At 65.6% G+C, this 57,163-nt stretch carries 50 protein-coding genes, 1 tRNA gene, 1 other RNA gene and 2 pseudogenes (1 of these 54 cut by a window edge); 14 read left to right on the top strand and 40 right to left on the bottom strand.

The features are described 5' to 3' along the window. The 3 genes from AC3WMR_RS28785 to AC3WMR_RS28775 all read left to right on the top strand — a co-directional run. On the top strand, positions 1–13 hold the end of the coding sequence (locus tag AC3WMR_RS28785) for a LysR family transcriptional regulator (protein WP_492266531.1). The gene continues 899 nt to the left of window position 1, outside the view; 13 of the gene's 912 nt are visible here — the last part of the coding sequence; its start codon lies beyond the left edge, outside the window; the stop codon is at positions 11–13. 151 nt (positions 14–164) lie between these two features. Beyond that, on the top strand, positions 165–1,781 hold the full coding sequence (locus AC3WMR_RS28780) for a methyl-accepting chemotaxis protein (protein WP_492266532.1): 1,617 nt from the start codon (positions 165–167) through the stop codon (positions 1,779–1,781). 171 nt (positions 1,782–1,952) lie between these two features. Then, positions 1,953–2,240 (top strand): MSHA biogenesis protein MshH, encoded by a 288-nt coding sequence (locus AC3WMR_RS28775; RefSeq protein ID WP_492266533.1) that lies wholly within the window; start codon positions 1,953–1,955, stop codon positions 2,238–2,240. A 64-nt stretch (positions 2,241–2,304) separates the two neighbouring features. On the opposite strand, the gene AC3WMR_RS28770 is transcribed toward AC3WMR_RS28775, so the two are convergent. The 9 genes and pseudogenes from AC3WMR_RS28770 to mnmC all read right to left on the bottom strand — a co-directional run bounded on the left by AC3WMR_RS28770 (position 2,305) and on the right by mnmC (position 11,011). Then, entirely contained in the window at positions 2,305–3,153 is an 849-nt protein-coding gene (locus tag AC3WMR_RS28770; RefSeq protein ID WP_492266534.1) for a pirin family protein, read from the bottom strand. A gap of 71 nt (positions 3,154–3,224) precedes the next feature. Continuing rightward, positions 3,225–3,347: pseudogene (locus tag AC3WMR_RS28765) on the bottom strand (hypothetical protein); the annotation flags it as partial. A 3-nt stretch (positions 3,348–3,350) separates the two neighbouring features. Further along, a pseudogene (locus tag AC3WMR_RS28760) lies at positions 3,351–3,482 on the bottom strand (transposase); the annotation flags it as partial. Positions 3,483–3,631: 149 nt separating this feature from the next. Then, positions 3,632–3,707: transfer RNA gene (locus tag AC3WMR_RS28755), tRNA-Lys, on the bottom strand. A gap of 214 nt (positions 3,708–3,921) precedes the next feature. Continuing rightward, positions 3,922–4,719 carry a MetQ/NlpA family ABC transporter substrate-binding protein gene (locus tag AC3WMR_RS28750; RefSeq protein WP_199164342.1) on the bottom strand — a complete coding sequence of 266 codons (798 nt, stop codon included), beginning with the start codon at positions 4,717–4,719 and terminating at the stop codon, positions 3,922–3,924. A gap of 50 nt (positions 4,720–4,769) precedes the next feature. Further along, positions 4,770–5,423 (bottom strand): methionine ABC transporter permease, encoded by a 654-nt coding sequence (locus AC3WMR_RS28745; protein WP_006392981.1) that lies wholly within the window; start codon positions 5,421–5,423, stop codon positions 4,770–4,772. Then, positions 5,380–6,468, bottom strand: a complete 1,089-nt coding sequence (locus AC3WMR_RS28740; protein WP_025136655.1) for a methionine ABC transporter ATP-binding protein — start codon at positions 6,466–6,468, stop codon at positions 5,380–5,382. The genes AC3WMR_RS28745 and AC3WMR_RS28740 overlap by 44 nt, the downstream gene beginning before the upstream one ends. Before the next feature lie 173 nt (positions 6,469–6,641). Then, entirely contained in the window at positions 6,642–8,867 is a 2,226-nt protein-coding gene (locus tag AC3WMR_RS28735; RefSeq protein WP_492266535.1) for a glycoside hydrolase family 31 protein, read from the bottom strand. Between the two features lie 269 nt (positions 8,868–9,136). Beyond that, positions 9,137–11,011, bottom strand: coding sequence for a bifunctional tRNA (5-methylaminomethyl-2-thiouridine)(34)-methyltransferase MnmC2/FAD-dependent 5-carboxymethylaminomethyl-2-thiouridine(34) oxidoreductase MnmC1 (gene mnmC / locus AC3WMR_RS28730; RefSeq protein WP_492266536.1), 1,875 nt, complete (start codon positions 11,009–11,011; stop codon positions 9,137–9,139). Between the two features lie 143 nt (positions 11,012–11,154). Here mnmC and AC3WMR_RS28725 point away from each other — a divergent pair, with 143 nt between their 5' ends. After that, positions 11,155–12,030, top strand: coding sequence for an inositol monophosphatase family protein (locus AC3WMR_RS28725; protein WP_492266537.1), 876 nt, complete (start codon positions 11,155–11,157; stop codon positions 12,028–12,030). Positions 12,031–12,057: 27 nt separating this feature from the next. On the opposite strand, the gene AC3WMR_RS28720 is transcribed toward AC3WMR_RS28725, so the two are convergent. Continuing rightward, positions 12,058–13,764, bottom strand: a complete 1,707-nt coding sequence (locus tag AC3WMR_RS28720) for an AMP-binding protein (protein WP_492266538.1) — start codon at positions 13,762–13,764, stop codon at positions 12,058–12,060. A 76-nt stretch (positions 13,765–13,840) separates the two neighbouring features. On the opposite strand from AC3WMR_RS28720, the gene AC3WMR_RS28715 reads away from it, so the two are divergent. Beyond that, positions 13,841–15,037 carry a M20 aminoacylase family protein gene (locus AC3WMR_RS28715; RefSeq protein ID WP_492266539.1) on the top strand — a complete coding sequence of 399 codons (1,197 nt, stop codon included), beginning with the start codon at positions 13,841–13,843 and terminating at the stop codon, positions 15,035–15,037. On the opposite strand, the gene AC3WMR_RS28710 is transcribed toward AC3WMR_RS28715, so the two are convergent. After that, positions 15,015–15,944: a LysR family transcriptional regulator gene (locus tag AC3WMR_RS28710; RefSeq protein ID WP_492266540.1), complete on the bottom strand. Its 930-nt coding sequence runs from the start codon at positions 15,942–15,944 to the stop codon at positions 15,015–15,017. The two genes, AC3WMR_RS28715 and AC3WMR_RS28710, sit on opposite strands and share 23 nt — an antisense overlap. A 148-nt stretch (positions 15,945–16,092) precedes the next feature. On the opposite strand from AC3WMR_RS28710, the gene AC3WMR_RS28705 reads away from it, so the two are divergent. The 4 genes from AC3WMR_RS28705 (at position 16,093) to pagP (ending at position 19,851) form a co-directional block, all read left to right on the top strand. Then, complete coding sequence (locus AC3WMR_RS28705) at positions 16,093–17,172, top strand: YeiH family protein (RefSeq protein WP_492266541.1); 1,080 nt, start codon at positions 16,093–16,095, stop codon at positions 17,170–17,172. A gap of 97 nt (positions 17,173–17,269) precedes the next feature. Beyond that, positions 17,270–17,680, top strand: a complete 411-nt coding sequence (locus tag AC3WMR_RS28700; protein ID WP_025136647.1) for an acyl-CoA thioesterase — start codon at positions 17,270–17,272, stop codon at positions 17,678–17,680. Between the two features lie 10 nt (positions 17,681–17,690). Next, the gene (gene mgtE, locus AC3WMR_RS28695) at positions 17,691–19,163 is read left to right on the top strand and encodes a magnesium transporter (RefSeq protein ID WP_025136646.1); all 1,473 of its coding nucleotides are present in this window, start codon (positions 17,691–17,693) and stop codon (positions 19,161–19,163) included. A gap of 133 nt (positions 19,164–19,296) precedes the next feature. Beyond that, entirely contained in the window at positions 19,297–19,851 is a 555-nt protein-coding gene (pagP, locus tag AC3WMR_RS28690; RefSeq protein WP_492266542.1) for a lipid IV(A) palmitoyltransferase PagP, read from the top strand. Between the two features lie 85 nt (positions 19,852–19,936). Here pagP and AC3WMR_RS28685 read toward each other — a convergent pair whose 3' ends face one another. The 3 genes from AC3WMR_RS28685 to AC3WMR_RS28675 all read right to left on the bottom strand — a co-directional run bounded on the left by AC3WMR_RS28685 (position 19,937) and on the right by AC3WMR_RS28675 (position 22,070). Next, a complete protein-coding gene (locus AC3WMR_RS28685; RefSeq protein WP_492266543.1) occupies positions 19,937–20,548 on the bottom strand; it encodes a gamma-glutamylcyclotransferase in 612 nt (203 codons plus the stop codon). A 197-nt stretch (positions 20,549–20,745) separates the two neighbouring features. Further along, positions 20,746–21,204, bottom strand: a complete 459-nt coding sequence (locus AC3WMR_RS28680) for an Lrp/AsnC family transcriptional regulator (RefSeq protein WP_025136643.1) — start codon at positions 21,202–21,204, stop codon at positions 20,746–20,748. A gap of 86 nt (positions 21,205–21,290) precedes the next feature. Then, a complete protein-coding gene (locus AC3WMR_RS28675) occupies positions 21,291–22,070 on the bottom strand; it encodes an SDR family oxidoreductase (RefSeq protein ID WP_025136642.1) in 780 nt (259 codons plus the stop codon). Positions 22,071–22,234: 164 nt separating this feature from the next. Between AC3WMR_RS28675 and AC3WMR_RS28670 the strand changes: the two genes are divergently transcribed. Beyond that, positions 22,235–22,771, top strand: a complete 537-nt coding sequence (locus AC3WMR_RS28670) for a cysteine dioxygenase family protein (protein ID WP_492266544.1) — start codon at positions 22,235–22,237, stop codon at positions 22,769–22,771. A 45-nt stretch (positions 22,772–22,816) separates the two neighbouring features. Here the strand turns inward: AC3WMR_RS28670 and AC3WMR_RS28665 are convergent, their stop codons facing one another. The 6 genes from AC3WMR_RS28665 to AC3WMR_RS28640 all read right to left on the bottom strand — a co-directional run bounded on the left by AC3WMR_RS28665 (position 22,817) and on the right by AC3WMR_RS28640 (position 31,110). After that, on the bottom strand, positions 22,817–24,511 hold the full coding sequence (locus tag AC3WMR_RS28665; protein ID WP_492266545.1) for a thiamine pyrophosphate-binding protein: 1,695 nt from the start codon (positions 24,509–24,511) through the stop codon (positions 22,817–22,819). A gap of 58 nt (positions 24,512–24,569) precedes the next feature. Continuing rightward, entirely contained in the window at positions 24,570–25,562 is a 993-nt protein-coding gene (locus tag AC3WMR_RS28660) for a tripartite tricarboxylate transporter substrate binding protein (protein ID WP_492266546.1), read from the bottom strand. Beyond that, positions 25,559–26,302 carry a GntR family transcriptional regulator gene (locus AC3WMR_RS28655; RefSeq protein WP_492266547.1) on the bottom strand — a complete coding sequence of 248 codons (744 nt, stop codon included), beginning with the start codon at positions 26,300–26,302 and terminating at the stop codon, positions 25,559–25,561. The genes AC3WMR_RS28660 and AC3WMR_RS28655 overlap by 4 nt, the downstream gene beginning before the upstream one ends. A 178-nt stretch (positions 26,303–26,480) precedes the next feature. Then, entirely contained in the window at positions 26,481–27,200 is a 720-nt protein-coding gene (locus tag AC3WMR_RS28650; RefSeq protein ID WP_492266548.1) for a VOC family protein, read from the bottom strand. Positions 27,201–27,213: 13 nt separating this feature from the next. Further along, entirely contained in the window at positions 27,214–29,949 is a 2,736-nt protein-coding gene (gene secA / locus AC3WMR_RS28645; RefSeq protein WP_492266549.1) for a preprotein translocase subunit SecA, read from the bottom strand. Positions 29,950–30,126: 177 nt separating this feature from the next. Further along, positions 30,127–31,110 (bottom strand): M23 family metallopeptidase, encoded by a 984-nt coding sequence (locus AC3WMR_RS28640; RefSeq protein ID WP_492266565.1) that lies wholly within the window; start codon positions 31,108–31,110, stop codon positions 30,127–30,129. Positions 31,111–31,237: 127 nt separating this feature from the next. Here AC3WMR_RS28640 and AC3WMR_RS28635 point away from each other — a divergent pair, with 127 nt between their 5' ends. Then, complete coding sequence (locus AC3WMR_RS28635; protein ID WP_175190689.1) at positions 31,238–31,645, top strand: flagellar hook-length control protein FliK; 408 nt, start codon at positions 31,238–31,240, stop codon at positions 31,643–31,645. Between the two features lie 195 nt (positions 31,646–31,840). Here the strand turns inward: AC3WMR_RS28635 and lpxC are convergent, their stop codons facing one another. The 16 genes from lpxC to rnpB all read right to left on the bottom strand — a co-directional run bounded on the left by lpxC (position 31,841) and on the right by rnpB (position 50,879). Further along, complete coding sequence (gene lpxC, locus AC3WMR_RS28630; protein ID WP_025136633.1) at positions 31,841–32,764, bottom strand: UDP-3-O-acyl-N-acetylglucosamine deacetylase; 924 nt, start codon at positions 32,762–32,764, stop codon at positions 31,841–31,843. Positions 32,765–33,005: 241 nt separating this feature from the next. Next, entirely contained in the window at positions 33,006–34,190 is a 1,185-nt protein-coding gene (gene ftsZ / locus AC3WMR_RS28625; protein ID WP_025136632.1) for a cell division protein FtsZ, read from the bottom strand. 186 nt (positions 34,191–34,376) lie between these two features. Further along, a complete protein-coding gene (gene ftsA, locus AC3WMR_RS28620; protein WP_006217473.1) occupies positions 34,377–35,603 on the bottom strand; it encodes a cell division protein FtsA in 1,227 nt (408 codons plus the stop codon). Positions 35,604–35,607: 4 nt separating this feature from the next. Further along, positions 35,608–36,432 carry a cell division protein FtsQ/DivIB gene (locus AC3WMR_RS28615; protein WP_492266550.1) on the bottom strand — a complete coding sequence of 275 codons (825 nt, stop codon included), beginning with the start codon at positions 36,430–36,432 and terminating at the stop codon, positions 35,608–35,610. Positions 36,433–36,444: 12 nt separating this feature from the next. Next, positions 36,445–37,395 (bottom strand): D-alanine--D-alanine ligase, encoded by a 951-nt coding sequence (locus AC3WMR_RS28610; protein WP_175190687.1) that lies wholly within the window; start codon positions 37,393–37,395, stop codon positions 36,445–36,447. Next, entirely contained in the window at positions 37,392–38,798 is a 1,407-nt protein-coding gene (gene murC, locus AC3WMR_RS28605) for a UDP-N-acetylmuramate--L-alanine ligase (RefSeq protein WP_492266551.1), read from the bottom strand. The genes AC3WMR_RS28610 and murC overlap by 4 nt, the downstream gene beginning before the upstream one ends. Then, complete coding sequence (murG, locus tag AC3WMR_RS28600; RefSeq protein WP_492266552.1) at positions 38,795–39,874, bottom strand: undecaprenyldiphospho-muramoylpentapeptide beta-N-acetylglucosaminyltransferase; 1,080 nt, start codon at positions 39,872–39,874, stop codon at positions 38,795–38,797. The genes murC and murG overlap by 4 nt, the downstream gene beginning before the upstream one ends. Beyond that, on the bottom strand, positions 39,871–41,064 hold the full coding sequence (gene ftsW, locus AC3WMR_RS28595; RefSeq protein WP_183003265.1) for a putative lipid II flippase FtsW: 1,194 nt from the start codon (positions 41,062–41,064) through the stop codon (positions 39,871–39,873). The genes murG and ftsW overlap by 4 nt, the downstream gene beginning before the upstream one ends. Beyond that, entirely contained in the window at positions 41,061–42,593 is a 1,533-nt protein-coding gene (gene murD / locus AC3WMR_RS28590; RefSeq protein WP_492266553.1) for a UDP-N-acetylmuramoyl-L-alanine--D-glutamate ligase, read from the bottom strand. The genes ftsW and murD overlap by 4 nt, the downstream gene beginning before the upstream one ends. Beyond that, a complete protein-coding gene (mraY, locus tag AC3WMR_RS28585) occupies positions 42,590–43,759 on the bottom strand; it encodes a phospho-N-acetylmuramoyl-pentapeptide-transferase (protein WP_025136625.1) in 1,170 nt (389 codons plus the stop codon). The genes murD and mraY overlap by 4 nt, the downstream gene beginning before the upstream one ends. Next, positions 43,749–46,607 carry a bifunctional UDP-N-acetylmuramoyl-L-alanyl-D-glutamate--2,6-diaminopimelate ligase MurE/UDP-N-acetylmuramoyl-tripeptide--D-alanyl-D-alanine ligase MurF gene (murF, locus tag AC3WMR_RS28580; protein ID WP_492266554.1) on the bottom strand — a complete coding sequence of 953 codons (2,859 nt, stop codon included), beginning with the start codon at positions 46,605–46,607 and terminating at the stop codon, positions 43,749–43,751. The genes mraY and murF overlap by 11 nt, the downstream gene beginning before the upstream one ends. Then, a complete protein-coding gene (locus AC3WMR_RS28575) occupies positions 46,604–48,331 on the bottom strand; it encodes a peptidoglycan D,D-transpeptidase FtsI family protein (RefSeq protein ID WP_492266555.1) in 1,728 nt (575 codons plus the stop codon). The genes murF and AC3WMR_RS28575 overlap by 4 nt, the downstream gene beginning before the upstream one ends. Next, the gene (ftsL, locus tag AC3WMR_RS28570; protein WP_492266556.1) at positions 48,328–48,618 is read right to left on the bottom strand and encodes a cell division protein FtsL; all 291 of its coding nucleotides are present in this window, start codon (positions 48,616–48,618) and stop codon (positions 48,328–48,330) included. The genes AC3WMR_RS28575 and ftsL overlap by 4 nt, the downstream gene beginning before the upstream one ends. Continuing rightward, on the bottom strand, positions 48,618–49,715 hold the full coding sequence (rsmH, locus tag AC3WMR_RS28565) for a 16S rRNA (cytosine(1402)-N(4))-methyltransferase RsmH (protein ID WP_492266557.1): 1,098 nt from the start codon (positions 49,713–49,715) through the stop codon (positions 48,618–48,620). The genes ftsL and rsmH overlap by 1 nt, the downstream gene beginning before the upstream one ends. Before the next feature lie 7 nt (positions 49,716–49,722). Next, positions 49,723–50,151 (bottom strand): division/cell wall cluster transcriptional repressor MraZ, encoded by a 429-nt coding sequence (gene mraZ / locus AC3WMR_RS28560; RefSeq protein WP_025136620.1) that lies wholly within the window; start codon positions 50,149–50,151, stop codon positions 49,723–49,725. Positions 50,152–50,473: 322 nt separating this feature from the next. After that, positions 50,474–50,879: RNase P RNA component class A (gene rnpB, locus AC3WMR_RS28555), an RNA gene on the bottom strand. Positions 50,880–50,996: 117 nt separating this feature from the next. Between rnpB and AC3WMR_RS28550 the strand changes: the two genes are divergently transcribed. After that, positions 50,997–52,820 carry an ATP-binding cassette domain-containing protein gene (locus AC3WMR_RS28550; protein WP_492266558.1) on the top strand — a complete coding sequence of 608 codons (1,824 nt, stop codon included), beginning with the start codon at positions 50,997–50,999 and terminating at the stop codon, positions 52,818–52,820. A gap of 67 nt (positions 52,821–52,887) precedes the next feature. Here AC3WMR_RS28550 and pyrC read toward each other — a convergent pair whose 3' ends face one another. Continuing rightward, a complete protein-coding gene (gene pyrC, locus AC3WMR_RS28545; RefSeq protein ID WP_492266559.1) occupies positions 52,888–53,952 on the bottom strand; it encodes a dihydroorotase in 1,065 nt (354 codons plus the stop codon). 10 nt (positions 53,953–53,962) lie between these two features. Next, a complete protein-coding gene (locus AC3WMR_RS28540; RefSeq protein ID WP_025136617.1) occupies positions 53,963–55,156 on the bottom strand; it encodes a M20 aminoacylase family protein in 1,194 nt (397 codons plus the stop codon). Between the two features lie 147 nt (positions 55,157–55,303). Here AC3WMR_RS28540 and AC3WMR_RS28535 point away from each other — a divergent pair, with 147 nt between their 5' ends. Then, entirely contained in the window at positions 55,304–55,582 is a 279-nt protein-coding gene (locus AC3WMR_RS28535; protein WP_006217453.1) for an SWIB/MDM2 domain-containing protein, read from the top strand. A 427-nt stretch (positions 55,583–56,009) separates the two neighbouring features. Here AC3WMR_RS28535 and AC3WMR_RS28530 read toward each other — a convergent pair whose 3' ends face one another. Beyond that, entirely contained in the window at positions 56,010–56,132 is a 123-nt protein-coding gene (locus AC3WMR_RS28530) for a hypothetical protein (RefSeq protein ID WP_492266560.1), read from the bottom strand. Between the two features lie 127 nt (positions 56,133–56,259). On the opposite strand from AC3WMR_RS28530, the gene AC3WMR_RS28525 reads away from it, so the two are divergent. After that, complete coding sequence (locus AC3WMR_RS28525) at positions 56,260–56,538, top strand: hypothetical protein (protein WP_492266561.1); 279 nt, start codon at positions 56,260–56,262, stop codon at positions 56,536–56,538. Here the strand turns inward: AC3WMR_RS28525 and AC3WMR_RS28520 are convergent. Then, complete coding sequence (locus AC3WMR_RS28520; protein WP_492266562.1) at positions 56,529–56,894, bottom strand: DUF4870 family protein; 366 nt, start codon at positions 56,892–56,894, stop codon at positions 56,529–56,531. The genes AC3WMR_RS28525 and AC3WMR_RS28520 overlap by 10 nt on opposite strands. Positions 56,895–57,163 lie beyond the last annotated feature (269 nt).

Below are 57,163 nucleotides of genomic sequence, written 5' to 3'. Positions count from 1 at the left end.
CCAGCTGTTCTAGCCTGGCCCGGGACGGGCATTGCCAAAACCAGAATGCCCCCCTGAAAAATGATCAATTGTTAGTTATGTAATTTAAATTTACAGTCAGCCCGGATTTTCCGAGACCGCGCTTTGACGGGTCAGCCCCAAGACACACACAGGAGCCCCCCACCATGCTCAAGAACCTGAAGATACGCACCGGCCTCGCGGCCGTCCTGGCCCTCTTCGTATTGGCGCTGGCGGTCGCCACAGGCATGGGCTGGCTCTACGCCAAGGCTGCCGACCTGGCGGTGGACGACCTGAGCTCGGTGTCTGCAGAACAAACCCGCCCCCTGTACGAAACCCAGACGCTGCTGCTGCGCAGCCGCCTGACGCTGGTGGCCGCCTACCTGGACATCACCAGCGGCAAGGGCGCGCAGGCCCAGGCCAGCGTCGACCAGGCCACCCAATACCTGCAAGACGCCCGCAAACGCTTCGCCGTCTACCAACGCGTGCCCAAGAACACCGAGGCCGGCAAGAAACTGGCCAGCGACCTGGACGGCGTGTTCACCGCCTATGTGCGCAGCATCGAAGCGCTGGAACAGGCCTTGCAGAAGCAATCCGCCGAGGGCTATGCGGCCGCCGTGGTCGACACGCGTACCGCCGACGCCCGCTTCGTCGAACGGGTCAACAGCTTCCTGGAACACACCGAACGGCGAACCGATGAGATCAATGTCGCGTCCGACCAGCGCTACGATCGCGCCGAATTGTCGACCATCATCATGCTGGCGCTGGCCGCCGCATTGGCGGTGGGTTGCTGGCGCTTCATCAGCCGCCAGGTGCTGCAACCGCTGAAGGACGCCGCCCTGCACTTTGACCGCATCGCCTCGGGCGACCTGACCCAGCGCGTCGCGGTGAACTCCCACAACGAGATCGGCGTGCTGTTCACGGCGCTCAAGCGCATGCAGGAAAGCCTGACCCGCACCGTCAGCGAAGTGCGCCGCAGCGTCAACGAAATCAATACCGGCGCGGCCGAGATCTCGTCGGGCAACACCAACCTGTCGTCGCGCACCGAAGAGCAGGCGGCCTCGCTGGAAGAAACCGCCGCGTCCATGGAAGAGCTGGCCACCGCGGTCAAGCAGAACACCGAACATGCCCACCAGGCCAACGGCCTGGCGGCTGAAAGCCGTGGCGTCGCCCTGCGCGGCGGCGAGGCCGTCAGCCAGGTAGTGCAGACCATGACCCGCATCTCGGACAGCTCCAAGCGCATCGCCGAGATCGTCTCGGTGATCGACGGCATCGCCTTCCAGACCAACATCCTGGCCTTGAACGCGGCGGTCGAAGCCGCCCGGGCCGGCGAGCAGGGCAAGGGATTCGCAGTGGTGGCCGGCGAAGTGCGCAGCCTGGCGCAGCGCAGCGCCCAGGCGGCCCGCGAAGTGAAAGACCTGATCGAGCAGTCGTCCAGCAACGTGGACAGCGGCGCCGAGCAGGTCCGCGCGGCCGGCGACACCATGCAGGAGATCGTGGCATCGGTGCAGCGGGTCACCCAGATCATGGCGGAAATCACCGAAGCCTCGACCGAACAGTCCATCGGCATCGACCAGATCAACCGCGCGGTGACCCAGATGGACGACGTTACCCAGCAGAACGCGGCGCTGGTCGAAGAGGCTGCCGCCGCGGCCTCGTCGCTGGAAGAACAGGCCAAGCGCCTGGCGGCCACCGCCGCCTTCTTCAAGCTGCCCGCCGAGACCGTCATCGACGTCACGCCCCAGGCCATCGCGGCCCCGCTGCGCCCGGCCTACGCGGGCTGAGGCCCCGGACGATCCCTGGCAGCAGGGGCCGACACGGCCCGCCTGGCGTCGCCTCGCCGGGCAATGCACCGTGGCCATTTAAGAGTCCGGCCGCCGGGCCGTTGTCCCTAAAGTAAGGCCCTGCAAGCGCGCTTGCACCGGGCCTCCCTTTGACCACGAGCCCCACGACGCATGAGCCGCGCCCTTGCCTGCCATTTTTGCCTCTCAACGCTGGCGCAAGGCGCGCCCCTGCTGGAAAGCAACGGCTCGGCCATTTGCAAGCCCTGCGTCGATGCCTTCTCGGCCGAATTCGCCGAGCGGGCCTGGACCATGGCGTCGTCGCTGGACGAACAGCTGGACGTGCTGCTGGCCGAAAGCAAGCGCGCGCTGGAGCAAAGCGCAACCCTGGCCGAACGCGCCCGCAGCTGCGGCCTGAGCCTGACCGAACTGTCGGCCATGCCGCCGCGCACGCTGTCCTGATCCGGGGAAAGTGCGCGCCGGCAGGGCAGGCCGGTGCGCGGCAGGCCTGTGCCCGCCACCGCGTTCAGGCGCCAAACGCCCCGCTGCGGAAATCCTGATAGGCCTGCGCGATCTGTTCGGCCGTGTTCATCACGAAAGGACCGCGAGCCACGACCGGCTCGCGCAGCGGCAATCCGCCGGCCAGGAACACGCGCATGCCAGCGCTGCCGCTGGACATCAAAATGCCGGAGGGATCGCCGCTTTCCGGCCGGGCCATCCAGACCACCTGCCCCGCCTGCACGGGCCGCTTGTCCGGCCCGACCGTGCCTTCGCCCTCGAGGATATGAAGAAAGACGTTGTAGTCGCCGGGGATCTGCTCTTCGTAGTCTCGACCGGGCTGCATGCGGATGTCCAGCACCGTCACCTTGGCATAGTTGAGCGTGGGCGCCGCGACACCGCCCGATACGCCAGAGAAAATCCGGATATCCACGCCGTCGAGCTGACGTTGCGGCATTTCGCTGCCGATCAGGTCCTGGTAGCGAGGTTCGACCATCTTGTCTGCCGCAGGCAGATTCACCCACAGCTGCAACAGGTGCACGGTCTCTTTCGCGACGGGCACTTCATTATGAAGAATGCCTCTGCCGGCGGTCATCCATTGCGCATCGCCTGGCTGGATCACCCCGCCATTGCCGTGATTATCCACATGCTCAAGATGGCCTTCGAGTACGAAGGTCACGGTTTCCATGCCGCGGTGCGGGTGCGTATCGAAGACGCCCTTCGGAAACCAGTCTTCGGCCATCAGCAGAAACGGATCGTTGAACGCCCAATCCCCGGGGGCGATGAGCTGACGCGCGCAATGCAACGCGTTGATGCCCTGATGGATCGACGGATTGTCGATGCGATGAACTGCGCGTTGATTGATGTCGGTCTGCATGAAGAGCTCCATTGGTGAAGGAAGATCCGGCGGCCAGGACCTGCCGGCTGACTCCCACCGTAGCCCGGCACTCAGCGTCCCAGAATTAGATCTTTCCAAAAATACGTGGAACACACCGTTTCACCCCAGTGATACTGAGATAACCACTCGTCGCGCACGGTCCTTTTGAATCGCTCGACATAGGCATTCTGCTGCGGCTTGGCCCGCCACTTGTAGAACGCTGCCGAACTGATGCCCAGCTCGCGGCATAGCTCGGGCGCTGCCAAGCCTGCCTCGGCCCGCTTGATCGCTTCGATGATCTGGCCGTCTGTGAATCTCGACTTCTTCACGCTGTAGAACTCTTCAACGAGAAAATTCTACTTCTGGATGCGACGCCTCTATGGGGGGATTTCCGTGGCGGGGCCACCCATAGGCCGCGAGCGCGCGCCCAAGAAAAAAGCGCCGCTAAAATCTAGCGGCGCTTTCTGCAAAATTAGGGTGGTGGGCTGAGCGAGACTCGAACTCGCGACCAACGGATTAAAAGTCCGCTGCTCTACCGACTGAGCTATCAGCCCGACCGAAGCCAGAAATTATGGCTTATTTCCAGAATCTTGTCAAAAAATAGAGTCACAGACGAGTCTGCGCCGCAACAACGACAGGGCTACCGCCCCGGGCCGGTGCTCGCTGGCCGCCGCAGGCCACGACCACCGGTACAGCGCGGCATTTCCTGCGCGCAATGAAAAACGGCCGCTTGCGCGGCCGTCTGGCATGGTGGGGACTGCCGCTGGCTTACCAGGCAGCAACCACGGCGCCCTTGAACTTGGTCTCGATGAATTGCTTCACGGCCGGGCTGTGGTAGATGCTGACCAGCTTGGCGAACTCGGGACGGTCCTTGTCCTTTTCACGCACGACCAGCACGTTGGCGTACGGCGAATTGGGCGATTCCTGGGCGATGGCGTCCTTGGCCGGATTCAGGCCGGCTTCCAGCGCAAAGTTCGTGTTCACGGCCGACGCATCGGTGTCGTCCAGCGAACGCGGCAGCTGGGCGGCGTCCAGTTCGATGAAGCGCAGCTTCTTGGGGTTCTCGATCACGTCGATCGGGGTCGCCTTCAGGCCCGCTTCCGGACGCAGCTTGATCAGGCCGTTGGCCTGCAGCAGCAGCAAGGCGCGGCCGCCGTTGGTCGGATCGTTCGGCAGCGCGATGCGGGCGCCGTCCTTCAGCTCGGCCAGCGACTTGATCTTCTTGCTGTAGATGCCGATGGGGAAGATCACGGTCTTGGCGATGCTGACCAGCTTGTAGCCGCGGTCGGCGTTGGCGTTGTCCAGGTAGGGCTGGTGCTGGTAGCTGTTGACGTCCAGGTCGCCCGAGGCGAGCGCGACGTTGGGCTGCACGTAGTCGGTGAACTCGATCACCTGGATGTTCAGGCCCTGCTTGGCGGCTTCCTGCTTGACCACGTCGAAGATCTGGGCGTGCGGGCCGGCGGTGACACCCACCTTCAGCGGCTTGTCCTGGGCCAGCGCGGGCTGGGCGAATACGGCGGCGCCGAGGGCGAACGCGGCCAGCGACTTCAAAACCTTGATGCTCATGTTGCGAATATCCCGAATGTCGGAAGTAGAGGAAGAATGGCCCTGGATGTTCAGCGGTGCGAAATTCGGCGCACGTAGCGGTCGCCCAGGCTTTGGATCAACTGCACCAGCACGATCAGCACGATGACCACGGCGGCCATCACGTCGGACTGGAAGCGCTGGTAGCCGTAGCGGATCGCCAGGTCGCCCAGGCCGCCGCCGCCGATGGCGCCGGCCATGGCCGAATAACCGATCAGGCTGACCACGGTGACGATGGTGGCGGCGATCAGGCCGGGCAGCGCCTCGGGCAAGAGCACCTTCATGATGATCTGCATGGGCGATGCGCCCATGGCGCGCGCGGCGGTGATCAGGCCCGGATCGACTTCGCGCATCGCGTTCTCGGCAATGCGCGCCATGAACGGAATCGCAGCCACCGACAAGGGCACAATGGCCGCGGTGGTGCCGATGGACGTCTGGGCCACCAGGCGCGTGAACGGAATGATCGCGACCATCAGGATCACGAACGGCACCGAACGCGTGGCGTTGATGACCGCGCCCAGGGCGTGGTTCACCGGCTGGTTCTCCAGCATGTTGCCGCGCGCGGTGACAGTCAGGATCACGCCCAGCGGAATGCCGACCAGCACCGCAATGGCGCTAGCCACACCCACCATCAGCAGGGTGTCAAGCAGCGACGTAATAAGCAGGTCGATCAGTTGCGGGCTCATGAGCAATTTCTTCAACGGTAATGTCACGGGCGGTCAACGCGGCAATCGCGTCCTTGACCGCGGCGGGGGTGCCTTGCGCCAGCACGAACATCGTGCCTACGGCCACGCCCTGGATGTCTTCGACGCGGGCCTGTACCAGGCCGACGTCCAGCGAATACTGCGTGGACAGGTCGGACAGGAACGAGCCCGACGCGTCGGTGCCGGTCAGAGACAGGCGCAACAGGCGCACGGCCTGGCCAGGCTTGGCCGCGGCCAGCGTCTCGATACGCTGCTTCACGGCGGCCAGCGTGGCGTCGGTCAGGTCCGACGCGGTAGCCGCCGACACCATGGCGCGGGTCACTTCGTGGCGCGGCTGCGCGAACACTTCGCGCGTGCTGCCCATTTCAACCACTTCACCTTGCGACAGCACGGCCACGCGGTCGCAGACCTCGCGCACCACTTCCATCTGGTGCGTGATCATCACGACGGTCACGCCGGTCTTGCGGTTGATGTCGCGCAGCAATGCCAGGATGTTGTGGGTGGTTTCAGGGTCCAGCGCGGACGTGGCCTCGTCGCTCAGCAGCACATCCGGGTTGTTGGCCAAGGCGCGTGCGATACCCACGCGCTGCTTCTGCCCGCCGCTGATCTGGCTGGGATAGCGATCGCGCAGATGCTCCAGGCCCACCAGGGCCAGCAGGCGCTCGACGCGGGCGGGAATTTCATTCCTGGCCACGCCAGCGATTTCCAGCGGCAGCGCCACGTTGCCGTACACGGTGCGGCGCGACAGCAGGTTGAAGCCCTGGAACACCATGCCGATGCGGCGGCGCTGGGCGCGCAACTGCGCTTCGTTCAGGCCGGTCAGCTGCTGGCCGCCGATGGCAATGGTGCCTTCGTTGGGGCGCTCAAGCAGGTTGATGCACTGGACCAGCGTGCTTTTACCGGCCCCGCTGGGGCCGATGATGCCGAAGACCTCGCCCTGCTGGATGTGCAGGTTGATGCCGCGCAGCGCCTGGAACTGGCCATGCGGCGTGGCGTAGGTCTTGGATAGGTTCTCGATCTGGATCATGGCAAGCGATTTTGTATCTTTTCTCTTCTAAAGAGAACGACCGTTTTTTCCATTTTTTATAACTAACAGTAATATAAAATACGTCCGCACAAAGACGTAAAGGGCAGTCGGGAAGGAAAGCCTTCCTGACTGCCCTTTTGTTCGGGGGTGGCCGGTAGCCGGCCACTCCGGGATCAGCGAGCGCGCGAGATGCGCACTTCAGCGCCGCGGCGCTTGACCTCGAGCCCCTCGGACGGCGAGATGCGCAAGCCTTCCAGGCCCTTGATGTAGCTGGAGCCCTGCATCTGCATGACGCGGATCTTGTTGCGCATGACCACCGGGTTGTGCACCGGCATGCCGAACATCCACACTTCGTCCAGGATGCGCGCCGAATTGAACTCGCCCGTGTGCTGCGCGGCAGGTCCCAGACAGAGCATGTGCCCTTCCCGGCCGAACACCGGGAACTGGCCCAGGTCGCAATCGATGGTCCAGGTGGTGCCGCCTTCGTAGCGGTGGCCGGTGTTCAGGTCCCACCAGGCGTCGCCCTTGGGCAGGTACACCCGCACCTGCTTGCCCGGCTCGGTGATCGGCGCCACCAGCAGGGCCGGGCCCAGCAGGTATTGCAGATCCCATTCGTGGGCATGCGGGTCGTTCGGGAACGACAGCGCCATGGACCGCTGCACCGGCAAGCCGGTGCGCGCGGCGTCTTCGATGGCGCCCAGCACATAAGGCACCAGGCGATAGCGCCATTGCATCCAGGTCTTGACCTGGGCCAGGGTCTCGTCGCCGAAGTCCCAAGGCATCAGGCCGGCCACGCCCTGGAAGGAGAAGTTCGCCGAGAACACGCCGGCGGTCAGCCAACGCAGGTAGAGCTCGGGCGTCATGCCGGCCGCGCTGCGCGAGGCCGTGCCGATGCCGTGCACCTGCACGGGCAGGCCCGAGGCGCCGATGGACAGGGCCGTACGCAAGGTATGGCGCAGGCCGTCCCAGGAATTGTCGACCTGCGGCCCCACCTGCCACGGCAGGCGCTGCGCCGCCGGGAACAGGTCGGTGCTGGGCACCACCCCTTCGGGCGGTACCTTCAGGCCGGCAACCGCGTCGAACAGTGCGCGGCGCACCAGCAGCGGATACATGCTGCGCAGCGCCGCGCCGGTTTCGCCGTTGCGGGCGTTGACGCCGTCGGGGATGGCGATCTGGGCATCGCACGCGGGCGCGTCCAGGCCGTCTTCGATCAGTTGGCGATGGCGCTCGACCCACAGGTTGTAGATGTCGCGGTAGGTCAGGTCCAGCAGGCCATAAGGCTGACCCGAGGTGGCGGCGTTGCCGTCGAACACCTGTGCCGAGCCGTCGTCCTTGGCCAGCAGCCAGCCGCGGTCTTCGAGTTCCTCGAACAGCGGGCTGGTCTTGATCACGCCCGGGAAGCCCGAGGCGGCCACGTGCACGTTGTGCTTGTGGAACAGCGCCAGCATCTGCTTGGCGTCCGGGAAGCGCTGGGCATCCCATTCGAACACGGCCTTGTCGGACTGGAAGCCCCAGGCCGCCGGCTGCGTTAGCGTGACGGCGTCGACCGGGATCTGGTTTTCGCGCATGCGGGCCACCAGCGCCACGGTCTGCGTCGGCATTTCGCCGCTGGCCTGCTGCAGCCACGCGCCCATTGCCCACAGCACCGGCTGGCCGGCGCGGCCGGTCAGGGCGGTGTACTGATTCAGGATTTCGGCGGGCTCGCCGGCAAACAGGAAGACGTCGAGCACGGCATCGTCGACACTGACGATGTAGGCCGAATCGGCCGGCGCGGCGCCCACCGAGTGCTGCACCCGGCGCATCGCGTTGACGTACACGCCCCAGCCTCGCGGGCTCCATGCCAGCGGCAAGGCGCGATGCTCGGGGTCGTCGGAAACGACGGATTCGTCGCGACGGTTCAGGTCGCCCGGGGTTTCGCCCAGGCCGTAGACGCGCTCGTCCGGCAGCAGGGTGAACCCCGCCGTCCAGGAAGCATCGTCGGCCTGGTCCAGCGCGTTGTACCCAAATGCGGGCGTATGCGCGGAAACCTCGGACTCGAACACCCGCGCGTCATTGCGATACAACGCAATTCGCACGGGGTTGGATTGGATCTCCAGGGCAACGTCGCCCTGGGTGATGCGCCAACCGTCCCCGCCTTCGCGTGGCGCGATGGCGGCCTCGCCCACGGCCTCTTGGCGCGCGAGCAGCATTTCAGCCACGGCGCGCGCACGCGCGCCGGGCTTGTCATCGGTAAGGTGGTTCGCCTCGCCGCAGCGCAGGCGAAAAACACCAGGCGCATGCGCCTCGACTACCAGGTGCAACCCATCGCCCGCGTCGAAATCGATGCGACTGGGGCGGGACGTCAGCAGCTCGATGTTGTCGAGCTGGGTAGTATGGGCAAAGTCGAACTTGGGCGGCACAGAGCATCCCCCGGCTTAAGCCAAAAACCATCAAAAGACGCTATTTTGACGGATTTGAGCTTTGAAATAAACTCGGTCCCTCTTCTGGACAGCGATATCATCCAAAAAAGGGGGCACAAAGCCCCCGCCAACGCTTGCCCGGCCAACCGCCGGGGCGCCGCCGGAACGCCAATTTTGAGCCCAAAGCGGGCTATTTGGCGCCAAATCCTGGCATTTCCCGCAATTCTACGCCACCTGGCCCGACTCCCCCCGGGGCCCTGAAGTTTTTTTCAGCGCGGCAAAATAAGTTGGGTCAGATCGGTTTCAAGCGGTGACGGTTCGCCGCAAAGGCGCGCGGCGATCAGGTCCCCCATCAATGCCGACCACGACAGCCCGCGTGACGCGTAACCGGCGGCCAGCCACAGGCCCGGCGCATGTGCCAACGCCCCTACGGCGGGCAGCCGCCCCGGCAGCACCGCGCGCCATCCCGCCCAGCCCGGCAGGCTGCCCGGCACCAGGGCGTCGAACTCCGGAAATGCGCCGCCCAGCAAGCCCGCCGCCTTGTCCAGCGTGACCCGCTGCCCCTCGGCCCCGATGCTCGCCTGGGTCGCGCCATGCACATAGGTGCTGCCCACCACGCAACCGGCCCCGGTGTCGGGCAGCAGATAGCCTTCGCCCCCCACCACGCAGCGGGGGCCGCCCGCCAAGGCTGCTGCCGGCACCAGGGTCACTTCGCCGGCCAGCGCATGCATCTGCGCCACCCGTGGCAGGGGCGCCAGCAAGCCGCTGGCCTCCAATACCGCCTGCGCCCCGAAGGCATTGGCCAGGATGACGGTGCCGGCTCGCGCCAATTCGTGGCCCGCCGCGTCCAGGACACGCCAGCCGGCCCCCTCGGCCACCACCCGCCCCACCGCGCGTGGCACGACCTGCACCCCGGGCGTGGTCAGCAACGCGGGGATCAATTTGTCGGGCTGCACCAGCATGCCCTGGCCAAAAAACACGCCGCCGCGCGCCAGCGGCAGACCTGCCAACGCGCTGGCTTCGTCGCGGCTGACTTCACGGACCCACTCCTTGGGAAGGGCCAGGGTTGCCAGCGTGCCAGCCAGCGCGGCCGCCCGCCCCTCGTCGCGTTCCAGCTGCACGGTGCCGCAAACGGTCGGCGCCGCGCCGACAGGCAAGCCTGCCCACCGCGCCAAGGCCCGGGCGCTGCCCGCGCGCGACAAGCGCGCCCGCGCGTTGTCGTCCCGCGCCAGCACAGGCGTCAAGGCCGCCGCGGCATGGCCTGCATGGGCAGCCATACCGTGCGCCAACGCCGCATCCAGCACCGTCACGCGCCACCCGCGCAGCGCCAGCGACTGCGCCATTCCCGACCCGGCCAGCCCCGCGCCGACCACCACGGCATGGCGGTCGGCATCGGCCACGGCTGGCGCACCCGCCGCGGCGCCCGACGCAGCCACCGCTCCCACGGTCATGTGCCATTTGCCGCCATAACCCGGCGCCCTGCGTGCCTCGAATCCCGCATCCTGCAAGGCCTGCCGCAATTCGCCGGTGCACGCCCAGGTCGCCACGGTGGCGTCGGCCGCGGCCAGCCGCGCCAGCGCCTTGAGCAGTGGCGTCTGCCACATGTGGGGATTGCGTTCGGGCGCAAAGCCGTCCAGGAAGTAAGCGTCCACCCTGGCCGACAAGCGTGGCGCCAGCGTCTGCGCATCGCCAAAACCCAAGGTCAGCGTCACCGCGCCGCCTTCGAACTCCAGTCGATGCAAGCCCGGCAGCAGGGGCGGCCATTGCGCGGCCAATTGCCCGCCCAGCGACGCCAGCGAATCGGGCGCGTGCCGCGCCAGCAACGCCTCGAGGTCTGCGCGCCCAAACGGATGCGCTTCCAGCGACACCACATGCAGGGCGCGCGAACGCTGCGGATCGTCACGCCACGCGCGCCACAGCGCCAGGAAATTCAGTCCCAGGCCAAAACCAGTCTCGCAGACCGTGAAGGCGTCGCGCCCACGCCAGCGCTCAGGCAGGCCATTGCCGCGAAGAAACACGTGTTCGGCCTGCCCCAGCGCGCCCGACGGCGAGTGGTACACGTCGCCATAGACAGGGCTGTAAAGGCGGCCCTGCGCGTCGAATGCAGCGACGGCGGGGAGTAGCGGCACATAGGAAGAAGACATGAAAACCAGCGAATTTGACGAATGCCTGACGGAGAAGATTATCGGACGGCGCGACCGGCTTGCGTTGGATCGACGCCACGCACCACACCGCTTTTGCGGCCGCGGCCACGAATTTGACGCATACCTGGGCTTACACTCGATTCATGGAAACCTATGATCAGCCCCGCTCGCTGGCTTCGTCCATTGACCTGTGCGCCGCGATCGACGCCGCGGTCACAGCGGCGCATGCCGGTGCCGCCATCCTGCAATCCTACGCGCATCACCGCGCCGATCTCGTGATCGACCGCAAAGCGCGCAACGATCTCGTGTCGCAGGCTGACCGCGAAGCCGAGGCCGTCATTATCCAGGAGCTGCAGGCCCGCACGCCCAAGTTCGGCATCGTCGCCGAGGAAACTGGCGGCCAGGCCCAGGGCATCGCCACCTGGTACATCGATCCGCTGGACGGCACCACCAATTTCCTGCACGACATCCCCCACTATGCGGTCTCCATCGCCCTGATCGCGCATGCCGGCACGGCCGTCTCGGCCAACGAACGCCTGGCCGTCGACACGCCCGTCGTCGGCGTGGTCTACGACCCCTGCCGCGAAGAACTCTTCACCGCCGTGTACGGCCTGGGCGCGTGGCTCAATGGCCGCCGCATCTCGTGTTCACGCACCCGCACGCTCGAAGACTCGGTACTGGCCACGGGCTTTCCGTTCCGTGACTTCTCTTTCGCCAGCCAATACATGCCGATGCTGCATGACGCCATCAACCGTGCGCGTGGCGTACGGCGCATGGGCGCAGCCGCGCTGGACCTGGCCTGGACGGCCTGCGGCCGCTATGACGGCTATTGGGAAATGGGGCTCGCCCCCTGGGATGTGGCCGCGGGAACGCTGATCGTGCGCGAAGCGGGCGGCGCCTGCAGCGACATGCATCGCACCGATTCCTGGCCCATCGGCGGACGCGTGGTGGCGGGCAACCGCGACATCGAACGCGCCCTGCACGACATGATCGCCCCGCACCTGGACCAGCCGGGCTGACGCCCGGCCGTCCGGCGGCACATCAGGTCAAGCCGCTTGACCCTGCGGCGCAGCCGCCTTGACTTCGGCATCGGGGCGCAATTCACGCCGCAGGATCTTGCCGACGTTGCTCTTGGGCAGTTCATCACGGAACTCGACGAAGCGCGGCCGCTTGTAGCCAGTCAGCTTGTCCTTGCACCACGCCTGCACCTGCGCTTCGGTCAGCGCCGGGTCTTTCTTCACCACGAACACCTTCACGGCCTCGCCCGAATGCTCGTCCGGCACGCCGATGGCGGCGCATTCCAGCACGCCGGGCATTTGCGCCACTGCCGCTTCGACCTCGTTCGGATAGACCTTGAAGCCGGACACCGTGATCATGTCCTTCTTGCGGTCGACGATACGCGTGTAGCCCTTGTCGTCCATGATGCCGATATCGCCGGTTCGGAAGAATCCGTCGGCCGTCATGGCGTGGCGAGTTTCGTCCGGCTTTTGCCAGTAACCCAGCATGACCTGCGGCCCGCGGATGGCCACCTCGCCCCGCTCGCCCAGCGGCACCTCGTGGCCGGCATCATCAAGAATCGCCACCTCGGTGGACGGCAACGGCAGGCCGATGGACCCCGAATACGCGGTGGCGTTGGTCGGGTTGACCGTGGCCACCGGCGATGTCTCGGACAACCCATAGCCCTCTACCAGCGGCCGCCCGGTGATCTTGAGCCAGCGCTCGGCCACCGCCTGCTGCACGGCCATGCCGCCGCCCAGGGTCAGCCGCAAGCCGGAAAAATCCAGCTTGGCGAAGTCGTCATTGTGGGCCAGCGCGTTGAACAGTGTATTGACGCCCGGGAACACGTTGATGGGCGTCTTGCGCCACGCCCCGATCAGCGAAGGCTGATCGCGCGGGTTGATGACAAGCACGTTGCGCATGCCCGCATGCAGGCCATACAGGCCGCAGACCGTCATGGCGAACACGTGGTACAGCGGCAAGGCGCTGAGAATGGTGATCTGCTGGCCTGCCATGTCGTGCAGCGCGGGGCTGGCCACGGCTTCCATCTGCATCACGTTGGCGGTCAGGTTGCGGTGCGACAGCATCGCGCCCTTGGGCACGCCGGTGGTGCCGCCGGTGTATTGCAACACCGCCAGGTCATCCATCGAAATGGCCGGCGCGGCGAACGGCAGCCGCGCGCCCTGGGCCAGCACCTGCGGCAGCATCAGCGCGCCGTCGATGCGCCAGGCGGGCACCAGCTTCTTGATATAGCGGGCCGCCAGGTTGACCAGCGGCGCCTTCAGGCCGCCGAGCAGGTCGCCCGGGCCCGTCACCACAATATGCTTGAGCGCACCGCGGTCGGACACGCTTTGCAGCGTGTGCGCGAAATTCTCGAGAATGACGATGACGGACGCGCCGCTGTCCTGCAACTGGCGCTGCAGTTCGTCGGCGGTGTAGAGCGGGTTGACGTTGACCACGGCGTGGCCGGCCCGCAGCGTGCCCAGCATGGCGACCAGGTAGGCCGGCACATTGGGCATCATCAGCGCGACCCGTGAGCCCTTGGGCAGCCCCAGGCTTTGCAGCCAGCCGGCGAACGCCCGGGCATGCGCATCCAGCTGCGCATAGGTGATGTCGCTGCCCATGGCGGTCAGGGCGGTGCGGGACGCATACTGCTTGCAGGCGCGGTCCAGCAGGTCGGTCAGCGAGGTGTAGCCGTCAGTGGAAATATCGGCGGGAACCCCTTGCGGGTAATGGGCAAGCCACGGGCGGGTCATGGTGTTTGTCTCCATTAAATTGGCTTTTGATTGATGATAACCTTGTTGCGTTCCCAAATTCCGCTTGATCCCTCCCATGAAACTGCTCGAACCCATCGTCGCCTGGCACCACGACATCTCCCAGATCCGACGCGACATCCACGCGCACCCTGAACTGGCCTTCGAGGAATTCCGCACGGCGGACGTGGTGGCGGCCAAGCTTGAAGAATGGGGCATCGAGATCCACCGCGGCCTGGGCGGCACGGGCGTGGTCGGCATCATCCGCGGCGACCAGCCGGGCGAACGCGCCGTCGGCCTGCGCGCCGACATGGACGCCCTGCCCATGCAGGAAGCCAACACCTTCGACCACGCCAGCAAGCACGAAGGCAAGATGCACGCTTGCGGCCACGACGGCCACACGGCCATGCTGCTGGCCGCCGCGCGCTACCTGTCGCAGCACCGCGACTTCGCCGGCACCGTCTACGTCATCTTCCAGCCCGCCGAAGAAGGCGGTGGCGGCGCCAAGCGCATGATCGACGACGGCCTGTTCACCCGTTTCCCCATGGAAGCCGTGTTCGGCATGCACAACTGGCCCGGCATGAAGCCCGGCCAGTTCGGCGTCACCGCCGGCCCCATCATGGCCTCCAGCAACGAATTCTCGATCGTGGTCAAGGGCAAGGGCACGCACGCCGGCATGCCCAACCTGGGCATCGATCCCGTCATGGCAGCCGTGCAACTGGCGCAGTCGCTGCAGACCATCATCACGCGCAACCGCAATCCGCTGGATGCCGCCGTGCTGAGCATCACGCAGATCCACGCGGGCAGCGCCGACAACGTCGTGCCCAACCACGCCGAACTGCGCGGCACCGTGCGTACCTTCACGCTGGACGTGCTGGACCTGATCGAACGCCGTATGGAAGAAATCGCGCGCCACACCTGCGCGGCCATGGATTGCGAAGTGCAGTTCACCTTCCAGCGCAACTACCCGCCCACCATCAACCACCCCGACGAAGCCGCCTTCTGTGCTGACGTCATGCGCGACATCGTCGGCGACGACATGGTCAACGACCACGTCCAGCCCACCATGGGCGCCGAAGACTTCGCCTTCATGCTGCAGGAACTGCCAGGCGCCTATGTCTGGATCGGCAACGGCACGGGCGACCACCGCGCCGCCGGCCACGGCCTGGGCCCCTGCATGCTGCACAACGGCAGCTACGACTTCAACGACGACCTGCTGCCGCTGGGCGGCACCTACTGGGTGCAACTGGCGCTCAAGCGCCTGGCCAAGGCCTGATCATCCAGGCCTGGCTCACGGCCTGCCCCGCCCCCACCGCCAGGCACATCGCCAGGAAGCGCCGGGCGGCGCGGGCCGCCGCATCGGCATGCGGCACCAGGATGCTCAAGGTGCGCGTCAGCGGCCGGGGCAGCAGCCGCAAGGCCGCCAGCGCGCCGTCTTCATGCCGCATCGACATCGCCGACACAAAGCCCACGCCCAAGCCGGCGCGCACCGCCTGCTTCACGCCTTCCACTCCCGCCAATTCCAGCCCGATCGACGGCGCCAGCCCGGCATCGGCAAACGCGCGTTCGACCAGCCGCCGTACCCCTGAACCCGGTTCGCGCATCACCAGCGCCGACGCGGCCAGATCCCGCAACGTGACCGCCCCCTTGCCCGCCAGGGCATGGTCGGCCCGCACGATCGCCACCACCTCGTCCTGCCGCCAGGCGTGCACGGCCGTGTCGGCGGGCAGGCCGGCCGGGACATCGCCTTCGATGAAGGCCAGGTCCAACGCTGGCAGGCGCTCGACGATTTCGCGGGTATTGCCATCGGACAGATGCAGGCTGACCGCCGGAAAGGCATGGCGGAAGTCAGCCACCAATGCCGGCAGCAGATAGCTGGCCGGCGTGGTGCTGGCCCCCAGGCGCAACGCGCCCGTTTCCAGCCCGCGCCAGGATTCGCGCACGGCCTGCGCCTGCCGGTATACCTGGCGCAACTGCCGCGCCTGCTCGGCCAGGCGCTCACCCGCTTCGGTCAGCACAATACCGTGGCCGCTGCGGCGGTACAGCGGCTCGCCGAACCATTCCTGCAAGGCCCGCAGCTGGCCGGACACCGCCGGCTGCGACAGATGCAGCGCCAGCGCGGCGCGACTGATGTTGCCCGCATCGGCAACCGCGGCAAAGGTAAGCAGTTGGTCTGGGGTCATGAAGGGGTCCGATCAAGGGGGCAAAGGGCGGTTGCTCCGATTAAATATCAGAATTCTTGATATTACATATTCAAAATAAAGATTTTTCAAATAACAGGTCGGAAATTAATATTTCGTCTAGTTATTTAGATATGCCCAAAGGCCCGCCATGAGCTCCGCCACCAGCGCCACCGCCCTCTCTTCCTCTTCGACCGCCGCCCCCGCGGCCACCGCCACTCCCTGGCGCGACAAACTCAACGGCGTGCTGTTCGTCGGCCTCATGGCCGCTGCCGTCATGCAGCTGGCCGACCTGCCCGCCATCCGCCAGCTGGGTTTCTCGCCGCTGGTCGTCGGCATCGTCTGCGGCATGCTGTACGGCAACTTCCTGCGCGGCACCATGCCGGTCGACTGGGGCGTGGGCGTCAACTTCACCGCACGCCGCCTGCTGCGCATCGCCGTGGCCTTCTATGGCCTGAACATCAGCATCCAGCAGATCGCCGCCGTGGGCCTGCCCGGGCTGGCCGTGTCGGTGGCGGTGGTGGTGGGCACGCTGTTGATCGGCACCCTGGTGGGCCAGCGCCTGTTGGGCCTGGACCGCGACACCGCCATGCTGACCGCCGCCGGCAGCGCCATCTGCGGCGCGGCCGCCGTGCTGGCCTTCGAGCCGACCTTGCGTGCCGCCCCGCACAAAAGCGCCGTGGCCGTGGCCACCGTGGTGCTGTTCGGCACCCTGTCCATGTTCCTGTATCCGGTGCTGTACCACGCGGGCTGGCTTCAATTCGACACCCAGGCCCTGGGCATCTATATCGGCGGCACCATCCACGAAGTGGCCCAGGTCGTCGGCGCCGCCAGCAACATCGACCCGGCCACCACCGAAGTCGCCACCATCGTCAAGATGACCCGCGTTGCCCTGCTCGTGCCGGTGCTGCTGGTGCTGGGCCTGTACCTGCGCAGCGCCGCCAGCCACGCCGGCGGCCAGGCCAAGGGCGCCAAGCTGCCTATTCCCTGGTTCGCGGTCGGTTTTCTGGTCCTGGCCATCATCAACTCGCTCAACATCATCCCGGCCGACCTCGTAGCCGCCATCCGCCGCCTGGACGTCTTCGCACTGACCATGGCCATGACCGCGCTGGGCATCGAAACCCGCTTCGCCCAGATCCGCAAGGCCGGCCCCCGCGTGATGGCGCTGGGCCTGATCCTCTACGCCTGGCTGCTGGTGGGCGGCTACGGCATCGTCAAGCTGGCTTCGTGATCCAGCGATAAACCGCTGCGACAGCCCCCCGGCGCGCGCCCGGGGGTCATGTTTTTCCTGCATAATCGGCTGGTTGCCTTGCATTGGAGCCGGCCGCATGACCTCCAGCACCAAAACCCCCTTCACGACTTTGCCCGCCGATCGCGACGCGGTGTTGCGCGTCATGCCGATGCCGGCGGACGCCAATATCCACGGGGACGTTTTCGGCGGCTGGATCATGTCCCAGGTCGACATCGCCGGGTCCATCCCCGCAGCCCGCCGCGCAGCGGGGCGCGTGGCCACCGTCGCCGTCAACGCCTTCCAGTTCAAGCAGCCTGTCTTCGTGGGCGACCTGCTCAGCTTCTACGCCGCGGTCGTCAAGACCGGCAAGACCTCCGTTACCGTGTCCGTCGAGGTCTACGCCGAACGCCAGCGGCTGGACGCCGAAGTCGTCAAGGTCACCGAAGCCACGCTGACCTACGTGGCCACCGACGAAGCGCGGCGCAGCCGCCCCCTCCCTATTCTTTGAGCCGTAACGCATGACGCAGTCCGCCGCCGCGCAGAAACCGCCTGCGACGCCCCGTCGCCTCGACCCGGAAGACGCGCAACACGCCCTGGCGGAAGTCCAGGAACGCCTGCGCCGCCAGCAGCTGGTCGCCGATCTGGTCCATCGCCAGGAAGAAGGCGATGCCAAGGCCACCCTGGTCGAAGACCTGGTGCATCGCCAGCACGAGGCTGAACTCAAGACCCTGCTCGACGGCCTGCACCCGGCGGACATCGCCTTCATCCTGGAATCGCTGCCCAAGGACGAACGCCAAGCCATCTGGAAGCTGGTCAGCCCCGAGCACGACGCCGACGTGCTGCTCGAAGTCGAAGACTGGGTGCGCGAATCGCTGATCGAAGCGATGGACCGCCAGGACCTGGTGGCCGCCACCGGCAACATGGATGCCGACGAGCTGGCCGACCTGGCGCCCGACCTGCCGCCGGACGTCGTCGCCGAAGTCCAGAAGGGCCTGACCGAAGAAGAGCGTGCGCAACTGCTGGAAGCCATGGGCTATCCGGAAGACAGCGTCGGCGCCATCATGGACTTCGAAATGGTCCGCGTGCGCGAAGACGTCACGCTGGAAGTCGTGCTGCGCTACCTGCGCCGCCTGCACGAACTGCCCGACCACACCGACCAGATCTTCGTGGTCGACCGGCAAGACAAACTGCAAGGCATCCTGCCACTGTCGCGCCTTCTGGTCAGCGAACCTGAAACCGAAGTGCGCGCGGTCATGAATTCGGACTTCCTGGCGCTCAACCCGCTCGACTCCGACGCCGACGCCGCTGGCGCCTTCGAACGCTACGATCTGGTGTCCGCCCCCGTGATGGACGACCAGGGCCGCCTCATCGGCCGCGTCACCATTGCCGACGTCGTCGACGTGATGCGCGAAGACTCCCAGGAACAGGCCCTGTCGCGCGCCGGTCTGCAAGAAGAAGACATCTTCGCCCCCGTCAGCACCGCGCTGCGCAACCGTGCGCCCTGGCTGCTGTTCAACCTCTGTACCGCGGCCACGGCGTCGTTCGTGGCGTCGCAATTCGAAGGCACGGTCAGTCAGATCGTCATCCTGGCATTCCTGATGTCCATCGTCGCCGGCATCGGCGGCAACTCGGGCAACCAGACCATGACGCTGATCATCCGCGCCCTGGCCATGGGCCGCATCACCGGACGCAACCTGTGGCAACTCGTCAAGCGCGAACTCTTCGTCACCCTGATGGTGGGCTTGTGCGGCAGCGTGGTCGCCGCCCTGTTCGCCTGGGCCATTTCGCATTCGCTGTCGATTGCCCTGGTCATGATGGCCGCCATGATCTGCAACATGCTGGTCGGAGCGTCGGTCGGCGTGCTGGTGCCCATGCTGCGGGCCCGCTTCGGCAAGGATCCGGCAATGGGCTCGTCGGTGCTGCTCACCTTCGCCACCGACTCGCTGGGCTTTTTCATCTTCCTGGGGCTGGCGACCATTTTCCTGCTGTAGCGCGTCCGCAACGGGCGTGCGCATCATTGTTTCATCGGGTGTCATCCGCTGCCATTTGACAGCTATGTGACAGTAAATATGAAAGGCGCTCCGTTACAGTAACGGAATCGTCATCCTATTTTTCGTTCCACCCATGACCGCCAGACTCCGGGCAGCCTTTTTTTGCCTGCTGCTCTCGACCTTCAGCGCCGCCGCGCACGCCTGTGACAACTTGCCTTCCTGGGCGCAGTCCGCCTGTAACCGGATCGACCAGATCTGGACCGAAGGCGGCAATGACCTCTACTTCAGCGGCTATGCGTGGCACAACCGCGCCATGTACAGCCGCGAGAAGATCAACAGCTTCAATGAATTGGCTTGGGGCGGCGGCTACGGCCGCAGCATCTATGACGAAGACGGCGACTGGCAGGGCCTGTACGCCATGGCGTTTCTCGACTCGCACAGCAAGGTCGAACCCATCGCCGGATATGGCTTCCTGAAAATCGGCCGCGTGAGCGAAAACGTCCGCCTGGGCGCCGGCTACACGGTATTCCTGACGGCGCGCCACGACATCATGAGCTACGTGCCGTTCCCCGGCGTACTGCCGCTGGTCTCGGCCGGCTACAAGGACACCATGCTGTACGCCACGTACATCCCGGGTTCGCGAGGTGCGGGCAACGTGCTGTTCATGTTTGGCCGCTGGTCGTTCTGACGCGGCCACGCCACAGGATTTCGTCTGATATTACGGGGCCGACAGGCCCCGTTTTTTGTGTCGACAGCGGCCTGCCGGCCACGCATCAGCAGGGCTGCAAGCCCAGCCTGCGCACCAGCTCGCCCAGGCGCCAGTCGTCAATGCCGTGGGCTCGCAAGGCCCTTTCGGTTTCCACCACGTAGTCCAGGCAAGGCCCGGAATGCCCGACCGCGTTGCGCACCGAGGTCAGCAGACGGTCATCGGACAGGTCGGCAGCGTACTCCTGGCAAGCACGGTTCAAGAGGAACACCAGGCCGCGCACGGGCGCCTGCTCGGTATGGCAGGCCAGCCAGCGGGGGGTATAGGCGCCGGTGACCATCTCGCGGCGCCACAACGCCTGGAAAACGGCCGGCACGTCGCTCGCGGCGATGAGGAAGGCCACGCCGCGGCAACAGCCGCCACGGTCCAGGCCGAACACCAATCCGGGATTGTCGGGAGAACCGCGATGGTCGTGCGACCACAGGCACAACGACCGGTGATAACCCCGCACCGTCGCCAGGCGACGCTCGCGCCAGGCAAAACCGGGATGCCATATCAGGGAACCGTAGGCGAACACCCACAGGTCGTCGGTGCCGTTCCATCCAGCCAAAAGCTCGTCTACCGACGCAGGTTGCGTCTTCGCCAATCCGGCGCAGCCGGCGGGTACTGCCAACGACATAGGGTCCTCTGATATCCCGGTTCATTCCATAGGAGGAATGACGGATATGCTACGCCGCCTGCCGCGCAAAAGAATTGCGAGATTGCCGTCTCGCAACACCCCGAAAGAAATTTGTATTCCCGGGAAGGGGCCGCAGGGGAAAAAAATTGCGCGGCCCGCACCCGGGCTGATTGCCGAGGTGCCGCCCCGCCCCAGCGCTAGACGGCGTCCAGCGGCAGTTCGGTGGTGCTCTTGATGACTTCCATCGAGAAGCTGGCGCTGACGTCCAGAAGGTCCACCGCCGCGATCAGGCGGCGATAGAAGCGGTCGTAGGCCGCCATGTCTTCGACCACCACCTTAAGCAGGTAGTCAATATCGCCCGCCATGCGGTGAAATTCCACCACATTGGGCAGCGCCATGACCGCGTTGATCAGGCTCTGCGTCCATTTTTCATTGTGCTGGCTGGTCTTGATGGACACGAACACGGTCAGGTTCAAGCCCAGCGCGCGCGGGTCCAGCAGGATGGCGTTGCGCGCGATGACGCCGTCGTCCTTGAGCTTCTGGATGCGGCGCCAGCAGGGCGTGACGGACAGATTGACCTGCTCGGCGATTTCGGCAACCGAGCAGGTGGCGTCCTTCTGCAGCAACGCCAAGATCTTGATGTCCGTCTGGTCCATGGGGTTTCCTCAAGCGATATCGGCCCAATCTTGCCCTGTCGACCTGCGCCCGTCCAGCCGTGGAACACCCTTGCCAGGCCATCGGCTCAATAGGTGCCCGGGTAGCCGCCGCCATCGAGCAGGATGTTCTGCGCGGTCATGTAGCTGGCCTGCGCCGAGCACACATAGGCGCACAGTGCCCCCAGCTCTTCCGGCTGGCCGTAGCGGCCAGCGGGGCTGGCGCGGCCGCGCTCGTCCCACAGCTGCTCGAAGGTCTTGCCGGTCTGTTCCAGCATGCCGCGGATGTGGCGGGCCTGCGCATCGGTGGCGAACGCGCCGGGCAACAGGTTGTTGATGGTCACGTTGTGGCGCACGGTCTGGCGCGCCAGACCGCCGACAAAGCCGATCAGGCCCGCGCGCGCGCCGTTGGACAGCCCCAGCTCGGCGTGCGGCGCCTTGACGCTGCGCGACACGATGTTGACGATGCGCCCGAAGCGCCGCTCGATCATGCCGTCCACCACGCGGCGGATCATGTCGATGGGACCCAACATCATCGAATCCAGCGCGGCGATCCAGTCCTCGTGGCTCCAGTCGCGGAAATCGCCCGGCATCGGGCCATCGGCGTTATTGATGAGAATGTCCGGATGCGGACACGCGGCCAGCGCGGCCTCGCGCCCCGAGTCCAGCGTCAGGTCGGCCGACACCCAGCCCACCCCGTTGCCCGTTTCGCGGGAAATCTCGGCCGCGGCCTGTTCCAGCGTCTGCGGATTGCGGGCGGCGATGGTCACCGCCACGCCCTCGCGCGCCAATTGCAGGGCGCACGCGCGGCCCATGCCGCGGCTACCGCCGAACACCAATGCGGTCTTGCCGCTGATACCCAGATCCATGCCAGACTCCCCAGAGTTGTGCCAAGAAGCGGATCAGTATAGGAGCGCCGGGGGACCTGCGGGATGGAATTTTTTTCCAATCTTCCCCGCCAAACGGGCGAATTTGGCAAAGGCATTCCACGGCAAATCCCTAAGATGAAGGCTTGTCATTCAGGGGGATACGCATGCCTTCTGTCCAACTTGCCGCCTCCGATCTGCGCTCGCTCTGCGAGTCGGTGCAGGCTGCCCAGCTGAATGCGGCACGCGCCCTGCTGCGCGACCTGGCCGCCAGCGTCGCCAATGCCGGCGACATGCTGCAAAGCCTGCCCGAAGACCTGCGCGCCGGTCGCGCCGACACCTACACCCGCCACATTGCCTATGCCGATCCGCATGGCGCCTTCACGGTGGCCTACCTGATCTGGCGTCCGGGGCAATTCAGCCCGGTACATGGCCACAAGACCTGGTGCACCTACCAGGTCCTGCAGGGCGAGCTGGCCGAAACCCACTACCGCTGGGATCCCGATGCGGCCGCCGCCATCGCCTGCGGCGAGGCCCGTCGCCGTCCTGGCGACATCGTCACCGCCACGCAAGGTTTGCGCCAGATCCACCGCCTGGGCAACGCCGGCCCCGGCATCGCCGTGTCGCTGCACATCTACGGCGTCGACCAGGCCGACCTGTGCACCGGCGTCAATCACCTGGTGCCCACGCCCGCGGCGCACTGAACGCGAAAAAAAACAGGGCCCGCAGGCCCCGTTGTCGTTAGCGCATCAGCCCATCCACTGACTCACCGGCGCCGCCGTGTCCTGCAACGGCTGCGCCACCACGTCGATCAGCGTCGGGCCGTCATGCTCCATCGCCGCCTTGATCGCCGCGTCCAGCTTGGCCGGGTCTTCCACCCGCCAGGCCTTCACCCCATAGGCGTCGGCGATACGGGCGTGGTCGGTGCGGTCGAAGTCCACGCTGTAGTAGCGCTTGTCGTAGCCGGCCTTCTGGCTGGCCTTGATCCAGCCGTAGACCGAGTTCGAAAACACGATCATCAGCAGCGGCGCCTTGTGGCGCACGATGGTTTCCAGCTCGCCCACCGTGAAGCCAAAGCTGCCATCGCCCATCACGGACACGCACTTGGCCTGCGGCCGGCCCACCCAGGCGCCCAGCGCCGCCGACATCGAGAATCCCAAGGCGCCATGTGCACGATTGGTGATGAAGTGACGGCCGGGGCGCGAGACATCGTAATAGGCCGAAAAGTACGGGCAAGGCGTGCCCGGGTCCGCGCACACCACCGCGTCATCGGGCAACAGGCGATTCAACGACTGCACCACGCGCTCGGGGCGGATCGGCGCATCCAGGCTGGCGGCCAGGGGTTCGAGCTGCGCCCGGCGCGCGGCCTTGGCACGGCCTGCCAGTACGGCACCATCCGCCGCATCGGACGGCCGGTGCGCCAGGCGCGCCTGCACTTCGGCGCCCAAGGCTTCCAGTGCCAGCTTGGCATCGCCCACCAGGCCGACCTCGGTCAGGTAGTTGGCGCCGATCACCATCGGATCGATGTCGATGTGCAGGATCGGCACATCGCGATTCGGAAAGCGCCAGTGTTCGGTCGACGTGGACCCTGCACGGCACCCCACGAACAGCACCACGTCGGCCGCAGCCACCACGTCGCGCGTCGCCATCACTCCCCCGTTGGAACCCACCACGCCCGCATTCAACGGATGCGTGTCGGCCAGGCTGCCCTGCCCGCTCACGGTCACGCAGACCGCGGCTTTCAAGCTTTCGGCCAATGCCTGCAAGGCGCCGCTGGCACCGGCGATCACCACACCGCCACCGCAGATGATGACGGGCGAACGCGCGCCCACCAGCCGCTGCGCGGCACGCGCCACGTCGGCCGGGTCCGGCGCGAAGCGCAGCGACGGAAACCGCGCGTGTTCGGGCTGCGCCCACACGTCGGCCGCGTCCACCTGCTGCTTCATCACGTCATACGGAAAGCACAGGTGCGCCGACCCGGGCTTGCCGGTCGTCATCGCACGGAATGCGGCGCGCACCATGCCGGGAATCTGGTCCGCGCGATCGATCGTGCGGTTCCATTTCGTCAGCGGCCGGTACAGGGCTTCCTGGTCCAATTCAGTCAACGGGTACTTGCCGCGCGAGCCCACCGCCACATCGGACGTAATGCCCAGCACGGGAATCGACGACTCGTTGGCCTCGACCAACCCGGGCAACAAGTAGGTCGCGCCACCGCCGCTCGGGCCTTCGCAGACGCCGACCTTGCCGGTCACGCGGGCATAGGCGTCGGCCATGTAGCCGGCGCTGCGCTCGTCGCGAGTCAGCACGTGCTGCATGCCGTGGTCCAGGCGATAAAGCGCGTCGTAGAACGGCAGGCTGGTGTCGCCGCACAGGCCAAAAATGTGTTTGACGCCGTTGTGTTGCAGCATCCGCACCATTGCTTCGGCGCCGGTCAAGTTATCCATGTCTTCTCCACGCGATGCGCGGGCCGGGCGGAACGCTGGGCGTCCCGCCACGGTCCGCTCAGTTATCCAGATTGATGTTGCTGCTCTTGATGAACTTGCTCCAGCGGTCGTACTCCGCCTTCACATAGGCATCCAGGGCCGGGCCGTTGGACGCCACGATCTCGAAGCCCGCTTCCTGCAGCTTCTTCTTCACGTCGGGGTCGGCCAGCACCGTGTTGAATGCCTGGGTCAGCTTCTTGATCGTGGCGTCGGGCGTGCCCTTGGGCGCGAACATGCCGCTCCAGGAATACGCCACGAATCCGGGGAAACCGGACTCGGCCACCGTCGGCACGTTGGGCAGGTCGGGCAGGCGCTTCTCGCCGGCCACGGCCAGGGGCTTGATCTTGCCGGCCTGGATCTGGCCGCGCAGCGCGGCAAAACTCAGCCAGGTCATGTTGGCCTGGCCGCCCACCACGGCCTGGATGGCCGGCCCCCCGCCCCCATAGGGCACGTGCAGCAGGTCCACCTTGGACAAGCGCTTGAGTTCCTCGGGCGCCAGGTGGTTCAACGAGCCAACGCCGGTCGACGCATAGTTGAACTTGTTGGGCGGTTGCTTGGCGGCCGCCGCCAGGAATTCCTTCAGGTTGTCGCCCGGCACCCCCGGGTTGGCGCCCAGCACCAACGGAAAGCGCACGGTCTGGGTGATGGCAACGAAGTCCTTGAAGGTGTCATACGGCAGCTTGGGCTTCACGGCGGGATTGATGCCGTGGTTGTCGAAACTGACCAGCAACGTGCTGCCGTCCGGCTCGGCACGTGCCACGAACGCAGTGGCGATCTGGCTGGCGGCCCCGGGGCGGTTTTCCACCACCACCGCGCGGCCACCCAGTTCCTGCGACAGGCGCGGCTGCATGATGCGGGCCAGGATGTCGGTGCTGCCGCCAGGCGGGTACGGCACCACCAGGATCAGCGGCTTTTCGTCCGCTGCCCGCGCGGGCGCGGCCACCAGGCCGCTTCCCAGCGCGGCCAGCGCGCAGACGGCGGCCAAGGCGCGCCGGATCGATGTGTAGGTCATGTTCTTTCCCCTGCTGTTGTGGTGTTGGCCGGCGCTGCCGTGGCGGGTTCGGCCTGGTCCCGCATGTAAATCGTGGAAAAACCGGTGCGAATGACGTCCGTGATCTGGTCCAGGCGGCGCCCGATGTGGCCGCGCATCATGTCCGGCAAGGCATCCACGTCGCGCCGCTCCAGCGCCTGGACAATGCGCATGTGCTCGCCCTGGGTATGGCTACGCCGCCCCTGCTGCATGTCGATCCAGCGCACGAAGTGGATGCGCGCATTGACGCTTTCCAGCGCCCGCACGAATTCCTCGTTGCGCGACAGGCGTGCCAGGGTCAGGTGAAAGGCTTCGTCCAGCGCCAGCAGCCGGGTGGCCTCGCTGTCGTCCGGCTCGTCGCGCGACCGTTCCACGAACGCCCGCAGCTCGGCCAGTTCTGCGTCGGTCGCCCGCTCGCAGGCCGCGCGCACGATGCCCGCTTCCAGCACCGCGCGATATTCATAAAGGCTGTGGATCTGCTTGGCGTCCAGCAAGCGGGCAATGAAGCCGCGGTTCACCGACCGAGTGAGGAATCCCTCGACCATCAGCTGGTTCAGCACTTCGCGCAGTGGCGTACGGCTCACGTTCAGGCGCCGGGCCAGGTCCACTTCGTTGATGCGCTCGCCCGGCTTGAACTCGAAGCGCACCGCCATCGCCTTGACGGCGTTGTACAGCTCGGCCTGTCCGGCCGAGGTGCGGGCAGCGGGTCGGGATTGCGTCATCGGAAGGGTCAGCCGCCAGGGCGCTCCAAGCAGGGATGAAGTGCATACTAAAGTGCATACACTTTGCCTCGCAACTCGGGTTTGCCCGGAACGCAGGCACGACCTATCCGCCCCTTTTATAGGGCAATGCGTGGAATTGGGGAAAACAGACGCGCGGCCGGGTGGCCCCGCCTGGGGCTCAAAGGCCGGTATCGAGCGTGTAGTGCGCGCCGTCGCGGTTTTCCAGCGTCAGCGTGGACAAGCTCGGCATGGTCGCCGACGGGTCTTCCTGCACGTGGATACGCAGGTTGGCCAGCGGCACTTCCCAGCCCCCTGGGGCGGCTTCGGCCTTCACGCCGGCCACCAGGGCCAGGCGCTCAGCCACCTGGCGCGCCTGGGCGGCGCGCGCGTCGATGCGTGTCAGGCTGCGGGCGCCATTGGGGTGCGCCATGAGTTCGGGCGACCAGACGCACTCGGGTGTCAGGTGGCGGCAGAAATACATGCGGATGCCGGGCAACGGCTGCTCGGCAAAACGCACGGTATGGAAACGGGCCTGCACTTCCTGGCCATCCAGCATGGCCGGCCGGCTCAATTCCTGCATGGGATTGACCGCGAAGCCGGCGGCAAGCAGGCGTTCGCGCGTGGCTTCGGCGTCATACGTGCGAAACACCAGCGCTTCCAGCCCGAACGGAGAATCGGCGATCTCCTTGCGGGCTGGCGGCGCGCCGGGCGGCCAGCCCAGCAATTCGACATAGGTGCCTTCCAGCACGATCAGGCGATTGCACGACCCCAGGTTGTGCACCGCCTTATCGCTCAGGTGAAACCCCTGGCGCTCGAAATGCGGCGCCAGCGCATCCAGCCGGTCGCGCACCATGACCACGGCATGGTCGAATTCGGTGTGGCCAACGGAATGCAGCATGGCGTCTATCCGGTCAGACCAGCTTGCCGTGGCACTGCTTGAACTTCTTGCCGCTACCGCACGGGCACGGATCGTTGCGGCCCACCTTGGGCAACACGTTGCGTTGCGGCTGCGCGCCCTCTTCCGTGGCCGATTGGGCCAGGGCCTCGTCGTAGTCGGAGTGGTGGTACTGCACGTTCTGCACATGCGACTGGGCGGCTTCGGCTTCGGCCTGCTCGACCTGTTCGGACGACTGCACTCGCACCGTCATCAGCACGCGCACCACGTCGTCGCGAATGCGGTCCAGCATGCCCGAGAACAGTTCGAAGGCTTCGCGCTTGTATTCCTGCTTGGGGTTCTTCTGGGCGTAGCCGCGCAGGTGGATACCCTGGCGCAAGTAGTCCAGCGCCGACAGGTGCTCGCGCCAGTGCGTGTCGATGGCTTGCAGCATGATCGAACGCTCGAACTGCGACCACGATTCCGCGCCCACCTGCTCGACCTTGGCCTGGTAGATCTCGCGGGCCGCCGCGACCACGCGCTCGCGCAGGTCTTCGTCGGTCAGTGTGGCTTCTTTTTCGAGCATCTCGACCAGCGGCAGACGGATCTGCCAGTCGGCTTCCAGCGCCTTTTGCAGGGCCGGAATGTCCCACTGCTCTTCCACCGATTCCGGCGGCACGTAGGTGTTGAACAGCTCGGTCACCGCGGCATCGCGCAGGTTTTCGACGGTGGCGCCCACACTGGCGGCTTCCAGCACGTCGTTGCGCTGCGAATACAGCACCTTGCGCTGGTCGTTGGCGACGTCGTCGTATTCCAGCAATTGCTTGCGGATGTCGAAGTTGCGGCCTTCCACCTTGCGCTGCGCGGTTTCGATCGAGCGGGTCACCATACCCGCCTCGATGGGCTCGCCCTCGGGCAGCTTCAGGCGTTCCATGATGGCGCGCACGCGGTCGCCCGCGAAAATGCGCATCAGCGAATCTTCCAGCGACAGATAGAAGCGCGACGAACCCGGGTCGCCCTGGCGGCCGGCACGGCCACGCAGCTGGTTGTCGATACGGCGCGATTCGTGGCGCTCGGTGCCGATGATGCGCAGGCCGCCAGCGGCCTTCACTTGCTCGTTCAGCGGTTTCCAGTCGGCGCGGATCTTTTCGATGCGTGCGTTCTTTTCGGCTTCGGACAGCGATTCGTCAGCGCGGATCAGGTCGACCTGCTTATCGACGCTGCCGCCCAGCACGATGTCGGTACCACGGCCCGCCATGTTGGTGGCGATGGTGATGTGGCCCGGCTTGCCGGCTTCGGCAACGATCTCGGCTTCACGGGCGTGCTGCTTGGCGTTCAGCACTTCGTGCGGCAGCTTGGCCTTTTTCAGCAGGCCCGACAGCAGCTCGGAGTTTTCGATGCTGGTGGTGCCCACCAGCACCGGCTGGCCGCGCTCGTGGCAGTCGCGAATGTCTTCGAGAATGGCGTTGTACTTTTCCGCGTCCGTCTTGAAGACCTGGTCGTTCTGGTCCTTGCGGATCATGGGCTTGTTGGTCGGGATGATGACCGTTTCGAGCCCGTAGATTTCCTGGAATTCGTACGCTTCCGTATCGGCCGTACCGGTCATGCCGGACAGCTTTTCGTACATGCGGAAGTAGTTCTGGAACGTGATGGACGCCAGCGTCTGGTTCTCGTGCTGGATCTTCACGCCCTCCTTGGCCTCGACCGCCTGGTGCAGGCCATCGGACCAGCGGCGGCCCACCATCAGGCGGCCCGTGAATTCGTCGACGATGATGACTTCGCCGTCCTGCACCACGTACTGCTGGTCGCGGAAGAACAGCGAATTGGCGCGCAGCGCCACCATCAGGTGGTGCATCAGCGCGATATGGCGCGGGTCGTACAGCGACTCGCCCTCGGGCAGAATGCCCAGGCGCGCCAGAATGCCCTCGGCGTTGACGTGACCGGCTTCCGACAGATAGACCTGCTGGCTCTTTTCGTCGACCCAGTAGTCGCCTTCGGGTTCCGGCTCCTGCGGCTTGGGCTCGCTGGCCATGCGCGTCAAGAGCGGCGGCACCGCGTTCATGCGGATGTACAGCTCGGTGTGGTCTTCGGCCTGGCCCGAGATGATCAAGGGCGTGCGCGCCTCGTCGATCAGGATCGAGTCCACTTCGTCGACGATGGCGTAGAACAGCGCGCGCTGGCGCCGGTCTTCAACACGGTATTCCATGTTGTCGCGCAGGTAGTCGAAACCGAATTCGTTGTTGGTGCCGTAGGTGATGTCGGCGGCGTAAGCGGCCTTCTTTTCCTCGTTCGGCTGCTGCGGCACCACCACGCCCGTGGACAGGCCCAGGAAGTGATACAGGCGCCCCATCCATTCCGCGTCACGGCGGGCCAGGTAGTCGTTCACCGTGACCACGTGCACGCCCTTGCGGGCGATCGCGTTCAGGTAGACCGGCAACGTGGCCATCAGTGTCTTGCCTTCACCCGTGCGCATTTCGGCGATCTTGCCGCTGTGCAGCGCGATGCCGCCCAGCAGCTGCGCATCGAAGTGGCGCATGCCGAAGACCCGCTTGCCGGCTTCGCGCACGACGGCGAAGGCTTCCGGCAGCAAGTCGTCCAGGGAAGTGCCCTGGGCGTGGCGGGAGCTGAACTCCTCGGTCTTGGCCGCCAGCTCCGCATCGGAGAGCGCGGAGATCTTGGGCTCAAGCCTGTTGATCTGGGTTACCAGCTTGCGATACTGCTTAAGCAGCCGGTCGTTGCGGCTACCTATGAGTTTTTTGAGCAGAGAAACCATGCGTATGTCGGCCGCACGAACTACGCCGCGCCCGCAAACAGGCTGAGGGCAGCGTCGCCCGTGACTTGATGTTATTTGGTTGAGCGGGGGTCCGCTGGGAAACGAACCAGTTTAACGCACCTGGAGCGCAATAGCCTGATCCTATGGCCAGGCTGGCACTGTAGCCCGGATCGGACCTCAGCGCGCGGCGCCGTTGGCGCCAACCTGCGCCACCGCGGGCGGCGCGTGTTGCTGCGGCCCGAGGAACAGGCGCGGATCCAGCGGTTGTCCAGCCAGCCGGACCTCGAAGTGCAGGTGCGGACCGGTGGATTGGCCCGACGATCCCACCCGGGCGACCTGCTGGCCCCGTTCGACCAGTTGACCTTGCTTGACCAGCAGTGACGAGGCGTGGGCGTAGCGGGTGATCAGGCCGTCGCCATGGTCGATTTCAACCATGTTGCCGTAGCCCGGCTGGAACTTGGCTTCCAGCACCACCCCGCCCGAAGCGGCCAGGATGGGCGTGCCCGGCGGTGCGGCAAAGTCCAGGCCTTCGTGCATGGCCTGGCGCCCGGTCACGGGATTGCGGCGCCAGCCGTAGGACGAGCTGAGGTACGGATAATCGGTAATGGGCATGGCCGTGGGCATGCGGGCCTGATCGGCCGAACGCCGGGTCAGCGCCGCGTCCAGCAGCTTGAGATTGTCGGTTTGCAGCGCCAGCCGTTCCTGGATTTCGTCCAGCTGGCGGCCCAGCGCTTCGGCCGAGGCCGCGGTGGGCGGCGTGCGATCGGTGAACAGGTCGTCCATGACCTGGGTCGCCTCGGGCGCGTGGTTCGCGTCGGCGGGCGCCGCGGCCAGTTGCTTGGCCACTTCCGGATCGGTATAGGCCACCCCGGCCACCTGAGCCACCCGCTGGCCCAACCCGTCGATGCTGACCAGCTTGGCCTGCAGCGCGCCCACCTTGGCAGCCAGCAGATTCATGTTGCCGCGCAGGAAATCGGCGTCGCGTCCCGGCTGTCCGGACAGCGGCCACCCTACCGTGTGTACCGCCGGCAGGATGGGAGTAAGGTAACGCTGAAGCGCGGCGCCAAAGATGGCGGCGGTCATCAGGGCGCCCCCCAGAAACAACGCCAATCGTGCGCCTCCCAGGGTGAAATGCCCGTCCTGCCCTTCGCGGGCGTGCATAATCACGATTTTCAAGGTTTGCTTCCTAATTCTTAGAGCCGGGATGAATAGACCCACTTCATACCGTCAACGTTCCAGTTCCAGCCGGCGGAAAGAAAATACCGCCCTGGGATGGCTGGGTCATGACATGCGGGGCGCCGGCGTACTGGCAACCGCCCGCAAGCACTTGCAAATCCAATATGCGGTGGCGGCAATTCTGCCCGCCCCGTTGGGCGCCGTGTGCCAGGTAGGCAAGCTGGAAAACCAGCGCCTTCAACTGGTGGTGCCCAGTGCCGCACACGCGGCGAAGATGCGTCAACTGGCCCCGCGCATCGCGCAGGCCTTGTCGGACCAAGGCTGGAACCTTAACGAAATTGCCGTCAAGGTACAAGCCGGCCTGCCTAAGCCCGGTGCCCGCCAGCCGCTCCCCCCGAAAGAGGCGCAGCCCCTGGGCGACACCGCCCTGGGCGCATTCGAAGCGCTGCACGACACCCTGCGCCCCGGCCCCTTGGCCGACGCCGTCGCCAAGCTTTTGAAGCACCACAAGAGTAGCTGAGATAGCCAGGCTTGTCCGGCACGCAGCTCGCCCGGAAACCAAGCGAAACCAAGTTGTCGGACCGGATGATGCCTCGGGAAATACCTGGATGGCACCCGAAGGCGGAGGGACGGCGACAGGTGCCATCCCGGGGACAGGACGGGACACCAGCCGGGGACGGTCCCCGGCGATACCGCCCTTAGCGGCGAACCGGCATCAAGCCAGTTGCCATTCGTGCCGGAACGCCTGCGGCGCCGCGGCTTGCGATTCGTAGGTGACCAATTCCCAGGCATCGCGCTGCGCCAGCAGTGCGCGCGCCAGCTGGTTGTTCAGCCCGTGGCCCGACTTGCACGCCACATAGCGCGCCACCAGGGGCTTGCCCAACAGATACAGGTCGCCAATGGCGTCCAGGATCTTGTGCTTCACGAATTCGTCGTCGTAGCGCAGGCCATCGCTGTTCAACACCCGGTATTCGTCCATGACGATGGCGTTGTCCAGGCTGCCGCCGCGGGCCAGGCCCATCGAGCGCAGGGCTTCGACTTCGTTGACGAAGCCGAAGGTGCGCGCGCGCGCGATTTCGCGCACGTACGAATGGGTGGCGAAATCGATCTCGGCGAAATTGGCGGTCGAGTCGATGGCAGGGTGGCGGAAGTCGATCGAGAAGGCCAGCGCGTACCCTTCATGGGGTTCCAGCCGGGCCCACTTCTCGGTGCGGCCTTCGCCCTCGCGCACTTCCACCGTCTTCAACACGCGAATGAACTGCTTCGGGGCGTTCTGCTCGACGATGCCCGCCGAGCGCAACAGGTAAACAAAGGTGGCCGCACTGCCGTCCATGATGGGGACTTCTTCGGCAGTGAGGTCGATATGCAGGTTGTCTATGCCCAGGCCGGCCAATGCCGACATGAGATGTTCCACCGTGGACACGCGGACATTGCCCTGCTGCAGCACGGATGCCATGCGGGTGTCGCCCACGCCCGTCGCCTGCGCGGGCAAGTCAACGACTTCGGGCAGATCGACGCGATGGAACACGATGCCCGTATTGGGCGCCGCCGGACGCAGGGTGAGCTCGACCCGCCGTCCGGAGTGGACGCCGACACCAGTCGTGCGGACGAGATTCTGAATGCTGCGCTGTCGGAACATGAGACTAAGGTATTTTGAGCCAGGAAGCCGACAAGTTAAGAAGAGATTGCCGGCGTAACTGACGTATTGTAACTCTGTCCGGTTCCCAACGCCATCAAGGGCGTGTGGACCGACCGATAAAACCGTCCCCTATTCACACCGTGCAAGGGAAACACGGGCCGCTCCGCCTCCGGCTTGCCTGCGGGGACAGGCAAGCCGGAGATGAGGGAGTGCATATAGAGCCTGAATCAGGCCCCAAGGTTCAATCCGCCTGCTTGCGCAGGAATGCCGGGATGTCGAAATGATCCATACCCGAGCTTTCCAGTGCACGCACCTGGGCCGACGCCTGGCTGCGCGGGTTGCGCATGACAGACGGCATGTCCAGATTGCGGTAATCACCCTGACCGGCGGCCGGCATCGTGCCCATGGGCATGTTGTCGGTACCGGTACGCAGCACTTCAGCGGTGCTCTGCACCAGTTGCGGACGCGCCTGCGCACGGCCCAGGCCGGTCGCAACCACGGTCACGCGCAGGTTTTCACCCATCGACTCGTCGTAGGCGGTGCCGAAGATCACGGTCGCGTCGTCCGAAGCGTAGCTGCGGATCGTTTCCATGATTTCGCGCGTTTCGCGCATCTTCAGCGAGCGGCTGGCAGTGATGTTGACCAGCACGCCGCGAGCGCCGTTCAGGTCCACGCCTTCCAGCAGCGGGCAGGCAATGGCGTGCTCGGCGGCGACACGGGCGCGGTCAGCGCCCGAAGCCGATGCCGTGCCCATCATGGCCTGGCCTTGCTCGCCCATGATCGTCTTGACGTCTTCGAAGTCGACGTTGACGTTACCTTCGACGTTGATGATTTCGGCGATGCCCGCGCACGCGTTGTGCAGGATATCGTCGGCCGAACGGAAGCAGTCTTCCTGCGTCGCGTCCTCGTCCATCAGTTCATAGAGGTTCTCGTTGAGCACCACGATGAGCGAATGCACGTGCTTGGCGAGTTCGGCAATGCCGTCCTCGGCCATCTTCAGGCGCTTGTTGCCTTCGAACGTGAAGGGCTTGGTGACCACGCCCACCGTCAGAATGCCCAGTTCCTTGGCCACTTCGGCCACGACCGGACCTGCGCCCGTGCCGGTGCCGCCGCCCATGCCGGCGGTGATGAAGACCATGTGCGCGCCGTTCAGGGCGGCACGGATCTCCTCGCGTGCGGTTTCAGCCGACGCGCGGCCTTGCTCGGGCTTGGCGCCCGCGCCCAGGCCCGTGCGGCCCAGACGGATCTGCACCGGGGCGTTGGTCGCCGCCAGTGCCTGCGCATCGGTGTTGGCGCAGATGAAATCCACGCCGTGCACGCCGCTGCGAATCATGTGCGCGACGGCATTGCCGCCTGCACCACCCACACCAACGACCTTGATTACGGTCCCTTTGGTGTTGTTCTCAAGCATCTCAAAGTTCATCATGATGACTCCCTCACAAGTCCGATTTTGCAAATCACAAAAATTCCCCAACAACCTATATTTTGTGAATCGCCTCAAAGCCGAAGCCGACCGGTTTGATCCGCAACGGGTTTGAGACGCCTCCCCTTCTGGCCCGACCCGCGATGCCGCTGCGGATCACGCCAAGGAGCAGGCCCCAACCTGCCCCCCTCAATTCATAAACCATTCCTTCATGCGCGCCAGCAGGCTCTTGAAATTGCCCGTCTGCGCGGCGACCTTGCGGCCACGCACACGCTGCATGCGCGCTTCCTGCAGCAAGCCCATCACGGTCGAGAAGCGCGGATTGCGCATCACGTCGGCCAGGCTGCCTTCGTATTCGGGTACGGCCACGCGCACCGGCTTGAGGAACACGTCCTCGGCCAGTTCGATCATGCCGGGCAACTGCGCAGAGCCGCCGGTCAGCACCACGCCGGACGCCAGCAGGTCTTCGTAGCCGGAATCGCGCACCACCTGCTGCACCAGCGTGAACAGTTCTTCCACGCGCGGCTCGATGACGGCGCCCAGCGCCTGGCGCTTGACCTGGCGCGGACCGCGGTCGCCCAGCCCCGGCACTTCCACGGACTCGTCCGGGCTGGCCAGCACTTGCTTGGCCACGCCATAGCGCAGCTTGATTTCCTCGGCATCGGGCGTCGGCGTGCGCAGCATGGCCGCGATGTCGTTGGTGATCTGGTCACCGGCGATCGGCAGTACGGCGGTATGCCGAATGGCGCCGCCGGTGAAGATGGCGACGTCGGTGGTGCCGCCGCCGATGTCCACCAGCACGACGCCCAGTTCTTTCTCGTCTGCGGTCAGCACGGCCAGGCTGGAGGCCAGCGGCTGCAGGATCAGGTCCTGCACTTCCAGGCCGCAGCGGCGAACGCACTTGACGATGTTCTGCGCAGCGCTGACCGCGCCGGTCACGATGTGCACGCGCACTTCCAGGCGCAGGCCGCTCATGCCGATGGGCTCGCGGATGTCTTCCTGGCCGTCGACGATGAATTCCTGCGTCAGCACGTGCAGCACTTGCTGATCGGTGGGGATGTTCACGGCCTTGGCGGTTTCGATGACGCGAGCGACATCGGTGGCGGTGACTTCCTTGTCCTTGACGGCGACCATGCCGCTGGAATTGAAGCTGCGGATATGGCTGCCGGCGATGCCGGTGTAGACGTCGCGGATCTTGCAATCTGCCATCAGCTCGGCTTCTTCAAGCGCGCGCTGAATGGAGTTAACGGTGGTCTCGATATTGACGACCACGCCCTTGCGCATGCCGCGCGATTCGTGCTGGCCCAGGCCAAGCACTTCGAATCGGCCTTCAGGCAAGATTTCAGCCACCACAGCCACCACCTTGCTGGTGCCGATATCGAGGGCGACGATAAGGTCCTTGATGTCACGGGTCATGGCGTTAGCGTTTCTTGGGAGGTTTCGGTGTGGATTTGGATTTGGCTTCCGACGCGGGCAACGGGGCCAGCGCCAGGGCGAAACCATTGGGATAGCGCAGGTCGGCCTGCGTGATGGTGCGCCCTTCCAGGCGCCCCGCCACGGCCGGCCAGGCCTGCACAAAGCGTTGAATGCGAGCCGCGAACGGCAGCGCGCCGGGCAGGCCATGCGGGTCCGGCGCATCGGCGCCCGGATCGCGGCCCAGGTCCAGCAACATGCCGTTGGACAGCACCACGCGCCAGGCATAGCGCGGGCTCAGCTCCAACTGCTTGACGTGCATGTCCAGCGGTGCAAACCAGCGCGCCAATTCGGCGTAGCGCTGCACCACCAGCGATTCGGTGCCCTCGGGCCCGGAGAACTGCGGCAATACCGTTTCGTCGTCCACCTCGCCCGTGTTGGCCGTGAACGCTTCGCCCCAGGTGTTGATCATCTGGTTTTCGTTCCACAGCGCCAGCGGCTGCTGCTCTTCGATGCGCACGCGCAGCACATTGGGCCAGATGCGACGCACGGTGGCATGCCGCACCCAGGGCACCGATTCGAAGATCTCGCGCGCGTCGTCCAGGTCCACCGTGAAGAAGTTGCCCTTGAAGCGCCCCGCGATCGCCGCACGCACGGCGCCCGGCGACACATAGTGCAGCTCGGTTTCCGGCGAGGCTTCCAGTTCGATGGCCGACAGCGTGAAGTACGGGCGTTGCGCTACCCACACCACGCCCGCGATCAGCATGGCGCAGACCGCCAGCACGGCTAGCGTGTTGGCAATCAGGTTGGTAGTGCGAGCGTCGTTCCACACAGAGTATCCAGGTCAAGCGTTGCGAGCGATGCTGTGCACTTTGCACGAAGCGTCGGCCAGGATCGCCACGCACAGGTCGGCGTAGCTCATCCCGGTGGCGCGGGCGGCCATGGGAACCAGCGAATGGCTCGTCATGCCGGGCGATGTATTCATTTCAAGCAGCCAGGGGCGGTTGTCGGCGTCCAGGATGAAGTCGGCGCGGCCCCAGCCTTCGCAGCCCAGCGCGCGGTAAGCACGCACGGCGATGTCGGACACTTCTTCGGCCACCGCCGGCGGCAGCGTGGCCGGGCAGAAATACTGCGTGTCGTCCGAGAAGTACTTGTGCTCGTAGTCGTAGTTGCCACCGGGCGCGGCGATCTCGATGACCGGCAGCGCGCGCGCGGTCTTGCCGCCGCCCAGTACCGCCACGGTCAGTTCGCGGCCCTGGATGAATTGCTCTGCCAGCACCTCGGCGTCGAACTTGGCGGCCAGGGCATAGGCTTCCTTCATGTCGGAATAACCCACCACCTTGGTGATGCCCACGGTCGAACCTTCATGCGGCGGCTTGATGATCAGCGGCAGGCTCAGGCGGTCGGGCACCAGGCGCAGTTCGGTGTCGGCGTCCAGCAATTCGAATTGCGGCGTCGGCAGGCCTTGCTGCAGCCAGACGCGCTTGGTCATGGTCTTGTCCATGGCCAGTGCCGAGGCCAGCGGGCCGCTGCCGGTATAGGGAATGCCCAGCAGTTCCAGGGCGCCCTGGATCGAACCGTCTTCGCCGTAACGGCCGTGCAGCGCGATGAACACGCGGTCAAAACCCTGGCTGGCCAGCTCGGCCAGGCTGCGCTCGCCGGTATCGAACAAGTGCGCGTCGACGCCGGCGCTGAGCAGTGCCTGGTGCACGCCGGCCCCGGACATCAAGGACACCTCGCGCTCGGCGGAACGACCGCCGTACAACACGCCTACCTTGCCGAATTTCGCGGTCATGCCAGTTCTCCAACTTGGGCGGGGACCTTGCTGATCGAACCCGCTCCCATAACAATCACCACGTCGCCGTCGCGCACGAAATCCACCACGGCTTGCGGCAGTTCGGCGACGTCTTCGACGAAAACCGGTTCGACCTTGCCGGCCACGCGCAGGGCGCGCGACAAGGCGCGGCCATCGGCGGCCACCAGGGGCGGCTCGCCCGCGGAATAGACCTCGGTCAGCAGCACGGCGTCGGCCGTGCCCAGCACACGCACGAAATCTTCAAAGCAATCACGCGTCCGCGTGTAGCGGTGCGGCTGGAAAGCCAACACGATGCGGCGGTCAGGCCAGGCACCACGGGCGGCGGCCAACGTGGCGGCCATCTCGACCGGGTGGTGGCCGTAATCGTCGATCACCGTGAACGTGCCGCCGCCATGCGAGGCGGGCACGGGGAATTCGCCGGTCTGCGTGAACCGCCGGCCCACGCCCTTGAAGGAGGCCAGCGCATCGCAGATGGCTTCGTCGGACACACCAAGTTCAGTCGCTACGGCGATCGCCGCCAGTGCGTTGCGCACGTTGTGCAGGCCAGGCAGGTTCAACACCACCTGCAACGGCGGCAGCAAGGTATCGCGATGGCTGCGCTGCACGTTGAAACGCATGCGCGTACCTTCCGGCTGCACTTCGTAGCCGCGCACCATGGCCTCTTCGTTCAGGCCGTACGACGTGATGGGACGCGACACGAAAGGCATGATCTCGCGCACGTTGGCGTCGTCGGTGCACAGCACGGCGCTGCCGTAGAACGGCAGGCGCTGCGTGAACTCGATGAACGCGCTCTTCAGGCGCGCCACATCATGGCCGTAGGTGTCCATGTGGTCCGCGTCGATGTTGGTCACGATGGCCATCACCGGCAGCAGGTTCAGGAACGAGGCGTCGGATTCGTCGGCTTCCACCACGATGTAGTCGCCCTGCCCCAGGCGTGCGTTGGCGCCCGCGGAATTGAGGCGGCCACCGATCACGAAGGTCGGGTCCAGGTCGCCCGCGGCCAGGATGCTGGCCACCAGGCTGGTCGTGGTGGTCTTGCCGTGCGTCCCGGCCACCGCAATGCCGCGCTTCAGGCGCATCAGTTCGGCCAACATGATGGCGCGCGGCACCACCGGAATGCGCGCGGCGCGCGCCGCAATGACCTCGGGGTTGTCGCCTGCCACCGCCGTGGACGTGACGATCGCGCCCGCGCCGGTGACGTTGCTGGCGACGTGGCCAATCGCGATGTTCACGCCCAGGCTGGCCAGACGGCGCGTCACGGCCGACTCGTTCAGGTCGGAACCGCTGATGGTGTAGCCCAGGTTGAGCAGCACCTCGGCAATGCCGCTCATGCCGGAGCCGCCAATGCCTACGAAATGGATATGTTGAATTCTGTGTTTCATGTTGAACGCCCCGCTGCTTGTTCACAGACGTCGGCGATATGGGCTGCGGCTTCGGGGTGCGCATGCGCGCGGGCCCGTTCGGCGACAGCCTGCAGTTCTTGACGGGAGCGCTGGCCCAGCCAGTCCGCCAGCCACTCGGGGCTCAAGGCGTTCTGCGGCTGCAGCCAGGCGGCCTGCGCGTCGCTCAGGAAGCGCGCGTTGGCGGTTTGGTGGTCATCGATGGCATGGGGAAACGGCACGAACAGCGCCGCCACGCCCGCCGCGGCCACTTCGGACACCGTCATGGCGCCCGCGCGGCAGATCAGCAGGTCGGCATCGCCCATGGCGCCGGCCATGTCGTCGATGAAGGCGCGGCAGTCGGCCGCTACGCCCGCCTGGGCGTAGGCCTGCTGCAGCGCCGGCAGATGTTGTTCGCCGGCCTGGTGAACCACCACCGGCCGACGGTCTTGCGGCAGGCGCGCCAGCGCCTGGGGTACGGCGGTATTCAATGCCTGGGCGCCCAGGCTGCCGCCGACCACCAGCACCCGCAGCGCACCGCTGCGGCCGCTGTAGCGCTGGGCCGGATCGGGCAAGGCGCACAGGTCGGCGCGCACCGGATTGCCCATGGCTTCGCCCTTGGGCAGCACGCCGGGGAACCCGCTAAGCACGCGGCGCGCCATGCGGGCCAGCCACCTGTTGGCGGTGCCAGCCACGGCGTTCTGTTCGTGCACCACCAGCGGCGTGCCGCGCAGCGCGGCGATGACGCCACCGGGGAAGGCAACGTAGCCCCCCATGCCCAGCACCACGTCGGGACGCACCGCGGACAACCGGCCCCAGGCCTGCGCAAATGCGCGCACCAGCAGGAACGGCAGCTTGAGCAGCGCCGCAGCGCCCTTGCCGCGCACGCCGGCAAAACGCAGCGGCACGAGTTCGATGCCGCGCGGCGGCACCAGCTTGCCTTCCATCTTGTCGGGATTGCCCAGCCACAGCACGCGCCAGCCGCGCTGGCGCAGCACATCGGCCACGGCCAGGCCGGGCATGATGTGGCCGCCGGTGCCGCCGGCCATGATCAGGATGGTGCGAGGCGTGGCGCTCATGTCCGCCCCCCGCGCATCATGATGCGGTTTTCGACGTCCACCCGGATCAGCATGGCCAGGGCACACAGGTTCATCACCACGCCCGAACCGCCGTAACTCATCAGCGGCAGGGTCAGGCCCTTGGTGGGCAGCAGCCCCAGGCACACGCCCATGTTGATGAAGGCCTGCACGCCGAACCACATCGCCACGCCATGCGCCACCAGGCCCGCGAAGGTGCGTTCCATGGCGATGGCCTGGCGGCCGATGTCAAAGCCGCGGTAGACGATGATGGCGAACAGCGTGATCACCAGCATCACGCCGGCAAAGCCGAGTTCCTCGCCCACCACCGCCATCAGGAAGTCGGTGTGCGCTTCGGGCAGGTAATGCAGTTTTTCGACGCTGGCGCCCAGGCCCACGCCCAGCCATTCGCCGCGGCCCAACGCGATGAGCGAGTGCGACAGCTGATAGGCGCTACCGTAGGCGTTGTCTTCGTTCCAGGGATCCAGGTAAGCGAACAGGCGCGCACGGCGCCACGGCGACAGCCAGATCAGCATCAGGAAGGTACTGACCAGCACCGCCAGCAGGCTGCTGAAGTACTTGCCGTTGATGCCGCCCAGGAACAGGATGCCGATGGCAATCGCCACGATCACCATGAAGGCGCCCAGGTCGGGCTCGAGCAGCAGCAGCATGCCCACGCCGGCCAGCGCGAACGCCATCGGCAGGAAGCCGCGGGCAAAGGCCTGCATGTGTTCCTGCTTGCGCACGGTGTAGTCGGCGGCGTACAGCAGCGCGGCCAGCTTCATCAGTTCGGACGGCTGGAAATTCAGCGGACCCAGGGGAATCCAGCGGTGCGCGCCGTTGACCTCGCGGCCGATGCCGGGCACCAGCACGGCCACCAGCAGCACCATCGCCACCACGAACAGCGGCACGGCCAGGCGCTGCCAGACGCGGATGGGAATGGCCAGCACGATCGCGGCGGCCAGCAGGCCGGCGCTGATGAACAGGCCGTGGCGGATCACGAAGTAATAGCGGCCATACGAGGCATAGCGCGGGCCGTCGGCCAGCGCGATCGATGCCGAATACACCATCAGCAAGCCAAGCAGCAACAACGTCGACGCCGCGATGACCAGCGGCAGATCGAAGTTGCGCATGCGGGTACGGCCGGGCCGTACGGCGTTGACGCTGGCGGTGAGATCGGCGATCAGGCTCATGCCACCTCTCCACGGTCGCGGGCCAGGTCCTCGACCTCTTCCACGAACACCTGCCCGCGGTGCGGGTAGTTGCGGAACATGTCCATGCTGGCGCAGGCGGGCGACAGCAGCACCGCGTCGCCGGCTTGCGCCAGGTCGGCGGCGCGGCGCACGGCCTCGTGCAGGGAAGCGGCCTGGAGGCAATCGACGCCGGTTTCGGCCAGCACGCGGCCAATTTCAGGACCGTCCTGGCCGATCAATACCACAGCGCGAGCGTGGCGCGAGACGACCGGGATCAGCGGCGAGAAATCCTGCCCCTTGCCCAGGCCGCCGGCGATCAGCACCACGGGCTGGCCCAGGCCTTCCAGCGCGGCCACGGTGGCGCCCACGTTGGTGCCCTTGCTGTCGTTGATGTAATCGACGCCGCCGATGTTGCGCACGAACGCAGCGCGATGCGGTTCGCCCGCGTAGTCGCGCAGGGCGCGCAGCATGGCGCCCCAGCCCAGGTCCAGGCAACGCGCCAGTTGCAGCGCGGCCAGGGCATTCAAGGCGTTGTGGATGCCGCGGATGCGCAGCGCATCCACCGGCATCAGGCGGCTCATGCGGCCTTTGGCACGCACGGGTTCCGGCGCGTCTTTCTTGCGGCGCACGGGTGCGACGGGCTCGTCGAAATCGACCGGCTCGGCGGCCACCAGCCAGGCCACACCCTGGCCCAATTCCAGGCCCATGTCGCCCACGCGCTCGGGCACGTCACGGCCGAAGCTGCGCACGTTCAGCGCGTCCAGCGTCGGCACCATGGCGACCGTGTACGGATCTTCGCGATTGACGATGGCCACGCGTGCCATCTTCAAGAGGCGCGCCTTGGCCTGCGCATAGGCGTCCATGCCGCCATGCCAGTCCAGGTGATCTTGCGTCACATTCAGCACGACGGCGGCGTCGGCCATCAGCGTGTGCGTGGTTTCCAGCTGGAAGCTGGAGAACTCCAGCACCCACACCTGCGGCAGTTCGTCGGCGTCCAGCGCCCCCATCAACGCGGTCAGCGCGGCCGGGCTGATATTGCCGGCAGCCAGCACCGACAGGCCGCTGGCCTGCACCAGGTCGCGCGTCAGAGCGGTCACGGTGGTCTTGCCGTTGGTGCCGGTCACGGCCAGCACGCGGGGACGGTAGTCACGGCTTTCGGCCAATTCGGCCAAGGCGCGTGCGAACAGTTCCATTTCGCCGATGACTTCGATGCCGCGGGCCTTGGCCTCGCGCAGCAGGTCTTCGGCCGGCGCGCCGGTGGGCGCCAGGCCCGGGCTGATCACGACCTGGTTCACGCCGTCCAGCAGTGCAACGTCGAACGAGGTGTCGCAACCCAGGCGGTACTCGACCTCGGCTTGCGCCAGCGCGTCGCGCAGCGCCGGCAGACCGCCCGGCTCCGCGCGCGTATCGGCCACGCGCAGGCGGGCGCCCTGTCGGGCGCTCCAGCGAGCGGCGGCGACACCCGACTCGCCCAATCCGAGGATCAGGACGAGCGGCGCGTCAGCGCGGGAGGTTTCCATCGTATTCATCGCAACTTCAGGGTAGAGAGGCCAATCAGCACCAGCATCATGCTGATGATCCAGAAACGCACGACCACCTGGGTTTCTTTCCAGCCGCCCACTTCAAAGTGATGATGCAGCGGCGCCATGCGGAATATGCGTCGACCTGTTCCATAACGTCGCTTCGTGTACTTGAACCAGGTCACCTGGATCATGACCGACAGGGTCTCGACCACGAACACGCCGCCCATGATGAACAGCACGATTTCCTGGCGCACGATGACCGCGATGGTGCCCAGCGCGCCGCCCAAAGCCAGCGCGCCGACGTCACCCATGAAGACCTGCGCCGGATACGCGTTGAACCACAAAAACGCCAGACCTGCGCCGCCGATTGCCGCGCACAGCACCATCAGTTCGGACGCCCCCGGGATATAAGGGAACAACAAATACTTCGAATAATCGACGCGGCCGACAACGTAGGCGAAGATGCCCAGCGCGCTGCCCACCATCACGGTGGGCATGATCGCCAGGCCGTCCAGGCCGTCGGTCAGGTTGACGGCGTTGCTGGTACCCACGATCACGGCCCATGTCAGCGCCACGAAGCCCAGCACGCCCAGCGGATAGCTGACGGTCTTGAAGAACGGCACGATCAGGTCGGCGCGCGTCGGCAGTGCCATCGTGAAGCCGCTGCCCACCCAGGCCTTGAAGAGCGGCCACAGTTCGGTATTGGCCGGCGCCGACACGGCAAACGCCAGGTAGACCGCGGCCACCAGGCCGATGGTGGCTTGCCAGAAGAACTTCTGGCGCGCCGGCATGCCTTCCGGATCGCGGTAGACCACCTTGCGGTAATCGTCCATCCAGCCGATCCAGCCGAAGCCAAAGGTCACCAGAAGCACCACCCACACGAAGCGGTTGGTCCAGTCGGCCCACAGCAACGTGCTGATGGCGATCGAAATCAGGATCAGCACGCCGCCCATGGTGGGGGTGCCGGTCTTGACCAGATGCGTTTCGGGTCCGTACGAGCGCACGGCCTGGCCGATCTTCATTTCGGTCAGCTTGCGGATCACGCGCGGACCGGCCACCAGGCCGATCAGCAAGGCGGTGGCGCATGCCAATACCGCACGCAGCGTGATGTATTCGAACACGCCCAAGGCGCGCACATCATCGGAAAGCAGACGGGCGATCTCAAGCAGCATGGTGGTCTCCCTGCCCCTTGGACACTTGCCCGTCAGTCGAAGTAAAAGCCGTCACTACCCGCTCCATGCGCATAAAGCGCGATCCCTTAATCAATACGCAGGACGCGCGCAGGCCGCGCAACGCGGCAACGACTTCGTCTACCGATGCGCAGGCGTGCGCGCCCGAACCGTAAGCGGCGGCTGCCGCCCGGCTGGCTTCGCCTAGCGTGATGAGCGCGTCGAGCCCTTGCTCGCGCGCGTAGTTGCCCACCTCGACATGCATGGCGGGGCCGTTGTCCCCGACCTCACCCATGTCGCCCAGTACCAGGACGCGGGTGCCGCCGATACGCGCCAGCACGTCGATGGCCACGCGAACCGAATCGGGGTTGGCATTGTAGGTGTCATCGATGAGCAACGTTCCGTCACTCAATTTCTTGTACTGCATGCGACCCGCGACCGGGCTGAAGCCGGCCAGCGCGCGCACGGCGACATCCAGCGGCGCCCCCGCAGCGATGGCGCTGGCGATAGCGGCCAGTGCATTGCGCAGGTTGTGCAGGCCGGGCACCGGCAGGGTCAGGTCGGCGGCGCCCATCGGCGTCACCACGCGGCAACGCGTCGAATCGACATCTGCCAGGATCTGCTCCGCGTAGACGTCCAGGCCGGGCTGCAGGCCGAAACGCAGCACGCGGCGCGGCGCGGCCAACTTGTCCCAGATGGCCGCATAGGGCTCGTCGCCGGGGTACACGGCCACACCGTCGTCGGGCAGGGCCGCGATGGCCGCGCCATTTTCATAGGCCACCGCTTCCACGGTATGCATGAATTCCTGGTGCTCGCGCTGCGCATTGGTCACCAACGCCACGCTGGGCGCGGCGATGGCAGCCAGCTGCGCGATCTCGCCCGGATGGTTCATGCCCAGTTCGAACACCGCCGCACGATGCTCGGGCCGCAGGCGCAACAGCGTCAGCGGCACGCCGATATCGTTGTTCAGGTTGCCCGCGGTGGCCAGCCGGGCCGCTTCGCCCTTCCAGCCCGCCAGCATGGCGGAAATCATTTCCTTGGTGGTCGTCTTGCCATTGCTGCCCGTCACCGCCACCACCGGCAGCGTGTACTGGGCGCGCCAGGCGGCACCGATGCGCATCAGCGCCAGGCGGGTATCGCCCAGCACCAGTTGCGGCAGGCTCGAGTCCGGCACAGCATGCGCCACCACGGCGGCGCAGGCGCCGCGTTCAGCGGCCTGGTCCAGATAGTTATGCGCGTCGAAGTTATCGCCAACCAGCGCCACGAACAATTCACCGGCGCCGATGCGGCGCGTGTCCGTGGACACGCCCTTCACCAGCGGCAAGAGCAGCGCCAGTCGGGCCCACTCGCGGTCGTCGAAGGGCAGCTTTTCGCCGCCGATGTCCTGGTAGGTCTCGTGGCCCTTGCCGGCCAGCAGCACCACGTCTTCGGGCGAACTGGCCCAGATGGTCTGCATGATGGCGCGGGCGCGGTCGACCTGTACGTCAGCACCTGCCGACGCGGGAATGCCCGCGAGGATCTGCGCCACGATGGCTTCAGGCGATTCGGTACGGGGGTTGTCGCTGGACACCACCACGTGGTCGGCCAGCTCGGCGGCAATGCGGCCCATTTCGGGACGCTTGCCCGGATCTCGTTCGCCGCCGCAGCCGAACAGGCAGATGAGGCGGCCGGCACGCGCCTGCGCCACCGGACGCAAGGCCGCCAGGGCCCGCGCCAACGCGTCGGGCGTGTGGGCGTAATCCACTACGACCAGCGCGCCGCGCCCGGCATTGGCCTGGGTGCTGGAGACGACGGGTTCCACGGTCTGCAGGCGGCCATCGACGGGATCGGTCGCGGCCAATTCACGTGCGATCTGCGCAAACGGCAGGCCCAGCTTGTAAAGCACGCCGGCCACCAGCAACAGGTTCGACACGTTGTGCGCGCCCAATAGGCGCGTCACGATCTGCGCCTCGCCATGCGGCGACACCAGCGTGAAGATCTGGCCTTGGGCAGTGGCCTGGAGATCACGCGCGCGCATCGCGGCGGGAATATAGGCATCCGCGCTCAGGCTGTAGCCCATGACCGATACGTCGGCCGGCAGCGACGCAATCAGGCGGCGTCCGGCTTCGTCGTCCGCATTCACCACCGCGGCATTCAGGCCCGGCCAGCGGAACAGGCGCGCCTTGGCGGCCTCGTAGCGCTCCATCGTGCCGTGGTAATCCAGATGATCGCGGGTCAGATTGGTGTACGCGGCCAACGCCACGCGCACGCCATCCATGCGGCCCTGCTCGATGCCGATGGAAGACGCCTCCATGGCCACCGCCTTGGCGCCGGCATCGCGCATCGCGGCCAGCAGGCGGTGCACGGTCAGCACATCGGGGGTCGTCAGGCTGCCGCCCAGCGTGCGGCCGTCCGGCAGCACGGCGCCCAGCGTACCGATGGTGCCGCAAGGCTTGTCATTGCGGCCCAGTGCGTGGGCAATCCATTGCACCGACGAAGTCTTGCCATTGGTGCCGGTCACGGCCACCACGGCCAGCGCCGACGAGGGGCGGCCATACCAGGTGTCGCCCAGTTCGCCCAGCAGAGCGCGCAGGCCGGTCACCGGCAGCATTGGCGTATCGCCGGCGGCGGCCTCGATGGCCTCGGTGGCGGGCGCCTCGAACAACACCGCGCTGGCGCCCAGCGCCAACGCCTTCTCTATATAAAGACGGCCATCGCTGGACAGGCCCGGGCAGGCGACGAACACGTCGCCCGGCTCGATCTCGCGCGAGTCCAGTTTCAGGTGCGCGGTCAACGACACGCGCGAATGCAACCACGCCACGGCTTGTTCGACCGTGGCGGCGGGGGATGAGAGGAAGCCTTTGGCGCTCATCTGCCTGGCTCCTTGATACCGGCAACAATAGTGGATTCGAAGGGCGCGTCCGGCCTCACACCCATCAACCGCAGACTCCCGCCGACAATATGGGAGAACACGGGTGCGGCAATCGCGCCGCCGTAATAACCGCCGACCGTGGGCTCGTCGATGGACACGGCCACGACGATCTTCGGATCGGACACAGGAGCAAAGCCCACGTACGAGCTGCGATAGCGCTGCATGCTGTACTTGCCATCCACGATCTTGCGCGCGGTGCCGCTCTTGCCGGCCACGCGGTAGCCCTGGACCTGGGCCGCCTTGGTGCCTTCGGGGCCGGCGGCGGCTTCCAGCATGCCGCGGACCAGCGCAGTGGTCTTGGGCGTATAGATCTTGACGCTGGTGGGATCGCTGTCGCGCTTGACCAGGGTCAGCGAGACCATGTCGCCGTTGCGGGCGAACACGGTGTAGGCACGCGCCACCTGCAGCAGCGACACCGACAGGCCGTAGCCATAGGCCATCGTGGCCTTTTCGATCAGGCGCCAGCGGTCCCAGGGGCGCAGGCGGCCGGGCGCGGCGCCAGGGAATCCCACTTGGGGTGCCTGACCCAGGCCCAATTCGGTGAAGCGATCCCACATCTCGCGGGATTCCAGCTTCTCGGAGATCATCGTCATGCCGATGTTGCTGGACTTGCGCAGCACGCCGGCCACGTCCAGGGTGCCGTTGCGGCTCACGTCGCTGATGGTGCTGCCCTGGTAGGTGAAACGGCCGTTGCCGGTTTCGAACAGGGTGGTCGTGCTGATGCGACCCAGGTCCAGCGCCAGTGCGGCCGTGAACGGCTTCATGATCGAGCCGGGCTCGAACGTATCGGTAATGGCCTGGTTGCGCAGGTTGGCGCCGTGGAAGGTCTCGCGCTTGTTCGGGTCGAACGTCGGCACGTTGGCCAGCGCCAGGATTTCGCCGGTATGCACATCGACGACCACGGCGGTTGCGCCCTTGGCCTGGTGCTTGTCCATGGCGTCCTTCAATTCCTTGAACACCAGGTACTGCAGACGGGTATCGATGGACAGGCGCAGGTCGCGGCCATCCACCGGCAAGGTCACGGCCTGCACGTCTTCGATGACGCGGCCCAGGCGGTCCTTGATGACGCGGCGGCTACCCGGGCGGCCCGACAGCTGCTGGTTGAAGGTCAGTTCGACCCCTTCCTGGCCCTGGTCTTCGACGCTGTTGAACCCGACCACGTGCGCCATCACGTCGCCGTCCGGGTAGTAGCGGCGGGTCTCGGGCTGCTGGTGCACGCCGGGCAGGCCCAGCTGCTTGATCTTGTCGGCCACGTCCATCGAGACCTGGCGCTTGAGATAGACGAAGTTCTTGTCTTCTTCGACCCGGCGACGCAGGTCGGCGATCGGGGACTCAAGCAGCTTGGCCAGGGAGTCCAACTGAGAAGGCGTGGCCTGCTTCAGGTCTTCGGGGATGGCCCAAATAGCGCGCGCCGGCACGCTCGACGCCAGCACGGCGCCATTGCGGTCCATGATCTTGCCGCGCGTGGCGGCCAGCGTCAGCGTGCGCTCGTAACGGCGCTCGCCTTGCTGCTGGAGGAACTCGGTGGACAGGCCTTGGAGAAACAGGGCGCGGCCAGCCAGCACGGTAAAACCGCCGAACAGCAGGATCAGCACCAGGCGGGCGCGCCACGTCGGCAACTGCCCACGCAACACCGGATTGTCGAAGAACGGAACGCGCTTCATTGGGCACCTCCGTTGGCCGACACCGGGGCCTGGTTCAGATACAGCGTACGGTCCGGAACGATGGGAATCATCTTCAGGTTGTCGCGCGCAATCACATCGACCCGCGCATTACGCGCAAGTTCGGCGCGTTCCAGCTGCAGGCGCCGCCAGTTGGTTTCCAGGTCGCGCGCCTGCGCCTGATCACGACCCAGCTCAACAAAGAGCTGGCGCGACTGATACCGGCTGGTGACCAGGGAAATGGCCGACAGCATCAGTAAAGCCGCAACGATCAGGTTGACGCGACCCATCAGCGGCGCCCTCCCTTGCCACCGCGGCGCGGCGGCGGAGCCAGGTCGCTGCCGGGCAGCGAGCCGATCTTGACGAACGCGGCGCCGCCCTCGGCAGACAACGGGGTATGGGTGCGTTCGGCGACGCGCAGCACCGCCGAGCGGGCACGCGCATTGGCCGAGACTTCGTCGTCTTCGGCCAGCACGCGTCCCAGGGAGCGCAATACGGGTTGGGGCATTTCGCTTTCGCGCAGCGGCAGGCGCGCATGCGCGGCAGCCGGACGAGCCGCCGCCGCGATGCACTGCTTGACCATGCGGTCTTCAAGCGAATGAAAGCTGATCACCGCCAACCTCCCCCCTGGGGCGAGCAGATCTAAAGCTGACGCGAGGGTGCGCGCGAGCTCTTCGAGTTCCCGATTGATGTAAATCCGTAGAGCTTGAAAGGTGCGTGTGGCCGGATGCTGCCCCTTTTCGCGCGTGCGGACGGCGCTGGCGACGCACTCGGCAAGTTCGAGCGTGGTGCGCAGCGGCCTTGTTGCGCGGCGAGCAGCAATCGCCTTTGCAACCTGAAAAGCAAACCGTTCTTCGCCATAATCCGCTATGACCTCCCGCATCTCATCCACACTGGCTTGCGCCAGCCAATCCGCCACCGTGGGTCCACGAGTGGTGTCCATCCGCATGTCGAGCGGGCCGTCTCGCATGAACGAGAAACCGCGTTCGGCATCGTCGATCTGAGGCGACGAAACGCCCAGATCCAGCATCACGCCATCGACCTTGTCGATGCCGAGCTGCCCTAATTCTTCGGCCATGGAGGCAAAGCCCCCATGCACCACCGTCACCCGGGAGTCCGCCGCCGCCAACGCATTGGCGACCGCAATGGCCTCGGGGTCCTTGTCGAACACCACCAGCCGCGCCCCCGCCCCCAGGCGACTGAGCAATTCCCGGCTGTGGCCGCCACGTCCGAACGTACCGTCTACAAAGACGCCACGTTCCGTCCGCGTAGCCGCGGCCGGCTCGTCCTGGGTGTGCGACCGGGTCGCGCCCTTGCCGCCGAAATCGGCCAGCAACAGCGCGTCCACCGTCGGCTCCAGCAGGACGGGCCGATGTTCGAATTCCATAACTTTTTCAGAACGAAAACTGATTCAACACATCCGGCATACCCTTGGCCAGGTCTTCAGCCTCTCGGCTTGCCAGGGTAGCGGCATCCCACAGCTCGAAATGAGCGCCCAGACCGAGCAGCATCACATCGCGCGTCATACCGGAAGCGTTGCGCAGTTCAGGCGCGATCAGGACGCGGCCAGAGCCGTCCAGTTCCACGTCCTGAGCGTTGCCCAGCAACAGCCGCTGCAACGCGCGAGCCGTCATGGGAAAGGCGGCAATCTGCTCGCGCTTCTTTTCCCACTCGGGCCGCGGGTACACCAGCAGGCAGCCGTCTGGATGGCGAGTCAGGGTCAGGCGGCCTTCGGCCTGCGACACCAGCGCGTCACGATGCCGGGTCGGAATCGAGATCCGTCCCTTGGCATCCAGCGTGAGCGCGCTGCTTCCCTGAAACACCACTTTTACCCCACTTAATTGCACAATTTCCTACTATTTCCCACTCTACGGTATGGCAATGGGGCGGTCAAGCGCGCGGTTGCAATTTTTTCAATCACAACAAGGACTTAGAGCAACTTGTAAATGCGCAAAAAGAAAAACCTCCTAATAAATCAGGAGGTTGCGTCACTAACTAAAAGTGCTTCTTAAGAAGTGGCGGCTAACGATGCCTTTGCATTGTTTTACCTGGCCCGCTGGCCGAAGACTGGCGGGCGTTCCGCGCGGGCTGCCGCGCTCTTGGCTCTGAAAAAAAGCCATCGGCGCCGCACGTAAGAGAAATTCAATGCAAGACGGGTCTATAGGCCGGATTCTGTACGCCAGGTTTCCCTGGCGGGCAATCATTCCTCTGCGCGGATCATTGCTGACCCGCTGTAGCCACCTACCCGCATGCTTGAACGGAGCCGCCCTTCGCGGCCCGAAAGCCGCACGCATGCCTATTTGATGTTGCTCCGGGTAGAGGTTGCCGCGTTTCACCCTGCGATGCCGCCGATCGTTGCCGACCGACGCAATACGGAGATGGCCGTATCAGTGCGCGACTGGCGCGCCCGCCCCGCAGACTCGTCTCTGTGGTCCTATTCCTCGTCCGCGCCCGAAGACGCAGCCGGACGGCCGTTAGCCGTTACCCTGCCCTGTGGAGTCCAGACCTTCCTCGATGGATTCGCATCCACCGCGATCGCCCGACCCGCCTTGCGGTGCGTATTCTAGTACAGGTTGCGAGCCTGTCCCCCTGAGGGGCCAAACGACCGGGCAGGGTTCCTGCGACAATAGCGCTTGATCCGCCTAGACGCAGCAGACACTACCACTACATGGCCCTCGCAACTCTCATCACCCTGACCGACATCCAGCTGGCCTACGGCCACCATCCGCTGCTGGACCACGCCGACTTCGCCATCCAGGCCGGCGAGCGCATCGGCCTCATCGGCCGCAACGGCGCCGGCAAGTCTTCGCTGCTCCGCCTGCTCGATGGCCGCACCCTGCCCGACGACGGCGACATCGCCCGCACGTCGGGCCTGCGCGTGGCCACGGTCGAACAGGAACCCGAGCTCGACGAGAACGCCACCGTCTTTGACGTCGTCTGCAATCTGGACGACGACCACGAAGACTGGCAGCGTCCGTCGCGCGTACGTTCGGTGCTCGAAAAACTGGGCCTGCCCCCGGACGCGCAGATCGCCGGCCTGTCCGGCGGCACCCGCAAGCGCGTCGCGCTGGCCCGCGCCCTGGTCGACGAACCCGACCTGCTGCTGCTGGACGAGCCCACCAACCACCTCGACTTCGAAGGCATCGCCTGGCTGGAAGAGATGCTGCGCACCTGGAAAGGCGCCGCGGTCATCATCACCCACGACCGCCGCTTCCTGGATTCGGTGGCCACCCGCATCGTCGAACTCGACCGCGGACGCCTGCTCAGCTTCCCTGGCAATTTCTCGCAATGGCAGGAGCGCAAGGCGCAGTGGCTCGAATCCGAACGCCTGGAGCAGGCGCGCTTCGACAAGCTGCTGGCCCAGGAAGAAGTCTGGATTCGCAAGGGCGTGGAAGCACGCCGAACCCGCAATGAAGGTCGCGTGCGCCGGCTGGAGCGCCTGCGCGTCGAACGCGCCGAGCGCCGCGAACGCGTCGGCGACGTATCCCTGGCACTGGCCGAAGGCCAACGCTCGGGCAAGATGGTGGCCGAGCTGGAACACGTCAGCAAGCGCTTTGGCGACAAGATCGTGGTGGACGACTACTCCACCACGCTGCTGCGCGGCGACCGCATCGGCATCGTCGGGCCCAACGGCGCCGGCAAGACCACCCTGCTCAAGCTCATCCTGGGCGAAATGCAGCCCGACAGCGGCACGACCCGCCTGGGCACCAACGTCTCGGTGGCCTATTTCGACCAGATGCGCGCCCAACTCGATGAAAACGCCACCCTGGTCGACATCATCAGCCCGGGCAGCGAATGGGTGGAAATCGGCGGCACGCGCAAGCACGTCATGAGCTACCTGGGCGACTTCCTGTTCTCGCCCGCTCGTGCCGGCTCACCGGTACGCAGCCTGTCGGGCGGCGAGCGCGCCCGCCTGCTGCTGGCGCGGCTGTTCGCCCGCCCCGCCAACGTCCTGGTGCTGGACGAACCCACCAACGACCTGGACATCGAAACGCTCGAACTGCTGGAAGAACTGCTGCAGGAATATCCCGGCACGGTGCTGCTGGTCAGCCACGATCGCGCCTTCCTGAACAACGTCGTCACGCAAACCATCGCCTACGAAGGCCACGGCCGCTGGCGCGACTACGTGGGCGGCTACGACGAATGGGTCGCCCAGCGCCCCGCATCGCCTGACGGCGAAGACGCCGAAAAAGCCATCAAGGCTGCCGACGAGGCCGCAGCCCGCGCCAAGGCCGCCAAGCCCAAGCCGGCCAAGACCACCAAGATGAACTCATGGGAGCTGCGCGAACTGGAAGGCCTGCCCGAAGCCATCGCCGCGCTCGAAGCCAGGCAGGCCGAACTGGCCGGCAAGCTCGCCGATGGCAGCCTGTACCGGGATGCCCCGGCCGAAGTCGAACGCATCAACGGCGAACTGTCCAAGCTCGAAAGCGAACTCGAAGAAAAGTTCGCCCGCTGGGAACTGCTGGAGGCGCGCCGCGAAGGCGCCCTGTGAAGACAGCGCCACTATCTATATATATAGATAGTGGCATGTCATAGACATTCCTTCGAACACGCCGCGGTCAGACCGCGGCGCGCCAGGCCAGAGTTTCACCCGCGGCCAGCGGCACCAGCGCCGTATTGCCGAAAGGCAATTCATCCGGAACCTGGTAGGTCTCGCGCACCAGCGTCAAGGTGCCGGTGCTGCGCGGCAGGCCGTAGAAATCCGGGCCATGGAAGCTCGCGAACCCTTCCAGCTTGTCCAGCTTGCCGACGGCGTCGAACGCCGTGGCATACAGCTCCATGGCGTGCAGCGCCGTGTAGCAACCGGCACAGCCACAGGCGTGTTCCTTCAGGCCGCGCGCATGCGGCGCGCTGTCCGTGCCCAGGAAGAATCGCGGGCTACCGCTGGTTGCGGCCTCCACCAGCGCCAGGCGGTGCGTTTCGCGCTTGAGAATCGGCAGGCAGTACCAGTGCGGGCGCACGCCGCCCTGGAAAATGGCGTTGCGGTTGTACAGCATGTGCTGCGGCGTGATCGTCGCGGCGATCGGACCTTCCGCATCGCGCACATATTCCGCGCCTTCCTTGGTCGTGATGTGCTCGAACACCACCTTCAACGCCGGGAAGGCGCGACGTAGCGGCTTCATGACGCGTTCCACGAAGATTGCCTCGCGGTCGAACACGTCGATCGACGGATCGGTCACTTCGCCATGCACCAGCAGCGGCATGCCGCATTTTTCCAGCGCTTCCAGCGCCTTGGCGCACTTGCCCAGCAGATCGGTCACGCCGGCATCGGAATTGGTGGTCGCGCCCGCCGGGTACAGCTTGACCGCGTAGACCTGGCCGGATTCGTGCGCACGATAGATCTCTTCGGCCGACGTATTGTCGGTCAGGTACAGCGTCATCAGCGGCGTGAACGCATCGGCGTTGCCGCCCGCCTTGGTCAGCGCAGCCAGGATGCGGCCGCGGTACGCCAGCGCCTGCTCGGTGGTGGTCACCGGCGGCTTCAGGTTCGGCATGATGATGGCGCGGGCGAATTGCCTGGCGGTGTCCGCCACCACGGCTTCCAGCGCCGCGCCATCGCGCAGGTGCAGGTGCCAGTCGTCGGGACGGGTGATGATCAGTTGCTGAGTGTTTTGCGTAGACATGGGAAGCTTCTTAATCTGCCAGCGGCATGCCCCGTTCGGCCAGCGCGCAGAACATCGCGCTGCCCAGGGGAATGACGGCATCGTTGAAATCAAAATGCGAGTTGTGCAGCACGCAGCCGGAATCGGCCCCGCCCTGCCCCAGCCGGAAATACGCGCCGGGCTTGCTCTGCAACATGAAGGAAAAATCTTCCGAACCCATCGACGGTACCAGGTCACGCACGACGTTCTCCTTGCCGATCATCTCGGTGGCAATGTCGGCGACAAGATTGGCGTGCTGCGGGGTGTTCAGGGTTGCGGGATAAATGCGTTCATAGATCAGTTCGGCCGTCCCGCCAAACGCACCGGCGATGGCAGTGACCAATTCGCGCATGCGCGTCTCAACCATTTCCTGCACCGACTTGCGAAACGTACGCACCGTGCCCACCAGCTTGGCTTCGCGCGGGATCACGCTCATCGCGCCGGGGTGCCCCGCCTGCATCGAGCCGATCGATACCACGGCGGAATCCAGCGGATTGACGTTACGCGACACGATGGTCTGCAACGCCGTGATGATCTGGCCGGCAATGGTCACGGGGTCGATCGTCTGGTAAGGATGCGCGCCGTGGCCGCCGCGGCCGGTGATCTGGATCTCGAAGCGGTCTGCGGCCGCCATCATCGGCCCGGGATTGATGCCGATGGTGCCAGGCTTCAGGCCCGGCCAGTTGTGCAACGCGTAAATCGCATCACACGGAAACGTATCGAATAACCCATCTTCCAGCATGGCTTTCGCGCCACCGCGCCCTTCTTCTGCCGGCTGGAATATCAGCACCGCCGTGCCATCGAAATTGCGCGTCTGGGCCAGGTACTTGGCCGCCCCGATCAGCACCGCCGTATGGCCATCATGGCCACAACCGTGCATCAAGCCGGGCTTGGTGGACTTGTGGCCGAAGTCGTTGTCTTCGGTCATGGGCAAGGCATCCATGTCGGCACGCAGGCCGATCATCCGGCCGCTGTCGCAACGCTTGCCACGGATGACGCCCACCACACCGGTCTTGCCGATGCCCCGGTGTACCTCGATTCCCAGCGCCTCCAGCGCACCCGCGACGATCCCGGAGGTTCGGACTTCTTCGAAGCCCAATTCTGGATGAGCATGCAAATCGCGCCGCAGCGCCGTCAATTCGTCATGAAACAGCCGAATTGATTCCAAAGGAGAACGTGCGTACATAGGAGGTTACAGAATGACGTGAGGTGGGGGACGGTCAGGACATTTTAGTTGCTACAGAGGATAAATGCCTTTGTCTTTACGGGAGAGACACGTTATGCTCCGGCCGCAGGACAATTTTTCCAACAGCCAGAGAAGGAGCGCCGCATTATGGCCACAACCTCCAAACCCGCGACCGCGCGCAAGCCGAACGCTGCATTCATGAAGCCCCTGACTCCCAGCGCCGAATTGGCTGCTGTGATCGGTTCGGAAGCCGTGCCGCGCACCGAGGTCACCAAGAAGATCTGGGAATACATCAAGAAGCACAACCTGCAAGACGCCAGCAACAAGCGCAACATCAACGCCGATGCCAAGCTGCGCCCGATCTTTGGCAAGGATCAGGTCACGATGTTCGAACTGACCAAGCTGGTCAACGCACATCTGAAGTAAGCAGGCAAAGGGCGTACCTCGTACGTCCCTGCCTCGATACTGTCGTGACGCCCTGGCTTGAACGCCGGGCGGCCCCGACTTGTGGCACCTACCGGCCACCGCAGTTCCGCACAGGCTTTCCGCTTGGCGCAGCCAGTCCCATACCCGCGATGGGCACGGCCATGATTCCCACGCAGACTCACGTTTCGACTTACGCATACCGATCTAACGGACGGCTTCCTTGCCCTCGTTCAGGCTGGATTGGCGGGCTTCCTCATGCGCCCAATTCCGGAACGCCACGGCGTCCGGCCGCCCTTTCGTTGCACGCGCATAAACCAGCCAGTACCTGTAGTCGTTCGGCAAGACCACGTCGACAAGTTGGACCCACCTGCCGGCGCGTACAGCACCTCCTGCCAGCAACAAGCGTCCCAATGCCACGCCAGCACCGTCAGCAGCCGCTCAGCGCCAGCGCCGCATCGCTGAATTGCACGCCCTGCGTCAGATCCAGCGACACACCCGCCAGTTCGCACCACTGTCGCCAAGCGGCGCGCGGCTCGTCGTGCAACAGCATGAGCTTGGCCAGGTCCGCCGGGAGCGGCCCCTTCCGCCGCTGCCGCACGTGATCTGTTGCGGCTGCCATTCGATCAAACGCGAGTGAAAGCTCATCCAGAGGCCGCTTCAAATTCAGCGCTGCGTTCGTGACGCTGGGGCTGCTCTGCCACTTCCCGTGGATCTATGGCGGCAAAGTCATCCTCGGCCGCTACCTGTCACCTCGCGCGATGCGCATTCAGGCCGCCGTGTTTGGCACGTCCATGTTGCTGGTCGCGCTATACGTCATCATGAACCGAATTGTCGGTCTCTCTGGCAATCATGCTGCGCGGGGTGTTGCAGCCCCCGGGGCAGACCCTGAAAGTGGAAAAGGAAAAGGCCGGCATATGCCGGCCTTTTTTGAGGGGAAGCCTTATATTCAGGCGTAAGTGGTCGGCGCGGTGCCGTCCATCAGGGACAGCCAGCCCTTGATCAGGCGGTACAAGCCCCAAACAACGGTGGCGACCACGCCAATCCAACCAATATAGATCACCAGGGCCAGGCCGCTGATGGCCAGCCACAGCAATGCCCACCAGAAAGTGCGCAGCAACCAGTCGAAATGCGCGGCGTAAACGGTACCAGCGGCGTCCGAACGCTTCAAGTACATCAGCACGACGGCAGCCAGCGTAGCAATGCCCAGGAAACCACTGGTCAGAAAGCCCAAGGCAAACAAGCCGTAGGCCACATGGGTCAGCGTGCGCAGGTCTAATGCCGTACCGGGCGCGGGGGTCTGGGTATCACTCACGATTACGCTCCAACAATTGACTCAGTCAATCTTACCGCACAAAGCCATCTGGCCCACGAGCGTTGTTATTTGGGCACATTCAGCATTGGCGCGGCTTGCAGCCCTGTTGACGACACTTCAAGTCATCCTTTTTCAGACCTGGCGCCTGCCCATTCACAGCAGTTGGCCCTACGTATTCCATGCTCGATGCCAACGCAAAAGCCCCTGGGCGGCGCAGCCGCCCAGGGGCTTTTTGTATTGCCGCGTTTGTGGCGCCGCGACTCGGAATT

The sequence above is a fragment of the Achromobacter sp. FW305-C-28 genome (genome assembly GCF_058783235.1).
This window is presented reverse-complemented; position numbering and strand designations above follow the sequence as displayed.

Coding starts and splice junctions, on each gene's coding strand:
- AC3WMR_RS28780 (WP_492266532.1), top strand. CDS start 165: ATGCTCAAGAACCTGAAGATACGCACCGGCCTCGCGGCCGTCCTGGCC.
- AC3WMR_RS28775 (WP_492266533.1), top strand. CDS start 1,953: ATGAGCCGCGCCCTTGCCTGCCATTTTTGCCTCTCAACGCTGGCGCAA.
- AC3WMR_RS28770 (WP_492266534.1), bottom strand. CDS start 3,153: ATGCAGACCGACATCAATCAACGCGCAGTTCATCGCATCGACAATCCG.
- AC3WMR_RS28750 (WP_199164342.1), bottom strand. CDS start 4,719: ATGAGCATCAAGGTTTTGAAGTCGCTGGCCGCGTTCGCCCTCGGCGCC.
- AC3WMR_RS28745 (WP_006392981.1), bottom strand. CDS start 5,423: ATGAGCCCGCAACTGATCGACCTGCTTATTACGTCGCTGCTTGACACC.
- AC3WMR_RS28740 (WP_025136655.1), bottom strand. CDS start 6,468: ATGATCCAGATCGAGAACCTATCCAAGACCTACGCCACGCCGCATGGC.
- mnmC (WP_492266536.1), bottom strand. CDS start 11,011: ATGTCTTCTTCCTATGTGCCGCTACTCCCCGCCGTCGCTGCATTCGAC.
- AC3WMR_RS28725 (WP_492266537.1), top strand. CDS start 11,155: ATGGAAACCTATGATCAGCCCCGCTCGCTGGCTTCGTCCATTGACCTG.
- AC3WMR_RS28720 (WP_492266538.1), bottom strand. CDS start 13,764: ATGACCCGCCCGTGGCTTGCCCATTACCCGCAAGGGGTTCCCGCCGAT.
- AC3WMR_RS28715 (WP_492266539.1), top strand. CDS start 13,841: ATGAAACTGCTCGAACCCATCGTCGCCTGGCACCACGACATCTCCCAG.
- AC3WMR_RS28710 (WP_492266540.1), bottom strand. CDS start 15,944: ATGACCCCAGACCAACTGCTTACCTTTGCCGCGGTTGCCGATGCGGGC.
- AC3WMR_RS28705 (WP_492266541.1), top strand. CDS start 16,093: ATGAGCTCCGCCACCAGCGCCACCGCCCTCTCTTCCTCTTCGACCGCC.
- AC3WMR_RS28700 (WP_025136647.1), top strand. CDS start 17,270: ATGACCTCCAGCACCAAAACCCCCTTCACGACTTTGCCCGCCGATCGC.
- mgtE (WP_025136646.1), top strand. CDS start 17,691: ATGACGCAGTCCGCCGCCGCGCAGAAACCGCCTGCGACGCCCCGTCGC.
- pagP (WP_492266542.1), top strand. CDS start 19,297: ATGACCGCCAGACTCCGGGCAGCCTTTTTTTGCCTGCTGCTCTCGACC.
- AC3WMR_RS28685 (WP_492266543.1), bottom strand. CDS start 20,548: ATGTCGTTGGCAGTACCCGCCGGCTGCGCCGGATTGGCGAAGACGCAA.
- AC3WMR_RS28680 (WP_025136643.1), bottom strand. CDS start 21,204: ATGGACCAGACGGACATCAAGATCTTGGCGTTGCTGCAGAAGGACGCC.
- AC3WMR_RS28675 (WP_025136642.1), bottom strand. CDS start 22,070: ATGGATCTGGGTATCAGCGGCAAGACCGCATTGGTGTTCGGCGGTAGC.
- AC3WMR_RS28670 (WP_492266544.1), top strand. CDS start 22,235: ATGCCTTCTGTCCAACTTGCCGCCTCCGATCTGCGCTCGCTCTGCGAG.
- AC3WMR_RS28665 (WP_492266545.1), bottom strand. CDS start 24,511: ATGGATAACTTGACCGGCGCCGAAGCAATGGTGCGGATGCTGCAACAC.
- AC3WMR_RS28660 (WP_492266546.1), bottom strand. CDS start 25,562: ATGACCTACACATCGATCCGGCGCGCCTTGGCCGCCGTCTGCGCGCTG.
- AC3WMR_RS28655 (WP_492266547.1), bottom strand. CDS start 26,302: ATGACGCAATCCCGACCCGCTGCCCGCACCTCGGCCGGACAGGCCGAG.
- AC3WMR_RS28650 (WP_492266548.1), bottom strand. CDS start 27,200: ATGCTGCATTCCGTTGGCCACACCGAATTCGACCATGCCGTGGTCATG.
- secA (WP_492266549.1), bottom strand. CDS start 29,949: ATGGTTTCTCTGCTCAAAAAACTCATAGGTAGCCGCAACGACCGGCTG.
- AC3WMR_RS28640 (WP_492266565.1), bottom strand. CDS start 31,110: ATGCACGCCCGCGAAGGGCAGGACGGGCATTTCACCCTGGGAGGCGCA.
- AC3WMR_RS28635 (WP_175190689.1), top strand. CDS start 31,238: ATGCGGGGCGCCGGCGTACTGGCAACCGCCCGCAAGCACTTGCAAATC.
- lpxC (WP_025136633.1), bottom strand. CDS start 32,764: ATGTTCCGACAGCGCAGCATTCAGAATCTCGTCCGCACGACTGGTGTC.
- ftsZ (WP_025136632.1), bottom strand. CDS start 34,190: ATGATGAACTTTGAGATGCTTGAGAACAACACCAAAGGGACCGTAATC.
- ftsA (WP_006217473.1), bottom strand. CDS start 35,603: ATGACCCGTGACATCAAGGACCTTATCGTCGCCCTCGATATCGGCACC.
- AC3WMR_RS28610 (WP_175190687.1), bottom strand. CDS start 37,395: ATGACCGCGAAATTCGGCAAGGTAGGCGTGTTGTACGGCGGTCGTTCC.
- murC (WP_492266551.1), bottom strand. CDS start 38,798: ATGAAACACAGAATTCAACATATCCATTTCGTAGGCATTGGCGGCTCC.
- murG (WP_492266552.1), bottom strand. CDS start 39,874: ATGAGCGCCACGCCTCGCACCATCCTGATCATGGCCGGCGGCACCGGC.
- ftsW (WP_183003265.1), bottom strand. CDS start 41,064: ATGAGCCTGATCGCCGATCTCACCGCCAGCGTCAACGCCGTACGGCCC.
- murD (WP_492266553.1), bottom strand. CDS start 42,593: ATGAATACGATGGAAACCTCCCGCGCTGACGCGCCGCTCGTCCTGATC.
- mraY (WP_025136625.1), bottom strand. CDS start 43,759: ATGCTGCTTGAGATCGCCCGTCTGCTTTCCGATGATGTGCGCGCCTTG.
- murF (WP_492266554.1), bottom strand. CDS start 46,607: ATGAGCGCCAAAGGCTTCCTCTCATCCCCCGCCGCCACGGTCGAACAA.
- AC3WMR_RS28575 (WP_492266555.1), bottom strand. CDS start 48,331: ATGAAGCGCGTTCCGTTCTTCGACAATCCGGTGTTGCGTGGGCAGTTG.
- ftsL (WP_492266556.1), bottom strand. CDS start 48,618: ATGGGTCGCGTCAACCTGATCGTTGCGGCTTTACTGATGCTGTCGGCC.
- rsmH (WP_492266557.1), bottom strand. CDS start 49,715: ATGGAATTCGAACATCGGCCCGTCCTGCTGGAGCCGACGGTGGACGCG.
- AC3WMR_RS28550 (WP_492266558.1), top strand. CDS start 50,997: ATGGCCCTCGCAACTCTCATCACCCTGACCGACATCCAGCTGGCCTAC.
- pyrC (WP_492266559.1), bottom strand. CDS start 53,952: ATGTCTACGCAAAACACTCAGCAACTGATCATCACCCGTCCCGACGAC.
- AC3WMR_RS28540 (WP_025136617.1), bottom strand. CDS start 55,156: ATGTACGCACGTTCTCCTTTGGAATCAATTCGGCTGTTTCATGACGAA.
- AC3WMR_RS28535 (WP_006217453.1), top strand. CDS start 55,304: ATGGCCACAACCTCCAAACCCGCGACCGCGCGCAAGCCGAACGCTGCA.
- AC3WMR_RS28530 (WP_492266560.1), bottom strand. CDS start 56,132: ATGCTGTTGCACGACGAGCCGCGCGCCGCTTGGCGACAGTGGTGCGAA.